The following is a 46,321-nucleotide window of genomic DNA, read 5'->3' on the forward strand; positions in this document are numbered from 1 at the left end:
GCCGCTACTCCTTCGCCGACCTCGTCCACCCCGAGGACGTCACCACCCTGCGCCGCACCTCGCCCGAGGGCGGTCGGGGCGAGCTGCGGCTGGCCCGCCGGGACGGCACGTACGTCTGGGTGTCGCTGCGCAACTCCGTCGTGGCGGACACCACCGACGGACCCCGCTTCCTGCTCACCCACGTCGAGGACATCGAGGAGCGCAAGCGCCGCGAGCTGCAGCTCGCCCATCGCGCCTCGCACGACTCGCTGACCGGGCTGCCGAACTCCGCCGAGCTGCGCGCGCGGCTCGCCGCCCGGCTGTGCCGCCGTCCGGCGCAGGCGGGCGGGTTCGACTCGCTCGACGCCGCCTACGGCCACCCGGGCGACGCGGACGCCGGGCACGGTTTCGACTTCGGCTCGGGCGCCGAGGCGTACGACGCCTTCGACCACCATGTGCACACCATCGCGCCCGAGGGCGGTCACGACGACGGCGCCAAGGGTCTCGCGGTGCTCTTCTGCGACCTGGACGGCTTCAAGTCGATCAACGACCGCTTCGGGCACAACGCGGGCGACGCGGTGCTGATCGAGGTCGCGCGGCGGCTGAGCAACGGCGTACGGGACGGCGACACGGTCGCGCGGCTCGGCGGCGACGAGTTCGTGATCCTCGCCGACGGGCTCGGGCGGGCGGACGCGCAGGACCTCGCCGGGCGGCTGCGGGGCGAGATCATCCAGCCGATCCGGGCGGAGGGGCGGGCCGTGCGGGTGGGCGCGAGTTTCGGCATCGGCTGGGCGCACTGCGGAATGACGGCGGACGAGGTGTTGAAGTCAGCCGACGAGCGGATGTACGTAGAGAAACGATCTCGTCCCAAACAGCACCGGCGTGCCGGGTGATCCGCAGGTCAGTGGGTTGAGACGGGCCGACTCGCCCGATTTGGGGGGCTCGGGGGCCTCACCCGTTCGAGCGAATTCGGGTATGCGGGAAGGTAGGCTCGCCATGCCAACCCGTACCCCATCCGCCCGCACCTGCTTGAGGAGTACCAGGGATGACGCCCGGCGACAACGGCGCGAGCACGCCCGAGGAAGACGACCCGTTCGGCTACCTGTACGCAGACGGCCAGGCCAGAGGCGCCCAGCCGCCGTCCGGCGGTTACGGCTACCCGAACGCGGTCAGCCGGGTGCGCGCGGTCGGTGAACGCCAGTACCCCCAGCAGCAGACCTACGGCCAGCAGGTCCCCCCGCAGCAGGCTGCTTACGGCCAGCAGACGGTCCAGACCCCGCAGGCGGCGCCCGGCGCCGTCCCGACGGGCAGCCGGGTGCAGCAGAACGCCGGGCGGCGTGGTCCCAACACCAAGGGTCTGCTGATCGGCGCGATCGCCGTGGTCGCCGTGGTCGTCATCGGTATCAGCGTGGCGATGTTCAACGGTGACTCGGGCGACGACGCGGGCGGTGCCGCGAGCCCCAGCCCGACCCAGTCCAAGAGCACCGCGCCGCATCCCAAGACCACGGCTTCGGCGCCCCCGGGCGAACTCCCGAAGGCCGACGCGGCCGACAGCTCGGTCCAGCTCGCGGGCGGCGCGGCACCCGCGTCGGACGTCAAGGGTGCCGAAGCGGCGGGCGGCACGTACGTGGGCGGTCTCAACCAGGCCGGTGCGTCGGCGACATGGAGTGTGAGCGTGCCGGAGGAAGGCGCGTACACCTTCTTCATGCGCTACAGCGTGACGGGCGAGGACCAGTCGATGACGATCACCGTCAACGGCAAGGAGTACGGCAGCAAGGCCGACCTGCAGAACTACCGGCACGCGGCCGCCAACGACTTCGAGAACGGCTGGGCGACCACCTTCGTGTACCCGGACCTCAAGAAGGGCGCGAACACGATCTCCGTCTCCTGCCAGGCGGGCGACAAGTGCAACGTGCTGCTGGACCAGCTCTGGGTGAAGAAGGGCCACGTCACGCGCTAGGGCGTTGTCCCTCGCGGCCGGGCTTTCAGGCAGCCTCGGCCGCGCCCGTGACCTCGATCCGCCCGCACAGCTCGTCGTAGACCGCCCGGTCGAACTCCCCCGCCGCCGGAGCCACTACCGCCGCCGCCGACAGGGCGGTGGCGCGGGTCAGGCGGGTGGGCCAGGGGGCGTTTTCCACCAGGCCCGACAGCAGGCCCGCGACTGCCGCGTCGCCCGCGCCCGTGGGGTTGCCGCACAGGGGGGAGGGTGGGGTGGCGCGCCAGTGGCCTTCCGGGGTGGCGGCGAGGAGGCCGGTTGGGCCGAGGGAGGCGACTACGGCGTGGGCGCCTCGGCGGCGGGCGTCGCGGGTGGCGCGCAAGGGCTCGTGGGAGCCCGTCAGTTCGGCCAGTTCCACGGCGTTCGGCTTCACGATGTCGGGGCGGGCGGCGACGCCGCGGCGCAGGGGTTCGCCGCTGGTGTCGAGGAGGACCGGTACTCCCGCCGAGCGGGCCACGCGTATCAGACCCGCGTACGCGCCCACCGGCACGCCCGGGGGCAGGCTGCCGGAGAGGGCGACCGCCGAGGCGCCGGTGAGCAGGGTGTCGTAGGCGCGCAGGAAGGCGGCCCATTCGGCGGGGGAGATCTGCGGTCCGGGTTCGTTCAACTGGGTTGTGTCGCCGGTGAGTTCGTCGACCACCGCCACGGTGCGGCGGGTCGGTCCCGCGACCTCCACCAGCGCGTCGGTGAGCAACGCCGTCCCCGCGAGCCGCTCGCGCAGCACCCCTCCGGTCGCGCCGCCCGCGAACCCGGTGACCGTCACCTCGTGCCCGAGCGCGGCCAGCACCCGCGCCACGTTGACGCCCTTGCCGCCCGGTCGTTCCGCGACGTCGGAGACGCGGTGGGAGGCGTGGGGGCGCAACGACCGTACGCGGTAGGTGATGTCGAGAGCGGTGTTCAGTGTGACCGTGAGGATCACCCGGTCCGACCTCCCTCGAAAGTTGGCGCGGCTTCGGTTTCCGGGGCCCCGATCATGCCAAAGAGACGGCGGCCGGCCCACCTCGGGGACGACCGCCGTCGGATGAAGCGGGGTACGGATCAGGGCAGTTGGGGCGCGAGAACCCATTCGCCCCGGCGCATGACGCCCTTCACCGTGAACTCGGCGTCCAGCAGCACGAGATCGGCGTCCTTGCCGGGCTCCAGGGAACCGATCCGGTCCGAAAGCCCGAGCAGCCGGGCCGGGTTGACGGACAGCGCCTTCACCACGTCGGTCACCGGCAGCCGGTCGACGGTGACCGCCCGCTGGAAGGCGCGGTCCAGGGTCAGCGTGGACCCCGCGATGGATCCGCCCTCCACGAGGCGGGCCACGCCCTCGCGCACCTCGACCTCCAGCGGGCCGAGCAGATAGCGCCCGTCGCCCGAGCCCGCCGCGTCCATCGCGTCGGTGATGAAGGCGACCCGGTCGGCGCCCGCGTGGTGGAAGGCCAACTGGAGTGCGGCCGGGTGCAGATGGACGCCGTCGTCGATCAGCTCGACGGTGATCCGCTCGTCCTCCAGGAGCGCGGTGATCGGTCCGGGGGCGCGGTGGCCCAGCGGGGGCATGGCGTTGAAGAGGTGGGTGGCGACGGTCGCGCCCGCGTCGATGGCTTCGACGGTCTGCTCGTAGCTCGCGTCCGTGTGCCCGATGGCGGCGATGACGCCCTGCTCGGCGAGGAGCCGTACGGAGTCCAGACCGCCGGGGAGTTCGGTGGCGAGGGTGACCATGCGGGCCTGTCCGCGCGCGGCGTCGAGCAGCTTGCGGACCTCGGCGGGGTCGGGGTCGCGCAGCAGCGCCTCGGAGTGCGCGCCCTTGCGGCAGGGGGAGATGAACGGTCCCTCGAAGTGGATGCCCGCGATGTCGCCCTGCTCGGCCAGCTCGCCGAGGAGTCCGGCGCGGCGGGCCAGCAGGTCCAGGTCGTCGGTGACGGTGGAGGCGACCAGGGTGGTGGTGCCGTGCGCGCGGTGGGCGCGTACGGCGGTCAGCGCGTCCTCGGCGCTGCCCACCGCGAAGGAGGCTCCGCCGCCGCCGTGGTTGTGCAGGTCCACGAAGCCGGGGACCAGCCAGTGGCCGCTCGCGTCGACGACCTCGGCGCCTGCCGGGGCGGGAGGTGCCGCCTCGGCAGGACCCGCGGCGGTGATCCGCGTGCCCTCCACGCTCACGCGGCCGTCGTCCACCACGCCGGTGGGCAGCACCACCCGTGCGCCGGTGAGTACCAAGCTGGGAGCCATCAGGCGGTTACCTCCGTGGGGTCGGTGCGGTCCGGGCCGGCGGGGCCCAGGAGATCGCGGGCGAGCAGTCCGGCGCCGAGGCACCCGGCGGTGTCGCCGAGTGCGGCCGGGACGATGGTCGGCGGGGTCTGGAAGGTGATCCGGCGCCCCACGGCTTCCCGCAGGGGGCGGAACAACGTCTCGCCCGCCTCCGCGAGTCCGCCGCCGATGATCAGGGTGCCCGGGTCGAGCAGGGTGAGCGCGGTGACGAGGCCGTCGGCGAGCGCGTCGACCGCGTCGTGCCAGACCCGTTCGGCGCCCGGGTCGCCGTTCGCGACCGCCTTCGCGCAGTCGGCGGCGTCGGCGTCGTCCCTGCCGGACACGCGCGCCCACGCCTCACCGACGGCTGCCGCGGAGGCGTACCGCTCCAGGCAACCGCGCTGTCCGCAGGGGCAGTCGGCGCCGCCGGGGCGTACGACGATGTGGCCGATCTCACCGGCGAAGCCGTGGGCGCCCGCCTCGACCCCGCCGCCGATGCCGATGGCGCCCGCGATGCCGGTGCCGAGCGGCACGAACAGGAAGCGCCCGGCGCCCTTCCCGGCGCCGATCCGGCCCTCGGCGAGTCCGCCGGTGCGCACGTCGTGGCCGAGCGCGACGGGTACGCCGAGGCGCTCGGCGAGCAGCTCGCGCAGGGGGACGTCGCGCCAGCCGAGGTTGGCGGCGTAGACCGCGCGTCCGCCGCGCTCGTCCACGATGCCGGGCACCGCGACCCCGGCGGCGACGGCGGGTCCGCCCAGGTGCGCGGCGCCGTGCGCGGCGAGGTCGGCGGCGAAGCCGAGGATCTCCGCGACCACCGCCTCGGGACCCCGCTCGCGCCCGGTCGCGCGGCGCTCGCGGTGCAGGAGTACGGGCGCCGTGCCCGGGGCAGGCGCGCTGTCGACGCCGAGGAGAGCGGCCTTCATCCAGGTGCCGCCCACGTCCAGGGCGATGACATGTCTCACCCGTCCAGTGTGACCCGGTGACCCATGAGAGGTCTAGTCCACTTACGTGGTGTAGACATGTGTTCACATAGCGAACAGTCAGTAAAGGGAATCGGGGTTTTGACGGTGCGTCGGCGTACGGCAGGAACGATCGCGGTGGTGTCCGCACTGGGCATGGCGGCGGTCCTCGGCGGCTGCGGGACCACGGGTTCCTCGCACGTGACCCTCAAGCTGGTCGCCGCCGACTACGGCGACTCCCCGGCCAACAGCTCCAAGAAGTACTGGGCGACGCTGGTCAGCGCGTACGAGAAGAAGCACCCCGACGTGAAGGTCGACGTCAGCGTGTACTCGTGGAACGACGTCGACGCCAAGGTCAAGCAGATGGTCGCCGCCGGGCACGCCCCCGACATGGCGCAGATCGGCGCCTACGCCGACTACGCGGCCAAGGGCAAGCTCTACTCCGCCTCCGACCTGCTCTCCATCCGCACCCAGGCGGACCTCGTCTCGCAGCTCTCCGACGCGGGCGAGTGGGACCACACGCCGTACGGGATGCCGTTCGCCGCCTCCACGCGTGTCCTCTTCTACAACAAGACGCTCTTCGAGAAGGCGGGCATCACCGACGCGCCCACCACCTGGGACGAGCTGGCCGCCGACGCCGAGGCGCTCAAGGCGAAGGGCGTGAAGTACCCCTACGCGCTGCCGCTCGGGCCGGAGGAGGCGCAGGCGGAGACCATGCAGTGGCTGCTGAGCGGCGGCGGCAACTACACGGACGACATGGGTACGTACACCATCGACTCCAGCCAGAACACCCGCACCTTCGCCTGGCTCAAGGACGACCTGGTCGACAAGGGTCTGACCGGACCGGTCGCCCCGGGGCGCCTGAACCGCGCCGCCGCGTTCTCCGCGTTCGCGAACGGCGAGGTCGGGATGCTCAACGGCCACCCCACGCTGATGCAGCAGGCCGAGTCCAAGGGCGTGAAGTTCGGCATGGTCCCGATGCCGACCCGCGACGGCGACCACCAGCCCTCGATGGGCGTCGCCGACTGGATGATGGGCTTCAAGCAGCGCGGCCACGCCGACCAGATCGGCAGCTTCCTCGACTTCGTCTACCAGGAGAAGAACGTGCTCGCCTTCTCCCACGAGTACGGACTGCTGCCCGTGACCACCTCCGCCTCCGAGGCGATGGGCGACTCCGAGGCGCCCCGCGACAAGGCGCTGCACCCCTTCCTGGACCAGCTCCAGACCGCCGAGCAGTACCCCGTCGACAAGACCTCCTGGGCCGAGGTCAGCGCGGCCGTCAAGCAGCAGATCGGCCAGGCGGTCGACACCGACGGCAGCCCCTCGGGCGTGCTGACCCGGCTGCAGTCCACGGCGACGCTGGCGGACAGCCGGGTGGCCGCCCGCTGACCCGCTGTCCTCGGCGGGGGTTACGGTTGCCGACATGGAACTGGGCCCCCGCGAGCAGGCGATCCTCGCGCTGGAGCGCCGGAGCTTCACGGGCCCCGGCGCCAAGGAACGCGCCATCCGCGAACAGCTCGGTCTCACCCCCGTCCACTACTACCAACTCCTCAACGCCCTCCTGGACGACGAGCGCGCCCTCGCCCACGACCCGGTGACGGTGAACCGGCTGCGCCGGGTGAGAGAAGCGAGACGTTCCGAACGGTGACGCTGCGCCGGCTTCGACGGGTGGGCGCCGGGTCGTGCGGGGCGCGGTGGCTCCGGGAGCGGTGACCTGAGCGCCTGCCCGCGCCTGCCCCGTGCGTCGACACGTCGGGCCGACGCCCTGTGCCCGGCACCGCCCGCGCCGACCCTGAGCGCCGATGCCCCCGCACCGACCCTCGGCGCGGATCCCCGCCCCCGAGCGGACCACGACTCCCCGCCGGGGAGGAGTGCGGAGGGCGCCTCGTGGATAGGGTCGTTTCATGGGTATCCCCGAGACGGACTCCGCCACCCCGAGGGACCTGCCGGTTCCGACGACTCCGGCCGGACGGGACGGTCTGCGCGCGCTGGTGGAGGGGGCGCGCGGGGCTGTGATCGGTCTGGACTTCGACGGGACGCTGGCTCCCATCGTCGCCGATCCCGCGCAGGCGCGGGCTCATCCCGAGGCGGTGCCCGCGCTCGTGGAGCTGGCGCCGAAGGTGGCGTCCGTGGCGGTGATCACCGGGCGCCCCGCCGGGGTGGCCGTACGCAACGGCGGGTTCGCCGGGGTCGAGGGGCTCGGGCATCTCGTCGTCCTCGGGCACTACGGCGCGGAGCGCTGGGACGCGGCCACCGGTGACGTCAGCGCCCCCGCGCCGCACCCCGGTATCGCCGCCGTCCGGGCGGAACTGCCGGGCGTGCTGGACCGGGCGGGGGCGTGGCCCGGGACCTGGATCGAGGAGAAGGGGCGCGCGGTCGCCGTGCACACGCGCCGCGCGGAGGACCCGGACGCCGCGTTCGAGGCGCTGCGCGCTCCGCTGACCGACCTCGCCACCCGGCACGGGCTGATCGTCGAACCCGGTCGCCTCGTCCTCGAACTCCGCCCGCCCGGCATGGACAAGGGCGTCGCTCTCCTCGACCACGTCCGCGCCCTCGGCGCCGACGCCGTCCTCTACGCGGGCGACGACCTCGGCGACCTCCCCGCCTTCGCCGCCGTCGAGAAGCTCCGCACCGGCGGCACCCCCGGTCTCCTGGTCTGCAGCGGCAGCACAGAGGTCCCGGAACTCGCGGAACGGGCGGACCTGGTGGTGGACGGTCCCGAGGGTGTGGTGGACCTGCTCCGTACCCTCGCCGCGCACATGGACTGACCCCCCCTCGGGGCGCCGTCCGCGTCGGACGCGCCGACCGCACGGAAGCGGTTGACGCGCAGAGCTGGCCAACAGGCGCTCACAGCAAGGGAGTTCAGCCCCGCAGCGCGTTCAACTGGTCCAGGAACCAGCGGGTCGGGGGCAGCGCCGTCGCCGCCGTCGCCAGGCGCTTGGAGCGTTCCGCGCGTTCGGCGGGGGGCAGGGTCAGCGCTTCGTGGAGCGCCTCCGCCGTGCCGACGACGTCGTACGGGTTCACCGTGATCGCGTCCTCGGCCAGTTCCTCGTAGGCACCCGCCTCGCGGGAGAGGACCAGGGCGACGCCCTCGTCGGAGACGACCGGGACCTCCTTGGCGACCAGGTTCATGCCGTCGCGGATGGGGTTGACCAGGGCGACGTCGGCGAGGCGGTACGCGGCAAGCGAGCGGGCGAAGTCGTCCTCGACATGCAGGAGGACCGGCGTCCAGTCCGCCGTGCCGAACTCGGCGTTGATCTCCTCCGCGATCCGGCGCACCTCGTCCGTGTAGGCGCGGTACACCGCCAGGTCCTGCCGGGAGGGATACGCGAAGGCGACGTGCACGACCCGCTCGCGCCACTCCGGGTGGTCCACGAGGAGGCGCCGGTACGCCAGCAGCCCGCGCGCGATGTTCTTCGACAGCTCGGTGCGGTCGACCCGGACGATCGTCCGGCGCCCCTCGCCGATCTCGTCCCGGAGGGTCACCATCCGCTCGGACACGTCCGCCCGGTGTGCCCGCTCCCGCAGGAAGTCCGCGTCCGCGCCAAGGCCGTGCACGCCGATCTCCGTGCCGGACGGGATGCCCGGACCCAGCACGGCGTGACAGCACGCGGTGAACGCGTCCGCCCACCGGCGGGTCAGGAACGCAGCCCGGTCCGCGCCCAGGATGCCGCTCAGCAGCTCGGCGGCGATGTCGTCGGGGAGCAGCCGGAAGTAGTCCGGCGGCGCCCAGGGGGTGTGCGAGAAGTGGCCGATGCGCAGGTCGGGGCGGAGCTCGCGCAGCATCCGGGGGGCGAGCGCCAGGTGGTAGTCCTGGATCAGCACCGCCGCGCCCGGCGCCGCCTCCTCGGCGAGCGCCTCGGCGAACGCCCGGTTGTACTCCCGGTACGCCTCCCACTGCTGACGGAACTCCGCGTCGAAGACCGGCTCCAGCGGGGTCTGGTACAGCATGTGGTGCACGAACCACAGCACGGAGTTGGCGATGCCGTTGTACGCCTCGGCGTGCGTCCGCGGGTCGATGCCCAGCATCCGCACCCGCTGCCCGCCGGTGTCCGCCTCCGGCAGCAGCCCGCCGTCCGCGCGCCGCACCGCCTCCCGGTCACCGTCCCCGAGCGCCGCGCACACCCACACCGCGTCGGTGTCGGGACCGATCGCCGACAGCCCGGACACCAGCCCGCCACCACCGCGCCGCGAGGTCAGCGCCCCGTCCGGACCCACCGTGTACGACACCGGTCCACGATTCGACGCGACCAGCACCTCAGCACCCTGCGTTGAAGCCATGGTCCTCAACCTAGCCCGGCACCGAAACCCTCAAACGTACGCGCGACGCGACGCGGCGCCTCGTATACATCCCTCCGTTTACGCCGCAGGACGCACCCGCCGCCGCCGACGCCGAAGGCGAAGCCGAGGCGTCGCCGCCGTCAAGCCACCCGCCGCTCCGCATACTCCGCGATCTCCGCCATCGGCGGTCGCTCCTCCGTGTCCACCGAGTACGTCCGCGGCTCGAACCCGGACACCCCCCGCTCGAACTGGGTCAGAGAAGGACGGACCAGATGCCCCCGGGCAAGACGCAACTGAGCCGTGCGATAGATCGCCGCCGCCATGCGCCCCAGCGCCTGCCCGTCCTGATGCCGGTGCTTGCGGACCCCCACGTCGACCTGCGCCAGCGCGTCGAGCCCGACCAGATGCAGCGAGTCCACCAGCATCCCCAGCTCCACCCCGTACCCCACGGGGAACGGCAACTGCTCAAGGAGGGAGCGCCGAGCCGCGTACTCCCCGCCCAGCGGCTGTACGAAACCGGCCAACTGCGGCCAGTGCATGTTCAGCAGCGGTCGCGCCATCAGCTCGGTGACCCGCCCGCCCTGCCCGGCGGCGCCGCCCAGCGGACGGTCGTACATCGCCTTGACCAGGTCCACCTGCGGATCGGTGAGCAGCGGTCCGACGATGCCGAGGACGAAGTCCGAGGAGAACTCCTTCAGATCCGCGTCCACGAAGGCCACGATGTCCCCGCTGGTCGCCAGCAGCGACCGCCACAGCACCTCGCCCTTGCCGGGCACGGCGGGCAGCCGGGGCAGGATCGCGTCGCGGTGCACGACGCGCGCGCCCGCCGCCGCGGCGACCTCGGAGGTGCGGTCGGTGGACCCGGAGTCCACCACGACTATCTCGTCCACCAGCGGCGCCTGCGTCACCAGGTCGTGGCGGATCACGGAGACGATGTCACCGACCGTCTCCTCCTCGTTCAGCGCGGGCAGCACCACGGACACGGTCTGCCCGGAGCGCTGCTTGGCGGCGAGGACACGGTGCAGCGGGCGGTCGGCCACGGACCAGGAGCGGGTGGCCAGCCAGCGCTCGGTTTCTTCCAGCATGGGCTGCGGCTCCTTCTCAGCGGGGACGTAGGGTCACACGTGCCGGTGTCCGGGAACCCGTCTCGCGGTTCGGACGACACCTTCAACTGTGCTGGCCTTCGGTTACAGTCTTGAACAACGCCGATGACCATCGCATGTCCGAGACGATCGGCGTCCACAACCGCATACAGCTCATCCAGAGGGGCAGAGGGAAACGGCCCTGCGAAGCCCCGGCAACCCTCCAGCCGGTCTCGTGCGCGGACACACCGCGACACCGCGAGGCTCCCGGCTCGGGAAGGTGCCAAATCCGTCTCACGGCGAAGTGCGTCGTGAGGAAGATGAGGAGAAAGGGCCTCGCCTCCCATGGCTGTGCAGACCATTGCCACCCCCGCTGTCGACCTCGGCCCCGCCGCCGCTCTGAGCTGCCGGGAGTGCGGACACCGCGTCCCGCTCGGTCCGGTCTTCGCCTGCGAGGAGTGTTTCGGCCCGCTGGAGATCGCCTACGACTTCTCCGGCTACGACACCGACAGCCTCCGCAAGCGCATCGAGTCAGGACCCGCCAGCATCTGGCGCTACGCCCCGCTGCTGCCCGTTCCCGCCGACGTCGCCGACAAGCCGAACCTCAACCCCGGCTGGACCCGCCTGGTCAAGGCGGACAACCTCGCCCGTGAACTCGGCGTCACCGGCGGGCTGTTCGTCAAGGACGACTCCGGCAACCCCACCCACTCCTTCAAGGACCGCGTGGTCGCCCAGGCACTGGAAGCCGCCCGCGCCTTCGGCTTCACCACGCTCTCCTGCTCCTCCACCGGCAACCTCGCGGGCGCGGTCGGCGCCGCCGCGGCGCGCGCGGGGCTGCGCTCCTGCGTGTTCATCCCGCACGACCTGGAGCAGGGCAAGATCGTCATGGCGGCGGTCTACGGCGGGGAACTCGTCGGCATCGAGGGCAACTACGACGACGTGAACCGCTTCTGCTCCGAGCTGATCGGCGACCCGGCGGGTGAGGGCTGGGGCTTCGTCAACGTGAACCTCAGGCCGTACTACGCCGAGGGTTCCAAGACGCTGGCGTACGAGATCTGCGAGCAGCTCGGCTGGGAGCTGCCGGACCAGTTGGTGGTGCCGATCGCCTCCGGCTCCCAGCTCACGAAGATCGACAAGGGGCTCAAGGAGCTGATCCAGCTCGGTCTGGTCGAGGACAAGCCGTACAAGATCTTCGGCGCCCAGGCGGAGGGCTGTTCGCCGGTGTCGGCGGCGTACAAGGCGGGGCACGACGTCGTACGCCCCCAGAAGCCGGACACCATCGCCAAGTCCCTGGCCATCGGCAACCCCGCCGACGGTCCCTACGTCCTCGACATCGCCCGTCGCACCGGCGGCGCCGTGGAGGACGTGACGGACCCCCAGATCGTGGACGCCATCAAGCTGCTCGCCCGCACGGAGGGCATCTTCGCGGAGACCGCGGGCGGCGTGACGGTCGGCGTGACGCGCAAGCTGCTGGAGAACGGCGTACTGGACCCGACGCTCACCACCGTCGTCCTGAACACGGGCGACGGTCTGAAGACCCTGGACGCGGTGGCGGGCACGGGCCTGACCGCGACCATCCGACCGAACCTGGACTCCTTCCGAGAGGCTGGCCTCGTATGAGCGTGACCGTTCGCATCCCCACCATCCTGCGTACCTACACCGGCGGGCAGGCGGAGGTCGCCGCCGAGGGGGCGACGCTCGCCGAGGTGATCGAGGACCTGGAGAAGCACCACACCGGCATCGCCGGGCGCGTCCTGGACGACGAGGGCAAGCTGCGCCGGTTCGTCAACGTGTACGTCAACGACGACGACGTCCGCTTCGAGGGCGGTCTCCAGACGCCGACCCCGGACGGCGCCGGTGTGTCGATCATTCCGGCGGTCGCCGGAGGCTGAGAATTACCGACGGTAACGTCGGTGACGAAGTGTTCATCGAATGACCCCCTCCGTAAGAGAAACGGAGGGGGTCATTCTGCGTGATTGAGCGCGATAGAGTTGGGGAACGCGCTCCCCGGCCGACAGGTCGGGAACCTTGGATTCATGCCGCACGCCCGACAAGAAGCAGCCAAAATGCACGGGTCTTATGCGGCATTTATTGTTTTTATGGGGCCCGACTTGCCCTGAATTCAGCCGAATTCTCGCCAGATTCCGGACCGGTCTCGTCCAGATTTCTCGTCCGATTGACCTGTTGCAGACGGCAGTTGGACAGATACATTCAGCCGCGGTCGACGCGTTCCGGCGCACGCCCCCGAACCCATGGGGGGTGAGGTCTGACCCGGGTCCGCGAAGGGTGGATCTGCGCAAGGGCCAGTAATAGGGGAGTTAGGCATGGCTCAGGGCACCGTCAAGTGGTTCAACGCGGAGAAGGGCTACGGCTTCATCGCGGTAGACGGTGGTGCGGACGTCTTCGTCCACTACAGCGCGATTCAGATGGACGGCTACCGCACCCTTGAGGAGGGCCAGCGGGTCGAGTTCGAGATCTCGCAGGGTCAGAAGGGCCCGCAGGCCGACATGGTTCGCCTCAGCGCCTGAACGTTTCTCGCACTGAACGTCTCATCGCGTCACACGTCCGCTTCACGTCTCACGTTCGAAGGGCCCGCACCCGGCACGGGGTGCGGGCCCTTCGTCCTGTCCCCGCCACTCGCCCGCCCCGCGCGCGTCCCCCGTCCGATCCCTCGAAGGCGCTTGCACTCGACCATGCCGAGTGCTAATCATTGCGTTAGCACTCTGAAGGTGAGAGTGACAACGAAGGACCGGGTCGGTGAGGCCCGCGGGCCGGGTGGGGCAAGGAACCACGAGGCCGGCGAGCCGTCCGTCGCGGGCGCGGGCGCGGTCCGAAGGAATCACCCCCAGTCCTGGAGGGACCACTTCACATGGCCAAGATCATCGCGTTCGACGAGGAGGCGCGGCGCGGCCTCGAGCGCGGCATGAACCAGCTCGCGGACGCCGTCAAGGTGACGCTCGGCCCCAAGGGCCGCAACGTCGTCCTCGAGAAGAAGTGGGGCGCCCCCACGATCACCAACGATGGTGTCTCCATCGCCAAGGAGATCGAGCTCGAGGACCCGTACGAGAAGATCGGCGCCGAGCTGGTCAAGGAAGTCGCCAAGAAGACGGACGACGTCGCCGGCGACGGTACGACCACCGCGACCGTGCTCGCCCAGGCCCTGGTCAAGGAGGGCCTGCGCAACGTAGCCGCCGGTGCCAACCCGATGGCCCTCAAGCGCGGTATCGAGAAGGCCGTCGAGGCCGTCTCCACCGCCCTGCTTGAGCAGGCCAAGGACGTGGAGACCAAGGAGCAGATCGCCTCCACCGCCTCCATCTCCGCCGCCGACACCCAGATCGGCGAGCTGATCGCCGAGGCGATGGACAAGGTCGGCAAGGAAGGCGTCATCACCGTCGAGGAGAGCAACACCTTCGGTCTGGAGCTCGAGCTCACCGAGGGCATGCGCTTCGACAAGGGCTACATCTCCGCCTACTTCGCGACCGACATGGAGCGCATGGAGGCGGTGCTCGAGGACCCGTACATCCTCATCGCCAACTCCAAGATCTCCTCGGTGAAGGACCTGCTCCCGCTCCTGGAGAAGGTCATGCAGTCGGGCAAGCCGCTGCTGATCATCGCCGAGGACGTCGAGGGCGAGGCTCTGTCGACCCTGGTCGTCAACAAGATCCGCGGCACCTTCAAGTCCGTCGCCGTCAAGGCTCCGGGCTTCGGCGACCGCCGCAAGGCCATGCTCGGCGACATCGCCATCCTCACGGGCGGCGAGGTCATCTCCGAGGAGGTCGGTCTCAAGCTCGAGAACGCGACGCTGGACCTGCTGGGCCGCGCCCGCAAGGTCGTCGTCACCAAGGACGAGACCACGATCGTGGACGGCGCCGGCTCCTCGGAGCAGGTGCAGGGTCGCGTGAACCAGATCCGCGCCGAGATCGAGAACAGCGACTCGGACTACGACCGCGAGAAGCTCCAGGAGCGCCTCGCGAAGCTCGCCGGTGGCGTGGCGGTCATCAAGGCCGGTGCCGCGACCGAGGTCGAGCTGAAGGAGCGCAAGCACCGCATCGAGGACGCCGTGCGCAACGCCAAGGCTGCCGTCGAGGAGGGCATCGTCGCCGGTGGTGGCGTGGCTCTGCTCCAGGCCGGCCAGGTCTTCGACAAGCTGGAGCTGTCGGGCGACGAGGCGACCGGTGCCAACGCGGTCAAGCTCGCGCTCGAGGCTCCGCTGAAGCAGATCGCCGTCAACGGTGGTCTCGAGGGCGGCGTCGTCGTGGAGAAGGTCCGCAACCTGCCCGTCGGCAACGGTCTGAACGCCGCGACCGGCGAGTACGTCGACATGATCGCCGAGGGCATCATCGACCCGGCGAAGGTCACGCGCTCCGCTCTGCAGAACGCCGCCTCCATCGCCGCGCTGTTCCTCACCACCGAGGCTGTCATCGCCGACAAGCCGGAGAAGGCCGCCGCGGCTGCTCCGGGCGGTATGCCGGGCGGTGACATGGACTTCTGATCCCTCGCGGATCAACTGTCCTTGCCGAGGGCGGCACTTCCCTCCGGGTTTCCGGGGGAGGTGCCGCCCTCGGGCGTGTCCGGGGTGTCCGGGGGCTGTGCGCGGCGGGTCCGGCGGTATCTGCGCCACGCGTCCCACCCGAAGGACAGGCTGCCGAGGGCGTAGACCCAGGCGAGGTAGTGTCCGCCCGGTATCAGCGAGACGCTGAACACGCCGAGGACCAGACACGCGCACGCCTCCGCGAGTCCTTTCAGCAGGTTGGTGCTCGGTCTCATCGGTCCACCTCGGGGGCGTAGGGGCGCTCGGGCCAGTGCGGGTCTTCCCAGCGGGCCGGGGTGGGGGCGGCTGCCAGGCGGATGCGGTGGAGCAGGTCTTCGGTGTTCCCGGCTCGCAGGCGTGGTGGCGCGTGGTGGGCGAGCCAGGTGGTGAGTCCGGTGCGCAGTGAGGTCTCGTCGTGGCAGGTGTACCACGGGAGTTCGTCGCGCAGGAGGTCGTACTCCCAGTGGGCGGCGGCGGTTTTCAGGTGACGGTCGGCTGTGGGGTGCTCGGTGGTCTCCCAGGCGGTGAGCCAGGGGGCGAGCGTGCCGGACGCCTCCGTGCACAGGGCGAGCAGGTCGTGAACGGGAGTCGTCGGCGCCGGGTCGGTCAGGGTGTACGCCCACCAGGCGCCCAGGAACTCCTGTACGGCGGCGCGCTGTTGTGCAGACCAGCACTGCCAGTCCCCTTTGGCGAACGCCTGACCCACCTCGCTCGCGCCGGTCCAGTGGTGTGTGCTTCCGGCGACCAGTGCCCTGGCGAACTGGGGGAGGATCCGGCGGAGTACGGCGCCGTGGTCCCGCCAGTCGGGGGCGCTCCAGGTGCGGTGGAGGAGGTCCGGGGTGAGTTCCCTGCCGGGGAGCTTCAGCAGCGCCAGCTCTTCCTCGCCGCCCCAGTGGCATGTGCACTGGACTTCGTCCGCGCGGGCGGTCATGCCGTGGAAGGTGTGGGCGAGGGCTGCCAGGGCGCGGTCGAGTCGGGCGCGGGTGGTGCTGTCTGCGGGGTTCGTCATCGGCACAGCCTCGGGGTGACTCCGGCGGGTTGTCTTTTGCCGAAGATCCCGAGGCTAGTGGGTGGCGGTTCAGCGGGGCTTGAGGTTTTCCACGAACGCGGACCATGCCTCCGGCGGGAGCAGGAGGTTGGGGCCGTGGGGGTTCTTGGAGTCGCGGACGGGGATGTGGGTGGGGTGGGCGTCGGCTACCTCCAGGCAGTCGCCGCCGGTGCCGTCGCTGTACGTCGACTTGCGCCAGGTGAGGTCCACGTGTCCTGTCCTTTGCAAGCGGCATCCGGTCAGTCGCGCTTGATGCCTTCCACGAACGCGGACCATGCCTCGGGCTGGAGCAGGAGGTTGGGGCCGTGGGGGTCCTTGGAGTCGCGGACGGGGATGTGGGTGGGGTGGGCGTCGGTTACTTCCAGGCAGTCGCCTGCGCTGCCGCCGCTGTACGTCGACTTGCGCCAAGGGGCTGTGTCCGAGCCCGCCTCAGGGGTGTTCCTCATGTGCGTAATCCTGTGCAATTGCGTCAAGCAGGACAAGGGAGTTGGCTGGTGAGAGAGCCGCGGCTGCCAGCAGTTCGAAGGTACGTCTGTGGTGCCTGACGATGGACGGGTCGTCCTCCAGTTGCCCGGTGCCGACCCCCTCGAAGTAGAGCACGGGCGGAGCGGCTTCGAAGTCCATCAACTTGATGGAACCCTCCATCGCGACGTGGGCGCCCGCGTCGAAGGGCAGTACCTGCACGATAGCCCGGTGCTCCCGGGCCACGTCGGCCACTCGTCGTACTGCCTCCGCCATTACTGCCTGGCCCCCTGCCACGCGGCGTAGCGCTGCCTCGTCGATCACGGCCCAGAACAACAGATCTGTTGGATCGTCGAGGAGGAGCGTGCGCGCCATGCGCATGGCCACCAGGTCATCGAGCTTTCGCTCCGACTCGGTCGGTCGGTAGGCGCGGAAGACGGCACGCGCGTAACCGGGCGTCTGGAGCAGTCCGGGGATCAGCAGAGGCGTGTATTGCCTGATCGCCGTGGCCTGGGCTTCTGCTTCCGCCGCTTCGGCGAAGTGCTCCGGATGCTTGGACTTGGCCGCAGCAGCGCAGTTGCGTGTGAAAAAGTCGCCCGTGTCCAAGGCTTTGTCCAGAAGGCGTGCATACTCCGGCTGCATCCGGCGCGTACCCGCCTCCAACTGCCCGATGAACGAACCGCTGACGAACAACAGCTCGCCAAGTTCGCTCTGACTCAGCCCCTTTCGCTCACGCGCATGGCGCAACTCCGCGCCGATCATCGCTCGCGGGGATGACGACGGGTCGAGATCCCTTGGCCCTGGCATCGGCATGCTCCTCGTCCCACAGACGGAGTTGTTGGGGCTCCCCCTCTGGCCAGCGTAAAAGCGGAGCGACCACGCTGTGTGCAAAACAAGAACACTCAGCGTGGAGGAAAAATCACCGATGAAGCCGCAAGCCACCGCAGAACAGGCTGTAGAGCGACTCCGCACCGCACTCGGAGAGGCAGGCATCGTGCTGCCCTCGCTGCGGATCGACCCCGTCACCGGCATCTACGGCGATCCCAACGCCCTGATCGACCTGGGTCGTTGCAACGTCGCCGTAGCCGCCCGCCTGGCGGACGTACTCGCCGCGCAGGGTGATGAAGAGTGACCGCACCCGAGCCCCCGGCCGTCGGCACGTACGCCGTGGACGCGCGGAACGGGCGTATCGGCGAGGTGATGGGCAGGGTCGGCGGGCGGGTGCAACTGCGCCCCATCGGCGGCGGCAGGGAGTGGGACGTACCGCCCGCCGAACTCGGAGAGGCGCCGCCCGCCGACGTACTGCGGGAACGTGTACGGCGGTTGAACCGCGACGCCCGGCTCCGGGCGGGGATGGAGCGGCCGTAAAGCCTCTCGCCCGGACCTCGAAACGACGAGCCCCGGTATGGATCTGTATCGCGATACAGCGCTAGTCTTCCGGTCGCGCCGCGCGCGTGTCGCGCGGGGACCTTCGACGCGACCGGGACGGGGAAACATGCCGGAAGAGATCTCGCCCGCCGGGAAGCGGAGCGCCCCCGGCTCGTCGCCCGAGTTGCGCGCCTCGCACGCGGACCGGGACCGGGTGGTGGACGTGCTGCGCGTGGCGGCGGGGGACGGTCTGCTGGCGTCGGACGAGCTGGACGAGCGCCTGGAAGCCGCCCTGTCGGCGCGGACGCTGAATGAACTGGCCGTACTCACCGCCGACTTGCCCGCCGTGTCGATCGCGGCGGACGGCAGCGCCGCGGGGGTCGCCGAGGTCAAGGACGTCGTCCGGATCGAGCAGGTGTTCAGCGGCGGGGTCGAGCGGACGGGTCGCTGGGTGCTGCCGCGGCGGCTGGAGCTCGCGGTGACCTACTGCGACGTGACGCTCGACCTCACCGAGGCTGTGATCACGCAGGACACGCTGCGGATCGACGTCGCCATGGCGGGCAAGAGCCTGACGCTGATCACGCGCCCGGGCATCGAGGTCGACGTCGACGGTCTGACCCTCGTCCACTGCAGGCTCCGGCACCGCCGCGCCCGGACCTCCCCGGGCACGCCGACGACGCTGCGGGTCGAGCTGGTCGGCCAGAAGGCGCACGGCAACGTGGTGGTGCGACCGCCGCGCCGGTCGTTCGGACAGTGGCTGCTGCGCAGACCGGCGCCCGAGGTGACGCGGTCGTAGCCCGGTCCGGCGCTCCGTCCAGCAGACTGTTCCGGCATGGCGGACAGCTTGAGCACGACGGTCATCGCGATCTGCGGCACCCTTCTCGGCAGCGGTCTGACCGCGTGGGCGGCGGCGCTGGCCGAGCGGCGCAGGACCGAGGCGCTGGAGCGGCAGCAGATACGCGAAGAAGCCGCGCGGGAGCGGGAGCGGCGGCGCGAGCTGCGGTCCGAGCACCTGAAGTGGCGCAGGGACCGCAGGCAGGCGGCGTACCAGGAGTTGATGGACGCCGCGCATGAAGCGGAGGGCGCCGTCTGGCAGTTGGGGCGGCTCACCCTCGAACCGTTCGACCAGCACCGCTACGACCTCCGGCGGGGCGCCGCGATCGACGCCGTACGGGCGACCCGGCGCGCTGCCGACGCCGTGCAGTTGGAGGGGCCGGAGGAGGTCGCGCTCGCCGCCGAGGAGTACGCGCGAGCCGTCGACCGGCACATCGGTCCACCGGTGGAGGCGCTGATGCGGATGAGCGAGGGTCCGCTGGCGGAGGGCGAGGCGGAGCGGTACCGCTCGGGCGCCGCCGAGACGGAGGCGCGGGTGGCGCAGTGGCGGCGGCGGTTCGTCCCCCTGGCGCGGGAGGCGCTGGACGAGTCGGTGGAGGAGGCGTGACGGCGGTCGGTGTGCTGGTGCGCGGGGCGTGCGGGGCGGTGGCCGGGGTCACAAGGTGGCGTGCGGGAGGGTGGAATACGGGGTCGTGGGGGCGGGGTTGTTTCAGGGGGTGCACAATTGCGTGCGCACATACCGCTCGGTCAACAACCACCGTACTCACGAGGAGCCCCCCACGTGACCGTCACGACGCCCGCCGCCTCCCGCGCGGCCCAGCTCCTGTCCCGCCCGATCCAGCTCAACGGCCTGACCGTCCCGAACCGGATCGTGATGGCGCCGATGACCCGCATGTTCTCGCCGGGCGGCATCCCCGGTGAGGACGTGGTGTCGTACTACTCCCGCCGCGCCGCCAACGGCGTCGGTCTCATCGTCACCGAGGGCACCTACGTCGGCCACGACTCCGCCGGTCAGAGCGACAGCGTGCCGCGCTTCCACGGCGAGGAGCAGCTCGCGGGCTGGGCGAAGGTCGCGCAGGAGGTGCACGCGGCGGGCGGCACGATCGTCCCGCAGCTCTGGCACATCGGCATGGTCCGCAAGCAGGGCGAGCCGCCGTTCGCGGACGCCCCCGCCGTGGGTCCCTCCGGCATCCACAAGGAGGGCGCCGAGCCCAAGGGCAAGGCGATGACGCAGTCCGACGTGGACGACGTCATCGCCGCGTTCGCGCAGGCAGCCGCCGACGCCGAGCGCATCGGCTTCGACGGTGTCGAGATCCATGGTGCCCACGGCTACCTTCTCGACCAGTTCCTGTGGGCGGGCACCAACGTCCGCACCGACGCCTACGGCGGCGACCCGGTCGCCCGCGCCCAGTTCTCCGCCGAGATCGTCGCGGCTGTGCGCGAGCGCGTGTCCGCCGAGTTCCCGGTCATCTTCCGCTACTCGCAGTGGAAGCAGCAGGACTACACCGCGCGCCTCGCGGAGACTCCGGAGGAGCTGGAGGCGATCCTGACGCCGCTGTCCGCCGCGGGCGTCGACGTCTTCCACGCCTCCACGCGCCGCTACTGGGAGCCCGAGTTCGAGGGCTCCGACCTCAACCTCGCGGGCTGGACCAAGAAGATCACCGGCAAGCCGGTCATCACCGTCGGCTCGGTCGGTCTGGACGGCGACTTCGTCAAGGCGTTCCAGGGCGAGGGCGCCCCGGTCAAGGGCATCGACGACCTCCTCGACGGTCTGGAGAGCGGCGAGTACGACATGGTCGCCATCGGCCGCGCGCTGCTCCAGGACCCGGAGTGGGCGGCGAAGGTCCTCTCCGGCCGCTTCGACGAGCTGAAGGCGTACGACGCTGCCGCGCTGCAGTCGCTGAGCTGAGGTTCGGCGCCTGACTTGGGCGCCGGGTGGGACGTGTCGTCCTGCTCGGCGCCTTTGTCGTGTGTGGGGGGTGCCTGTGTGTGTGGGGGGTGCCTGTGTGGGGCGTCGTATGTGGGCGGCGTCTATGTGGGGTGGCCATGTGTGGGGTGGGCCTGTGTGGGCCGCCCATGTGGGAGTCGGCGGCAGCCGACATGTGGGTGGGCCACATGTGGGTGGGCCACATGTCTGCCGCCCACATAGGGCGCGGCTACATATTCCCCATCGGCTCGACGTCCACATACGTGGGCGTGCCCCACACCCGGAGCACCTCGTAGTCGGTGAACTCGTGCACCAGGCGGTACGCCATCGCGGGGCGGGAGCCGCGTCGCTGCGCCGCCAGGTACGCCTCCGCCTCCGCCCGGTCCCGGCGCGGGGTGCCGCAGAGCTGCCACTCGCGGCCGTTCCACGCCTCCGGGAGCCAGCGCTGCTGCGGCTGCGGGCGCTCGGCGCGGACGCCGTAGCGGGAGGGGGACTTCGCGGGGGCGTCCGTCGGGCGGGAGGAGCCGCCGTACTCCGCGCGCTGCGCCGACCGGCGCCGGGTCTCGCACAGCAGGCACAGGTCCGGGGCGCTCGTGTCCACCGGTCCCTGCGGGTGCTCGGGGCAGCGGGTGAGCGGCGCGCCCGCCTCCAGGCTCTCCTCCAGCAGGTCCAGCGCGCGCCGCAGATCTGCCTTGACCTCGTGCAGCCGGGCGTCCGGGGTGTCGGTGGTCAGCGACTCGCCATGCTCCCCGACCAGCCGGAGGGCACGACCGAGCGCGGTGAGCTGGGCGTGATTCATGGATCCAGCTTCTCACCCGGGGCGGGCTCCCCGGGAAAACGGCCGGAGCACCGAGAATGGCGGCAGTTCCATGTGCCGAGCTTCCATGTGCCGAAGCTCCATGTGCTGAAAGCCCATGTGCCGAAACCCCATGTGACCGGAGGGTTCCCTGTGAGGATCAACCTGGCCAGCGTCTTCGTCGACGACCAGGACAAGGCCCTGCGCTTCTACACCGAAGTGCTCGGGTTCGTGCAGAAAGCCGACGTACCGGTCGGCGAGTACCGCTGGCTGACCGTCGTCTCCCCCGAGCAGCCCGACGGCACCGAGCTGATGCTGGAGCCCGACGCCCACCCCGCCGCCAAGGCGTACACCTCCGCGCTCGTCCAGGACGGCATCCCGGCGACGTCCTTCGCCGTGGACGACGTACGCGCCGAGTTCGACCGCCTGCGCGCCCGCGGGGTGCGCTTCACCCAGGAGCCGACGGAAATGGGTCCGGTCGTCATTGCCGTCCTGGACGACACGTGCGGCAACCTGATCCAGATCGCCCAGTACACGGGCGGCGCCGCGTAGCGCCGGTCCCTTCACTTGTGCTGGATGAGGCTCCCCTTCCCGCACGCCTGAGGCGCCTCCCCCAGCGGCAGCGGCGACGCCGCCTTCAACACGGGCGCCACGGCCATACCGGCCGCACACCCCGCGGTATCGGTCGCGGTCCAACGGTCACCACCGTCGCCCTTGGCAGCGGCAGCCTGCGCGGGCGCGGCCAGCGCGGCAGCGGAAACGGTGAGCACGGCAGCGGTGAGCAGGGCTTTCATCATGCCGGGGGAACGAGCGGGGACGCGTGGGTGTTACGGGGGGTCGCCCGGGAGGGGCGGGCGTCCCTGCGGGGCTTTGGACGGCTTGCCTTCCCTCACGCGGTCTCCTGTGCCGGGGGCTTGGCGCGGTCCGTCGATGTCCTGCTGCTCTGTCCGCCTGGCGCCGGTTCTCGTGGTGCCGCCTCCCGGTCGAGTGTCTCCGTCGGAAGCCGAGGCGTAAGCCGTTGCGAAGCCCGGGATCTGACCGCTCGCCCCCCTCACGCCGTCTCCCGAGCCCGCGTCGTCACCCGCTCTGTCTCCACCCCCGCACCCCGGCGGAAGCCGAACGCCCACGTTGCCGCGAAGCCCACCGCGTAGCCCGTCAGGAGGCCGCCGCCGTAGATGGCGGCGGCTACGGCGGGGCCGCGGTTGCCCGTGAGGAGGGGGAAGAGGGCCCAGCCGGAGGGGCCGATGGCGGTGGCGCCGACCTTCGTGCCGAGCATCGCGAAGAAGCCGACGAAGGCGCCGCCCGCCGCGCCGCCGACGCAGGCGGTGGCGAAGGGGCGGCCGAGGGGGAGGGAGACGCCGTAGATCAGGGGTTCGCCGACGCCGAGGAGACCGGCGGGGAGGGCGGAGCGGATCGTGGTGCGCAGGGCGGTGTCGTGGCGCAGGCGGACGTACACCGCGAGGGCGCCGCCGACCTGGCCCGCGCCCGCCATGGCGAGGAGGGGGAGGAGGACGGTGTAGCCCTGCTGCTCGATGAGCGTGGTGTGGATGGGGATCAGCGCCTGGTGGAGACCCAGCATCACCAGGGGGAGGAACAGTCCGCCGAGGAGCAGACCCGCGAAGGCGCCGGTGGTGGTGAGGAGCCAGTTCGCGCCGGTGCCGATGGCGGTGGCGACGACTCCGGCGGCGTACATCAGCCCGTACAGCGTGGCCAGGCCCGCGACGAGGACGGTCACCGTGGGGGTGACGAGGACGTCCAGCGCGCCCGGCAGGCGACCCCGGCACCACTTCTCCACCCGGGTCGCGAGCAGCGCGGCGGCCAGCGCGCCGAGGACTCCACCCTGGCCGGGGGAGAGGTGGACGCCGAACGCGGTCACCTTCTCCACCCCCGGGTAGACGACCACCGCCGCGACCGCACCGCCCAGGATCGGTGTCCCGCCGAACTCCTTCGCCGCCTGGTAACCGACGAACACCGCGATCAGCGCCATGAACCCGGAGGCGATGGCCGCCAGGGCGGGAGTAAGTCCGGGCAGCCAACCGGCGTTCACGAGAAGGCCGTTGAACCCCGCGAGAACGCCGCAGCCGATGAGGGCGGGGATCAGGGGGACGAAGACGTTCGCCACGCGGCGGAGTGCGGCGGGGCCGGTCGGCTTCGTCGGGGCGGGAGCGGCGGCGGTCGCCCGCGTCTGCTTCTCCACCGCCGCCGTCACCCCCTCCACCACCCCGGGACCCAGCACCACCTGAAGCGCCGTACCCCCCATCCCGATCACCCCCAGCACCCCGGGCAGCGCCCCCAGCGCCTCCCCGTCCACCGCCTCGGGATCGGCGACGGTGAGCCGCAGGCGCGTCAGGCAGTGGGTCACGGCGGTGACATTGGCGGGACCGCCGGTCAGGGAGAGGATCGAGGAGGCGAGGACGGAGTCGTTGCGCACATCCTGAGCGTGCGCGTCGGGGGTGCGGCACCGTGGGCACGGCACGCGTGCGGGCTGCGGAGTCCTCCGTAAGGCGGGGTCCACCAGGGCCGTCCGCGCGTCGCGCGCCCTCTCCGCCCGCCCCCTCACCCCGCCCCCAACGCCTCCCGCAACCGTCCCCCCGTCTCCTCCAGCAACCGCGCCGCCGTAGCCCCGTCCACCCCCGCCAGCAGGATCAGGATCGCGTTCTTCACCTCGCCGTTCGCCTCTTCCAGTGCCCGTTCGATCTCCGCGTCCGGCGCCCCCGTCGCCTGGGCGACGATCCGGCGGGAGCGGGCGCGGAGTTTCGCGTTGGAGGCGCGGACGTCGACCATCAGGTTTCCGTAGGTCTTGCCGAGGCGGATCATGGTGATCGTCGAGATCATGTTGAGGACGAGTTTCTGGGCGGTGCCTGCCTTCAAGCGGGTGGAGCCGGTCAGGAGTTCGGGGCCGACGACCACCTCGATCCCGTGCTCGGCGGCGGCAGCGAGAGGGCTGGCGGCGTTGCAGGACAGGCCCACCGTGAGCGCGCCGAGCGCCCCCGCGTACTCCACCGCGCCGACGGCGTACGGCGTACGACCCGAGGCGGAGACGCCGAGCACCGCGTCCTCGGGGGTGAGCTTGAGCGAGTCCAGGTCGGCGCGGGCCAGTTCGGGGGAGTCCTCCGCGCCCTCGACCGAGACGACCAGCGCTTCCGGTCCGCCCGCGATGAGGCCGACGACCTGGCCGGGGGCGGTGTTGAAGGTGGGCGGGCACTCGGAGGCGTCGAGGACGCCGAGGCGTCCGGCGGTGCCCGCGCCCGCGTAGATCAGCCGTCCGCCGCGCGCCATGCGGTCGGCCACGGCGTCGATCGCGGCGGCGATCTCCGGCAGGCGCGCGGCAACCGCCGCCGGTACGCCCGCGTCCTCGCCGTTCATCAGGCGGGCGATGTCGAGGGTGGGCAGGACGTCGATGTCGGCCAGCTCGGGGCGGAACGCCTCGGTGGTCAGCGCGGCCAGTTCGGTCTGGAGACGGGGGGAATCGGTCATCGAGGTGCGGCTCTTTCCGGTGGGTTCCCAGGTCTTCCTGTAACGCCGATGGTCCGGGCGCGGTCAGCGCGGAGCACTCCGGTGGCGGTGGGCCAGCGCCTCGTACGACGCCGCGAGGGCGGGAGCCGCGCTGTCGTACGTCCGCTGCGCCACGCCCACGAACAGACAGTCCACGACGAGGAGTTGACTCGTCCGCGAGGACATCGCGGCGGGCCGCAGCTCGCTCTCGCGCGAGGTGGAGGTGGTCAGCACGTGGTCCGCGTACTGCGTCACGGGCGAGTCCGGGCGCCCGGTGATCGCGACGGTGGTCGCGCCGCGCTCGAACGCGACCCGCAGGGGTTCGATGACGTCGCCGGTCGAGCCCGAGTGGGTGATGGCGATCGCCACGTCGCCCGCGCGCAACTGGACCGCGTTCGTCACCGCGAGGTGCGGATCGCCGGGCGCGTGGGCCAGCAGACCGATCCGCAGCAGCTTCTGGGTGAGGTCCTGGGCGACGAGACCCGAGGCGCCTATGCCGTACACGTCCGTGCGCCGGGCGCCCGCGAGCGCGGTGACGGCGGCGCCGAGCTGCACGGTGTCGAGTCCGGCGGCGGTGTCCGCGAGGGTCTGCCGCTCCTCGTAGGCGAGCTTGGCGACCACGTCGGCGAGGGAGTCGTCCACCGCGATGTCGGTCGTGATGGCGGGAGCCTGCCCGGACTCCTGCCGGGCGGCGAGTCCGGCGAGGGCGAGGCGCAGGTCGCGGTAGCCGGGGTAGCCGAGCAGGCGGGCGGTGCGGACGACGGTCGCCTCGCTGGTGCCGGTCAGCTCCGCGAGACCGGTGACCGTGAGCGCCGCGCAGCCTGCCGGATCGCTCGCGACCGCCTCCGCGACGCGGTGCATGGAGCGGGTCATGGAGGGGCCGAGCGTACGCACCTTGGCGGCGAGGGAGCCGCCCGGACTGCCGAAAGTTTCCTTCACGTCCCGGGTCACCCCTGAAAGATATTTTCGGCTCGGCGGTGGGGTCAAGAGCGCGGACAATGGGGGCATGGCAGATCCCGCAGAACCCGCAGATTCCGCAGATGCGTCGGAGCCGGTTGAGCCGGTCGAGTCGGCCGGGGCGGCTGAGGCTGGGGCGGCTGGGGAGGCGGCTGAGCTTGCCGAGCCCGGTGTGACGGGTGAGCCGCGTGAGGCGGGTGGGCTGGTCGAGCCCGCCGAGTCGCGTGGAGCCGCCGAGCCCGGCGCCTCCGCCGTGGCCGACGGCTCCGCGTCCGTCACCCCGCTGGAACAGGCACTGCACGCCGCCCGCGCCCTCGTCCTCGCCGACCTGATGGCGAGCGAGGTCGCGCAGGCAGACGTGGTCTCGCTGGTGGAGGAGTCCCTTTCCCAGCGCCGCTGGTGGGTCGAACAGTGGCCCGAGGGCGCCGACTTCCTGGCCGGGCTCGTCGCCCAGGACGTCCAGGACGCCCTGCTCGAACGGCAGGGCCGCTGGCCCCTGTGCCCCGCCTGCGGCTCGGGCGACCCGCACGCCCTGGACGTCGAACCCGAACTGGGTCCCGACCCCCACTGGGTCTGCCACGAGGCGGGCATCGACGTGGCTCCGGTCGGCCACCTGGGGCACGCCCTGGGCGGGAACACGTCGGCGTGAGGGGCGGTACGGGGACGCGTCGTACGCCGGGGGCGGGCGTGAGTGGGCGTACGCCTCGGGCGGTGCGTGATGCCGTGAGCGACCGTACGCCTCGGGCTGTGGGCGGCCCTGTGAGCGACCGTAGACCTGCCCCCGTGGGCAGCCGCGCACCCCGGCCCGTACCCGCCCCCGTCGACGGCCCCCCGTCCCGGCCCGCGGGCGACCCCCCGAGGCGCCCATGACCGTCTACATCGACCCGCCCACCTGGCCCGGACACGGACGTATGTGGTCCCACCTGGTCAGCGACGCGTCGTACGACGAACTCCACGACTTCGCCGCCCGCCTCGACCTCCCGCGCCGCGCCTTCGAGCGCGACCACTACGACGTCCCCGCCCACCGCTACGCCGACGCGGTCGCCGCGGGCGCGGTGGAGGTCCGCAGCCGCGAGGTCGTACGACTGCTGCTGGCGGCGGGGCTGCGACGGCGCAAGGGCAGCGGGTCGCGCCTGCCGTGAGGGACGGGGCGTCGGACGAGACGGACCCGCCCGGCCGCCAGGTGGACCCGTCCTGCTGTACGAGGCAGCCCCGCCCGCCGCGCCCGGCAACCCGCCCTGCTGTACGAGGCAGACCCGTCCCGCCGCATGACGCGGACCCGCTCTGCTGCAGGAGGCAGACCCGCCCGCCGCATGACGCGGACCCGCCCTGCTACGCCAGGCAAACCTGCCCTGCTGCACGAGGCGGCCCCGCCCGCCCCGCACGACGCGGACCCGCCCTGCTGTACGAGGCAGACCCGTCCCGCCGCGCCCGGCAACCCGCCCTGCTGCACGAGGCAAACCCGCCTGCCCCGCACGACGCGGACCCGCCCCGCTACGCCCGGCAGACCCGCCCGCCGCACCAGCCAGATCCGCCCCGCCGCATCAGCGAGACCCGTCCCCCTGGGCGCCCGCCGCCAAGGTCACCAGCCGCTGGATGCCGTCGAGCACGCAGGTCAGGCCGAAGGTCAGCGGGTCCTCGTCGGCGGTGTCGAAGGCGCCCTCGGTGGCGGCGCGGGTGAGCGCGGGGAAGCGGTCGGCGTGTGTGGTGAGTTGGTGGGCGGTGAGGCGGTCCCACTCCTCGTGACCCTGCTCGGTGCTGTCGAGCGCCGTCTGGGTGAGGCTGCGGACCAGGCTCATGACGAGGATGGCGGCGTCGTGGCGCCGACGGGCGGTGAGCCCGGTCGGCTCCAGGGCGGCCAGGGCGGCGTCCAGCCAGGCGACCTGGTGCGGTCCCATGGCCTGCCGTCGCAGACCGGTCGCGGTCAGGATCCAGGGGTGGGCGCGGTAGACGTCCCAGCAGGCGCGCGCCCAGGCTTCGAGCCGCGTGCGCCAGTTGCCCGGGACCCGGTCGAGGTCGGGCGGATCGCTCAGCACCGTGTCGACCATCAGGTCGACGAGGGCGGGCTTGCCGGGGACGTAGCGGTACAGCGCCATCGTGGTGAGCCCGAGCAACTCGGCGACCCGCTGCATGGAGAGCGCTTCGAGCCCTTCGGCGTCGGCGATCTCGATACCCCGGCGGGCGACTTGGACGGGGGTGAACTTCGGCTTCGGTCCCCGGCGCGGGCGGCTGTCGCCCTCGCCCCACAGCAGCGCGAGGGCGGCGCCCGGGTCCCGGTTGCTCTCCTTGTTCGCCGGCACGTTCCGGCCTCCTTCAACGGGGTTCTTCGGCAGGGGTGTTGCCCTCCGGCGCGGTAACTGTGTATAAGATACACAGCAATTAACGGTGTAGCACGTACACAGTTCGCGAGTCCAAGTGTCCCTGGAGGCTTCCATGCTCGGCACCGTTCTCACCGTCACCGCGGGCGCCGCCCTCGCCGCCCCGGTCGCCGGTCTCCTCACGCACCGCGCGATCGTCCGCTCCGGCACCGCCCGACGGCTGCGCATCGACGGCGTCAACGGCATCGACGAGCAGTCCTACGTCCGGATCGGCGGGCTCGACCACTGGGTCTCCGTCCGCGGCGAGGACCGCGACAACCCCGTCGTGGTCGAACTGCACGGCGGACCCGGCTCGTCCAACTCGATCCTGGCGGGCGTCTCCCGCGACTGGGAGCGGCACGTCACCCTGGTGCGCTGGGACATGCGCGGCACGGGCAAGACACTGCGCCGCTCCGGCGCCGACGGGCAGCGCGAGATGACGTTCGACCGGCTCGTCCAAGACGCCGTGGAGGTGGTCGAGCACGTACGGGAGCGCCTCGGCGTGCGGCGGGTGATCCTCATGGGGTGCTCGTTCGGCAGCGCGATCGCGCTGCGGGTCGCGCGCAGCCGCCCCGACCTGGTCGCGGTGTACGTCGGCACCGACCAGAAGATCTTCGACGGCGGGCGCGACACCTCCGACTACCACGCCGCGCTGGACCGACTGGAGCGGGCGGGCAAGAAGAAGGAGCTGACGGCGGTACGGGCGATGGGAGCCGACCAACGGACCTGGACCGCCGAGCAGTTCAGCCACTTCAGCCGCTTCGCCTCCGCCACCGACCCGCACACCTTCGCCGCGATGAAGTCCGTGGTGATGAAGTCGCTCTGGTACTCGCCGCTGCACTCGCTGCGCGAGATCGTCACCTTCTTCAGGAGCTTCATGGTCTCCGCGCCGGTGCTGCCGGGCACCGCCGCGCTCGACGACTGGGCGGACGGCACCCGCTTCGACGTCCCGTTCTTCGTCGTCCAGGGCGCCTGCGACCTGGTGAACACGCCCGCCCGCGCCCGCGCGTTCTTCGACGACGTCCAGGCGCCGGTCAAGGACTTCACCCTCATCGAGGACGCCGGTCACTTCGCCGTCTACCGGCGCCCCGACCTGTTCCTCGACCTCCTGCTGACCCGCGTCCTGCCCGCGCTCCCCGGCGCCCGGCAGGAGGCGTGAGGCGTCGGCCGTACCTCCGGGCGCGGTCGGCGCGGCGAACGACCGCTAGCCCGCGTGGAGATACAGCCGCAGATCCTCCGCCGTCCCGTGCCGCTCCTGCGCCTCCCGCTCCTCCTCCGGCGTCGCCGGGCGGAAACCGGCGCGGGTCAGGACACGGTGGGAGGGGGTGTTCTCCGGTTCGACGGTGGCGATGACCGTACGGACGTCGTCGCGGGTCAGCGCCCAGGCGGTGAGGGCGCGGGCGGCTTCGGTGGCGTAGCCGTGCCCGCGGGCTTCGGGGACGAGGTCGTAGCCGATCTCGACGCGCCCGTACGCGTCCGGCGGTCCGTGGAAGCCGATGCCGCCGACGGCGCGGCCGTCCTCGGCGCGGACGAGCGCGAAGACGCCGAACTCGGGGCGGAGCAACCCCGCTTCGTACGCCTTGACCAGGAAACCGGCCGCCTCGCGCGTGCCCTCGTACGGTCCGCCGCCGAGCCAGTCGAAGCCGCCGTCGCCGCCGAGGCGCAGGTCGCGGGCGGCGGCGGGGCGTACGCCGGTCAGGGTGAGGCGTTCGGTGGGGAGGGCGAGGTTGTTGCGCCAGCGCCACGCGGTGACCGGCGGGCGGCCGGGCAGCTCGCCCCTGCCGGTGGCCCACAGCAGGGTCGGCCAGGCGTCCGGACCGGGCTGGACGTGCGGGAAGAGCCAGTTCAGGACCGCGTCCGCGAGGTCGTCGGCGGGCTCGTACGGCAGACCGAGACCCTGGGCGATGTCGTAGGTGTGCAGCAGGACCTCCGCGACGCCCATCGCGGCGAAGCCCTCGCGGTCGGCGCTGCCGAAGGGGTGCGGGTGGTACGCGCGGGCGCCGGGCGGCGCGGTGGTGACGGCGGCGGCGAGCAGGGCGCCGGTCGTCTCGATCACGTGCAGCAGCCCGGCGTTGTCCGTGCCGGGGTCCAGGGTCAGCTCGAAGGGGACGTAGGCGTCGCGCGCGCCCCCGGCAAGGTTCGCGGCGTAGGCCACGAGGTCGTCCGCGACGTGCGTGGCGGTGGCGTGGCAGTCCCACTCCAGACCGCCCGCCTTCACCGCGCTCCAGTCGCGGTCCACCGCCGGGCGCAGCGCCGCCACGCATCCGGCCACGGCCTCGGTCACCCGGTCCCCGCTCATCGCTCGCATGGGGCGAACCCTAGGGCGCCGGGCGGGTCAGGGCGACAGTATTTCCAGCTCGCCGCCGAGGTTGTAGCGGGCGGTCGCCTCCCAGTGCTCCCGCCCGTAGGGGGTGTGGAACAGCCTCGGCAGACCGAGCAGTTGCCGCAGCACCGCCGAACGCCCCTCGCGGAAGGCGTCGTTGGGCACGAAGTGGTACTCGTCGCGGATCTCGGCGGTGTACGCGGCGTACGCGGACGGCGGCGCGGCGAGGATCGCCAGGTCGGCGTCGCACAGCACCTGCCCATTGCGGTCGCCCTCCGCCGGGTCGTGGTCCACGGTGAGCCGCACCAGCCGGGCCACCTCGGCGGTCTGCTCCTCGCTCAACCCCGCCTCGATCAGCGCCCGTTCGGCCAGCCGCGCCGACCGCTCCTCGTTCTCCGAGCGGTCCGGCAGATACACGGCGTCGTGGAACCAGGCGGCGAGCCGGACGAGGTCGGGATCGTCGGCGTACTCCGCGAGGAGGTCCACACGGTCGAGCACGGCGGTGAGGTGGTCGAGGGTGTGGTACTTGCGCTGGGGCTCCTGCCAGCGGGTGAGGAGGTTGTCGGCGTAGGGGGTGGGGTCGGGGGCGGTCTCGGGGGTGGTCTCAGGGGTGCCCCGGGGGGTGCGGGCTGATTCGAGGGCGCGGGTGAAGCGGGTGCGGAGGGCGTCGAGGTCGGGCATGGGGCGATTCTCTCGCGGCGGGTCGTCACCCCGGGGGAGGGGCGTTTCACACTGGGTGGCGGTGTCGAACACCCCCGGGGTCGGCGTGGTTACAGCGCGGTGTCCTTCCGACGTACCCTGAGGATTGGACTAGACCTGTGCCCGGCTCAGGGGCCATCGACGGAAGGGGTCGCATGAGTGAGCGTGCAGTCCTGGAGGTGATCGCCCTCGATGCCGAGGACGCGGTGGCCGCCCAGGCCGGAGGCGCGGACCGGCTGGAGCTGGTCACGGAGATGGCGGCCGACGGGCTCACCCCGGCGCCCGCCGTCGTCGCCGCGATCCGGGACGCCGTCGGGATCGACCTGCGCGTGATGCTGCGGCTGGCGGACGGTTTCGCGGCCGGGGACGTGGAGCACCTGGTCGAGGTGGCGGGCGAGCTGCGGGAGGCGGGCGCGGACCAGTTCGTGCTCGGTTTCCTCGACCCCGTGGGGGAGGTGGACCTCGCCGCCGTGGAACGCGTCGTCGGCGCGCTCGACGGCAGCCCGTGGACCTTCCACCGCGCCATCGACCGCGCCGCCGACCGCGACACCCTGCGCACGACCCTGTCGGGGCTGCCCGGACTCGACACCTACCTCACGGCAGGCGCCCCCGGCGGGGTCGACGACGGCATCGACACGCTGCTGACCGAAGCCGCGCACACCGGACGCCCCGGCTACGAGCCCCGCATCATGGTCGGCGGCGGACTCCGTCTCGACCACGTCCCCCGCCTGCGCGCCGCCGGCATCGACGCCTTCCACATCGGCGGCGCCGCCCGTCCGCAGGGGTGGCAGGGTCCGGTCTGCGCGGAGGCGGTGGCCCGCTGGCGGGCCGAGCTGGACGGGGAGCCGGAACGGGTCGGCACGGTCGTGAGCCGCGTCGGCAACTGATCCGCCGCTGCGCCGACTTCGGCTACTGGTCCGCCGCGTCCAGTGGCCGGAGGCACAGCACCGTCACGCCGTCCGTGCTGTACTGCGGGTCCGCCAGATAGTCGCCCGGACCGCACTTGTCGTCCGACTGGTAGAGCACGCGGTACTGCGCGGCGGAGGAGTCGCAGGGCACCACGCCGAGGTCCTGGTCGGTGACCGTGCCGTCGTTGTGGACGCACGAACCCGCCGTCAGCGGCTGCGGCTCGCCCGAGTCCGTGACCGCGCCGACGATCGCCAGCAGCGGCACGGCGAGGACGAGCAGCGCCAGCAGACCGAGCGGGATCAGCGCGATGATCCCCTGCGGGCGCCGGAACACCGGGCGCCCCGGGTCCAGCGGCGGACGCGGTCCGAACGCGACCGGCTCCGGCAGCTTCTTCACGCGGGACAGCGCGCCGAGGTTGATCAGCAGGACGACCGGCGTGATGAACGCCGACAGCGGACCCCACCACCCCGCGACCAGCGTGTTCGCCTGCATGTCCCGGAACACCGCCAGCCCGCACGGACGGCAGAACACCCCCCGCCGCCGCAGCGACCGCATGATCACGAGCATCCCCTGATGCCCCCGCACGGTCACCTGCGCGGCAGGCACCGCCCCGCACACCTGACAGGCACCCTGATCCGTCCCGTAGGGGGAGTGCGGCGCGGGGTACGGGGTCTGTCCGGGGGCGCCCTGGTAGGGGGCGGGAGGCTGGGGGTACGGGGGCGCGGTCACGTGCGCGTAGGGGTCGGGGGTGTGCGGGTGCGGCTGCCCGGGGTGCTGCGGGTACGGCGGCGTGCCGGGCTGCGGCTGATACGGGCCCGGTGCCTGCGCGTACGGCGTCGGTGCGCCCGGTGCCTGCGCGTACGGTCCCGGCGCCGGATACCCGTACGGTCCCGGTGCACCTCCCGGCCCGTTCGGATACGGCTGCGAGGCGGGGGCGGCGGGAGGCGGGGGCGCGCTCAACGGGAGTCCTTCTGCGGAGAGATGGCGTGACGGCAGTCCCGGCAACCCTATCCAGCCAGTTGGGCGGGCAGCGCGGCCGTGTGCGTCACGATCAGACCCGACACCGCACGGGTCAGGGCGACGTACAGCCGCCGCAGCCCGGTGCGTTCGTCCGGCTCGCCGTCCACCACCGCCCGCGGCTCGTCCAGGACGACGTAGTCGTACTCAAGTCCCTTGGCCAGTGAGGCAGGTACGAGGGTCAGCCGGGTCTCGCGGGTGGTCTCCTCGCCGGGCGCGAGGAAGCCGATCCCGGCCGCCGTCAGCGCCTGAGCGAGCGCGGGGACGCGGGCGTCTGCCGCGATGAGACCGGTCGAGCCCTCGTTGCGCAGCAACTCCTCGCAGGCGGCGATCACTTCGTCCGTGCCCTCGGTCGTACGCACCTCGAAGAAACCGGGGTTCTCACGCACCGAGGCGACCGGCGTGAGACCGGGTGCGATGTACGGCAGCAGCCGGGAGGCGTACGTGATCACGTCCGTCGGCACACGGAAACCTGCCGTCAGCTCCTCGATCACGCCGTCCGCCTTGCCGAGATGACCCAGCGCCTCCTCCCAACTCCGCGTCGCCCAGGGCGTGGTGCCCTGCGCGAGGTCGCCGAGGACGGTCGCGGAACCGGTGGTGCAGCGGCGCCCGACGGCGCGGTACTGCATGGGGGACAGGTCCTGCGCCTCGTCCACCACGACATGGCCGAGCGAGGACGTGCGCTGGATCAGGTCGGCCGCCTCGTCCACCAACACGGCATCGGCGGCGGACCACTTGGCGGACTTCACGCTGCGCACCGGCTTCGCCCAGAGGATCGCCTTCTGCTCGTCCTCGTCCAGGACGCCCGCCGCGTGCTCCGCGAGGAACGCCTCGTCGGTCAGCAGCCGCAGCACCAGCTTCGCCGGATCGACGGGCGGCCAGAGGGACTTGACCGCCGCCTTGACCGCGCTGTTGCGCGCGACCGCGTCCTGCACCCGGTCGTCCGGCGCCTCACCGGCGCGCTCCATCTGGACCAGCACCGTGTGCGCGATCCGTTGCGGGAGCGCCTCGCGCGCGGCGCCGTAGCGGATGTCGCGCTCCAGCAACTCACGGACGATCTCCTCCAGTTCGTACGCCGCGACCCGCCAGCGCCGCGAGCCGCGCACGACGAGCACCTGCTCGGTCGGCATCGTCACGTGCGCGTACAGCGCTCTGCGCAGCACCTCCGCGAGCCGCGCGTCCCCCTTGATCACCGCCGCGCGGGCGTCGTCGGTGCCGCGTACCTCCACGTGTGCGACCAGGTCGTCCACGGTCGCCTGCTGCACGGTCAACTCACCCAGCGCCGGGAGGACTTGCTCGATGTAGTGGAGGAAGGACCGGTTCGGTCCGATCACCAGGGTGCCGGTGCGGGCGAGGCGTTCCCGGTGGGCGTAGAGCAGATAGGCGACACGGTGCAGACCGACGGCGGTCTTTCCGGTGCCGGGTCCGCCCTGCACACAGACGGTGCCACCGAGCCCGCTGCGGACGATCTCGTCCTGCTCGGGCTGGATGGTCGCGACGATGTCGCGCATGGGACCGACGCGCGGCCGCTCGATCTCCTGCTGGAGCAGCTTGCTGGTGGCAGTCGCCTCCGCCGGGTCCGACAGATGCTCGTCCTCGTACGCGGTCAGCTCGCCGCCGGTGTAGCCGAAGCGGCGGCGCAGCGCGATGTCCATCGGGTCCTTCTTGGACGCCCGGTAGAACGGCTGCGAGACCGGGGCGCGCCAGTCGATGACCATGGGATCGCCGTCGGCGTCGTGCACATGCCGCCGCCCGATGTAGAACTGATCGCCCTCCGCGCCTTCCGTCCGCTCCACCCCCGGCGCGTGCAGATAGTCCAGCCTGCCGAAGAACAGCGGGGTGTCGCTGAGGTCGGCCAGTGCCTTGATCCGCTCCTCGATCTGGCGGGCGAGGACCGCCGCGTTGACCCAGTTCGCGGTGACGTCCTTGATGTTCAGCGACTGGGCGTCCTCGCGCATGGCACGCAGGGCGGTACGGGACGCGGCGAGGTGGGCGCGCTCGCGGGTCAGGGGGTTGGCGGGTGCGTCGTGGGCGGTCGCGGACAAGGGTGTGCCTCCGGAAGGGCCTGCTGCGTGGCTGTGACGGTGCCGTCCGGTTGCCGTCCGGACGGCGGCGCTCCGAGGTGGAGGCGGGCAAGAGCGGAGATTGTAGAGGGGGTGGTGGGGCGGGTGCCAATGGATATGGGGCTGGTCGGGGGCGGGGCTGTGCCCGGTCGGCGCGCGGGGTTCTGGCCGGTGCCGGGTTGCGGGGGAGCCGCGGTGGTGCTTCGACCCCTAGGGGGCGGAACCCCGAGGGTGGAGGGGGGATCTCCACCCGGAGGTCCAGACGGACGCCGGGAAGACCCACCCGTGAGCCGATACCACTCCGATGGCCGAAGTCTCACCATGGAGACATGAGCGCAGCAGCCATCCATCCCGTCCATTCGCTCCAGGCCCGCCCGCCGAACGGCGCCACGGCCCTCGCCGGAGCGTCCCACCGCCATCTGCTCGGCGACGCCCTGCGCGCGGTCAAGGTCTACGCGCAGGCCGCCTTCGGCGTGGTGATACTCGGGGAGTACGGCGAGGAGGCGGGCGTCCACCGCAGATGACGCCCCGCCCCTTCGAGCCCTCGGGCTCCTACCCCTCGGCCGCTTCCTCCGCCGAGGTGCCCGGCGAGTCCGCCGGAGGGTTCTTCGTGGCCGCGTCCGCGAGGATGTCGTCGGCGTCCACGATCCGGTAGGCGTACCCCTGCTCGGCGAGGAACCGCTGGCGGTGGGCGGCGAAGTCCTGGTCGATGGTGTCGCGGGCGACGACCGAGTAGAAGTGCGCCCGGTGCCCGTCCGCCTTGGGCCGCAGCACTCGGCCGAGCCGCTGTGCCTCCTCCTGGCGCGAGCCGAAGGTGCCGGACACCTGGATGGCGACCGTCGCCTCGGGCAGGTCGATGGAGAAGTTGGCGACCTTGGAGACCACGAGCACGCTGATCTCGCCCTCACGGAAGGCGTCGAAGAGCTTCTCGCGCTGGGCGTTGGAGGTCTCGCCCTTGATCACGGGCGCGTTCAGATGCTCGCCCAGCTCGTCGAGCTGGTCGATGTACTGCCCGATGACCAGGATCTGCTGCCCGGCGAACTTGCGCACGATCGCCTCGGTGACCTTCCGCTTGGTCGCGGTGGTCGCACAGAAGCGGTACTTCTCCTCGGTCTCGGCGGTGGCGTAGGCGAGCCGCTCGGAGTCCGTGAGGTTGACGCGGACCTCGACGCAGTCGGCGGGCGCGATGTAGCCCTGCGCCTCGATCTCCTTCCAGGGCGCGTCGAACCGCTTGGGCCCGATCAGGGAGAACACGTCCGACTCGCGGCCGTCCTCGCGGACCAGCGTCGCGGTCAGTCCGAGCCGCCGCCGCGCCTGGAGGTCGGCGGTGAACTTGAAGACGGGAGCGGGAAGCAGATGGACCTCGTCGTAGAGGATCAGTCCCCAGTCGCGGGAGTCGAAGAGTTCGAGGTGGGGGTAGACGCCCTTCCGCCTGGTCGTCAGCACCTGGTAGGTGGCGATGGTGACCGGTCGGATCTCCTTCTTCGTCCCGCTGTACTCACCGATCTCGTCCTCGGTGAGCGAGGTCCGCCGCACCAGCTCGTGCTTCCACTGCCGGGCGGAGACGGTGTTGGTGACGAGGATCAGCGTGGTCGACTTCGCCTGCGCCATGGCACCGGCGCCGACCAGCGTCTTTCCGGCACCGCAGGGCAGCACGACGACACCGCTGCCGCCGTGCCAGAAGTTCTCCACCGCCTGCTTCTGGTACGGCCGGAGCGCCCAGCCGTCCTCGTCCAGGTCGATGGGGTGCGCCTCGCCGTCCACGTACCCCGCGAGGTCCTCGGCCGGCCAGCCCAGCTTGAGCAGCGTCTGCTTGATCTGGCCGCGCTCGGAGGGGTGCACGGCGACCGTGTCGGGGTCGATGCGGGCGCCGACCAGCGGGGCGATCCGCTTGGACTTCAGCACCTCCTCCAGGACCGGACGGTCGGTGGTGGAGAGCACCAGCCCGTGCGCGGGGTGCTTGGTCAGGGTGAGCCTGCCGTAGCGGTCCATCGTCTCGGCGATGTCCACCAGCAGCGCGTGCGGCACCGGGTACCGGCTGAACTGCACCAGCGCGTCCACGACCTGCTCGGCGTCGTGCCCGGCGGCACGCGCGTTCCACAGGCCGAGCGGCGTGACGCGGTAGGTGTGGATGTGCTCGGGTGCCCGCTCCAGCTCGGCGAAGGGCGCGATGGAGCGACGGCAGTCGTCGGCCCGCTCGTGGTCGACTTCCAGGAGCAGGGTTTTGTCGGACTGGACGATCAGCGGACCGTTCACCTGATGACTTCCTTCCGCACGGCCAAACCTCCAGTGTGCCCGATGCGTGAAGAAAGCGGGTCAGTCCTCCGCCAGCTCGGCCACTCCCGTGATCCGGTGCAGGGCGTAGGTGCGGACCTCGTCGGCCGTGTGGTCGTAGGCGGTCACGAAGCCGCCCTCGACGCGGACGGGGGCGACGACGCGCTGGCTGGCGGCGCCCTCGGCGTTGACGTAGCCGATCCACACGGCGTCGCCGGTCAGGACGGCTGCCTGCAGGGTGGCCAGGGTGTCGGCGGGGCTGGTGCGGGGCAGCTCGCCGCCGGTGAGTTCGGTGCCGGTGCTCTTGCGCGGGGCGGTCGCGGCCAGGTCGCCCGCGCGGATCGCGCGGATCGCCGCCGTCAGCAGCGTGGCGTCGGGCGGCGGCGGACCGTCCGGCACCGGCTCGGGCGCGGTGCGCGGCGGGGTGCGGTGGGCGTCCGCGCGGGCGATCAGCACATCGCCCTCGGCGGACTCGGCGGCGGGGGCGTACCCCATCGACCGCAGCCCCTCCAGCAGCGTGGCGGGGTCGCACGGGGCGGCGAGCACGGTCGGGGCGAGGCGGCGCAGGCGCAGGGCGGCGGCGCGCTTGTCGGCCAGGATCTCGTTGAGCACGGCGTCGTCGTCGCAGCGGACGTAGGACGAGGCGGCGCCGACCCGGAGGTGGCCGTGGCGGCGGGCCACGTCGTCGATCAGATAGGCGAGCGGCTGCGGGACGGGGGTGCGGGAGTGTTCGGCGAGGAAGGCGTGCAGGTCAGCGGCGGTCTGCCCGGCGTCCAGGGCGCGGCGCACCGAGCCGGGGGTGAAGCGGTACACGGTCGCGCCGCCCTTGGACTCCACGTCCGCGAGCACCCCGAGCACGTCCGCGAGAGGGCGCCGCAGCGGGCCGGGCGCCACCGCCGTCAGGTCCGCCTGGAGCAGCACGTGGTCGAGGGGTTCGGGAAGGAGCGGGGCGAGCAGCCGGGCGGCGGCAGCGGTGGCGGTGGCCAGTTCGGCGGGGGAGAGGAGGTCGGGGGCGGTGGCGGACCCGGAGTCGTCCGCCGCGTCCACCGGTCCGAGCAGGGCGCGGCCCTGGGCGGAGAGGGCGCCCCGGCCCGTGACGCCGAGGGATTCGGACTCGGTGAGGGTCCAGCGGGCGAGCCGGGTGCGCAGGTCCTCGGTGCTGTCGCGCTGCGGTCCGCGCAGGGGGCGTTCCCAGCTCAGCCTTGCGAGCACCGCCTCGGCGGAGGGGGCGCCGCCCTCCGGGAGCCCGGCGAGCAGGGTCAGCACCCGGTGCCGTACCTCGGGCGCTGCCGAGCGGTCGAGACCCGGGCCGAGCGCGGAGAGCGTGCGGTCCTTGGCGTCCCGCCCGCCGATCAGCCCCGCCGTGCGGGTGGCCGTCAGCCAGGTCCCGGCGAGATGGGCCCAGCGCTCGGCGGGGGGCCGTTCCAGCCAGGTGTCGTAGCCGGGGGTGGGGGCGTAGCGCTCGTCGGCCTCGCCGTCGGAGGCGAGGAGACCGGCGGCATACGCCAGTTCGATCCAGAAGGCGGCGACGGGCTCGGACAGGTCCAGGGCGACGGCGGTCCGCTTGAGGTCGCGCACGCTCAGTCCGCCCGCGCGCAGGACGGCGGGACCGCCCTGGTTCCAGGACTTCAGCAGCTCCTCGACGGTGGCGAGGGCGGTGAACGCCTGTCCGGCGGCGGTGGCGTCGACGACCTGCGGGCTGTGCACGGCGGACGGTTCGACGGCGGGCGGCAGCGGTTCGGGCGCCCGGTGCGCGCGACCTCCGCGCAGATGCAGGGCGACCTCACGCGGCAGGACGACGGTGCCGGGCGCGGTCGGCAGCAGCAGCCCCCGGTCGAGCAGCCAGCGCAGATGGGCGGCCGGATCGGCGGTGACCTGGCCGTACGGCGGTCCCCACATCAGCCGGGACAGCACCTCGCGGGCGGCTTCCGGGGCGCCGTCGAGCAGCTCGGTCATCTTCTCGCGGTCGGTGAACAGGGCGGTCAGCGCGGTGACGGCGGACACCGAGTCATGGGTGGAGCGGAGCCCGGCTCTGGCGACGATCTCCTGCATCCGCCCCGGCGACATGCCCGAGGTGGCCTCCCGCACGGTCGGTCCGAGCCCGGTCGGGGAGGGGTGCTGGGCGGAGGGGGCGAGCAGTTCGCGGGCGGTGCGCACCAGCCGCAGCCGGTCGTCCTCGCCCCAGACCAGCGCCTGCTCGCGCAGGGCGGCGACGGTGCGGGGCAGCGCGGCGGCGACGGACTCGTCCCCGTCGTCCCCGGCGAGCAGCCCGAGCAGCGTGTCGTACGGCGCCGGGTCCGGGGCGACGGCCAGCGCCTGCGCGGTCTGGAGGGCGAACCGGTCCAGCCGTTCCAGGGCGCGCAGCACCGAGGCGCGGGTGCCGGCGCGGGTGGCCAACTGGGTGAGGTCGCTGGGCACGGGCGTGATGAGGTCGGGTCGGCCGCGCAGCAGCGCGGCCAGCGAGGCGTCGTCCCGCGCGCGGAGTGCCTCCGCGAGGGACCGGGGGGATGAGGGGGCCTCGGGGCTCATCTGACCCACGGTAGCGGCTGCGGTGCCGCCTGGCTGCGGCCCCCCGGCACCGTGCCCGAGCCGGTACGTCCCGGTGGGCGCCGCTCTGCGCTACCTTCCTCACGGGGTTTCACCGCCGTTGGCCCCGGAGGGGTTCCGTTGGGGATCGAGAGCGACCAGGTCGTCTACGAGTATCTGAGCCGCGTCGGAGACGTCGCGCAGCAGCGGCAGTTGCCGTCCGCGACGCGGATGCGGCTGGTGTCCGAACTGCGCAACGAGATCGACCGGCACCGGGCGAGGACGACGGTGGACTCGCCCGCCGCCGTCCGCCGCATCCTGGACCGGCTCGGCAGCCCGGACGAGGTGGTGGCATCGGCGGGCGGCGCCGGGAGTGTCCCGCAGGGTCCCGCCACGGCGGTCCCGCCCCAGCGCGACCCGGACCCGGAGCCGCCGAAGCGTCCGAAGGGGCTGAAGTCCCTGCGCGGCACGTTCCCCGGACCGCGCCCGTCCGCCCCCGAGGCACCCCCGCCCCGGCCGCAGGTCCCCTCCCCGCCCCACCTCGCGTCGGCCGACGAACTCGGCGGCTCCGTCACCCGCCCGGACTGGTGGCGCGTCGACAACAGCCCCTTCGGCGCGGCGGCGGCCGACTCCGTACCCGGCTTCGTCGGCGGCGTGGAGATCCCCGAGCTGCTGAGGCGCCCCCCGAAGGAGCCGGAACCCGAGCCCGAGCCGATCGTCGAGGACGCCGCCCTCGACCCGGAGCCCGCGCCCCGCGCCCGCTTCCTCCGCCTGCTCCCGCGCCGCCGGACCACCGGCTGGACCAATCCCCTCCTGCTGCTCGCGGCGGCAGCCCTCGTCGCCGGTGCCGTCCTCGGCAACTGGTTCGTCCTGATCCTCGGCTGGCTCATCGCCTACGGCTCCCGCCGCCTCACCCCCGCCGAGACCAAATGGGCCGTCATGGTCATCCCCGCCCTCTCCGCCGCCACCGGCGTCCTCTGGCTCTGGGGTCGCACCACCGGCCACTGGGGCACCCCCCTCCCCTCCGACCACCTGTCCACCGCCATCACGGCGACGTGGCCGTGGGTGGTGCGGGGGGCGGCGGTGGCGTCGGCGGTGTTCCTGCTGTGGCGGTCGCAGCGGCAGCGTTAGGGAGCGGCGGCGTCAGGGGGTGAGGAGGTGAGGAGGTCGCGCAGGGCGTGAGCCTTCGCCAGGTTCGGCGCGAAGGCGTCGGGATGCCGTGCGGCCAGGTTCTCGTAGATCCGCACGACACGGCCGATGGCGCTCAGCGCTTCCGGCAGACGTCCGGCGTGAGCCAGGTGGATCGACAGGTTGTTCAGCGACATGGCGAGGTCGGGCAGATAGGCGTCCGGCTGCCGTGCGGCCAGTTTCTCGCGGATCTCCGCGGCGCGGGCGCAGGCAGGCAACGCCTCCTCCCGCAGTCCCAGAATGATCAGATGACTCGCCTGGTTGTTCAGCGTTCGCGCGAGGTCGGGCAGAAAGGTGTCGGGCTGCTCCGCGGCCAGCTCCTCCAGGATCTCGGCGGCGCGCGTGATCGAGTCCAGTGCTTCCGCGTCCCGGCCCACGCGTGCCAGATCGTTCGCCTGGTTGTTCAGTGACGTGGCGAGGGCGGGCAGGAAGACGTCCGGCTGCTCCGCGGCCAGTTTCTCGCGGATGCCGATCGCGCGATTGCCCGCGATCACCGCTTCCTGCGGTCGTTCCACGGCGGACAGACGGATCGCCAGGTTGGCCAGTGACGTGGCGAGGTCGGGCAGGAAGGCGTCGGGATGCCGTGCGTCCAGCTCCTCCAGAATCTCCACGGCGCGTGCGCTGCATGAGAGCGCCTCGGCCGGTCGCCGCAGTCTGTCCAGGTGGTTCGACTGGTTGTTCAGAGAGACCGTCAAGTGGGCGAGGAACGCGTCGGGTTGCCGCGCGGCCAGCTTCTCGTGGATCTCGACGGCGCGGGTACTGGCCGTCAGGGCTTCGTCCAGTCGCCCCAGATCGGCCAGGTGGTTCGACTGGTTGCTCAGTGAGTCGGCGAGGTCGGAAAGGTAGGTCTCGGGCTGCTGCGCGGCCAGGCTCTCGCGAAGGTCGACGGCGCGGGTGATGGCGGTGAGCGCCTCGTCCAGGCGTCCCAGCTCGGACAGATGACCCGCCCGGTTGTGCAGCGATGTCGCGAGACGGGGGAGATGGGCGTCGGGCCGCATCCTGGCCAGTGCTTCGGCGATGCCCAGCGCGCGACCGCTGATGGTGAGCGCCTCCTCGCGCCGTTCGAGACCGGCCAGGTGTGTCGAGAGGGAGTTCAGCGAGGCGGCGAGAAAGGGCAGGAAGATTTCGGGCCGTTGCCCGGCGAGCTCCTCGTATGCCTTGCAGGCACGGGCGCCGGCTTTCAGGGCTTCCTTTCTCCGGCCGAGCTGTGCCAGGTGACGGGCGTGGTTGTTCAGACAGCCGGCGAGTTCGGACAGTGAGGCGTCCGGCTGCTCGGCGGTGAGGGATTCGCGGATCTCCAGGGCGCGTGTGCTGACCGCCAGGGCCTCCTCCCACCGTCCCAGCTCGGCGAGGTGGTTCGACCGGTTGGTCAGAGAGGTGGCGAGGGCGGGGAGGAACACGCCGGGCCACTCCTCGTCGAGCGCCTCCTGCATCTGTACGGCGCGGGTACTGGCGGCCAGCGCCTCTTCCCGTCGCCCCAGTCCGGCCAGACGCACCGAGTGGTTGTTCAGCATGCCGGCGAGCAGGGGCAGGTCGGGGTCCTCGCTGTCGTGGTGCCCCGTCAGGACCGTGCTGAGTTCCGCGGCCCACGCGTCGAGGGCGAGACTGGTGAGCGGCAGCCGGTCGCTGAGTTCGTGCAGCAGACGGACGTTCCGCGTGGTGCGGACGAGACGGGTCAGCGCGGTGATCAGCGGACCGGGCCGCGCGGAGCGCTGCGCGGTGAGCATGGCGACGGGGGCGAGTTTCTCCGGTGCCGCGGCGAGCGCGCCGCAGAGGACCGTGTTCACCGCTTCGTGGTGGCGCGGATGCTGAGCCGTGCGCGCCAGGACCGTGAGCGCCTGCGCCGCCTGTCTCACCGTCAGCGTCGTCAGCACGCGCGTGAACAGCGCGGGCTCGCAGCTCAGTTCGGCTCCCACGTGGTACTCGGCGAGCCGGTCGGGCTGAAGGCTGCCCCAGACCGAGTCCGTCGGCGTGGGATAGAGGTCCGCCAGCCAGGTGGCCAGGGCGCCGCGGACCGCTGCCGCGCTCTCGTCGGCCAGTCCGGGCAGTTGGGAGAGCAGGGTCCGCGCCTCGTCGCGGTCGGCCGCCGGGGCCAGACAGGACAGGGCGACGGCGAGTGCGCGGGTCTCGGGTCCGGTGCGCTCGCCGGTCAGGGCGCGTTCGGGACTGTCGGCGGTGTCGTCCCAGTACTTGTGCTCGTGGCCCAGCAGCCGTCCTTCGAGCGGGACCGTCCTGGCGTTCTCCCGGGACCGCGGGGTGTCCGGATCGAGCAGGGACAGCAGCGCCGCCATCTGGAGGGACAGCGGGTTGTCGAACTCGGCCGCGGTGAGCGGCGGCGCCGTGGTCGCGGTCCACTCCGTCGCGGGGGACAGACGGCGCAGCCGGGCGGCGAAGTCGGCGACGGCGCACGCGTAGGCGGCGGCGCGGTCCTGCCGCGTACGGTGCAGGGCGGGTACGGGCGTGACCACGGCGGTGGCCAGCGCGTGGCCGTGCGGATGCTCCGTGGCGCGGGTCCACCACTCGCCCGCCGCGCGGGCCAGGGCCACGACGCGCACCGGACGGGTGGTCCGGCCGTGGTCCACCGCCTCCAGCAGGGCGTGGAGCTGCCGGGTACGGGTCTCGGCGTAGTCGACCACCACCAGGAGGGGACGGCGCACCTGGGAGAGGGCGTCCAGCCGTACCGTCGCATCGGGCGTCAGCCGGATCGCCGTCCAGCCCCGGGCGGTCATACGCAGAGCGAGTTCGGCGGCCAGCCGGGTCTTTCCCGTGCCACCCGCGCCGGTCAGCAGGCGTACCCGCACCGGGGTCGTCTCCCAGGACCACGGGTCCGCGGACGGGGCGGTCGGCTGCGCCAGGCACCAGTCCGTCAGGTCCCCCAGCAGTTCCTCCCGGCCCATGAAGGACACCACCGCCTGCTCCGGCCGCAGCAGGTCCGCCGGGGAGCGTGGCGCCCGGGGGGTCGCGGTGCGGTCCGTGACGTGCTGCAGATCGGCCGGTTCCAGCAGGAGCGGCCGTCCCGTGTGCTCCTCGACCAGCTCCCGCACCCGTGGATCGGAGGCCAGGACATACGCCGGTACGGCTTCCAGACGGGTGTGGCCCAGACCGGGCGGATCACCGGTCACCAGTCCGGTCAGCAGCGGTGCCGTGCCGGAGCTGCCGCACCACAGGGCGGCGCCCGACATCCCGGACCACGGTGAGGCGCCGTCGTACGTCTGGGCGCCCGCGTCGCCCACCAGCACATAGCGGTCCCGGTCCCGGCCGGTCTCGGGCAGGACGCGCCCGTCGCGGTGCACCCGCGAGACCGCGTCCCCGCCCGCCTGTCCGACGACCGGATAGCCGATCGCCTGGGCGGGGCAGGGGCGCATGGTCACCAGACGTCCCCAGCGGACCGGCGGTACGGGTCCGGCGACCAGGTCCTCGGTGGCCAGCAGCAGCGCCGCGTCCCACCCCTGGGGTCCCTCCTCCAGCCGGTCCCACACCACCCGGCAGGGCACGCGACCGGTCCCGCCCTCCACCTGGACCGTGACCCGCTCGCGCTCCCCGAGGACGTGTGCCGCGGTCAGCACCAGCCGGGCGCCCAGCACGTATCCGGACCCCCGTGCGCCGCCGGAACGCACCACCGCCACCCGTGAGGTGTGCACGCCGATCCTCCCCTGGCGGTGCCGTCAGCCCCCGAACCGGGAACCCAGCGTCTCGCCCGTCGTGTCCGGCTCGTCGGTGTTCACGTGGTACGCGGTGTACGTCCCGTCCGCCCCGGTCTCCTTCGGCGTGAGCACCAGCTTCACCCGGTGCACGGAAGCGCGGGAGACGGACCCCTCCGCCCCCGCCGAGACCACCCACGCCTTCACACCGGTCCTGCCCCGACCCTCCCGGCGCATCTCCACCGAGAACTCCAGCTCGACCGGACCCACCTCGAAGCGCGGACCGGCACCGCCGCCTGCCGCCGCCGCGAACTCCGCCCGCAGGAAGTCGACCGCCTCCGCGATCCCGATCCGCTCGTCCACCCCGCGCCCTCCCCTTCGGCACCCTTGTGTACCGGAGCAGACGTACGCCCCACCCGAATAGTTCCTCTCGCGCACCCGGCACAATGGCCCGATGACTGCGCGCCCCCTTCCCGTTCTCACCGTCGGCTTCGACCTCGACATGACGCTCATCGACTCGCGGCCGGGGATCCGGGCGTGCTACCTCGCGCTGTCGGAGCGGACGGGCGTGTACGTCGACGCCGACCTCGCGGTGACGCGGCTGGGGCCGCCGCTGGCGGAGGAGCTGGTGAACTGGTTCCCCGCCGAGCAGGTACCGGCGGTGGCGGACCTGTACCGCGAGATGTACCCGGAGCACGCCGTCGCCGCGACCCCCGCCATGGCCGGAGCACGGGAGGCGATCGAGGCGGTGCGGGCTGCCGGAGGCCGCACGATGGTGGTCACCGCCAAGTACGAGCCCAACGCCAAGCTCCACCTCGCCCACCTCGGCATCGAACCGGACGTGGTCGTGGGCGACCTCTGGGCCGAACAGAAGGCGGAGGCGCTCCGCGAGTACGGCGCCCAGGTGTACGTCGGCGACCACACCGGCGACGTCCGCGGCGCCCACGCCGCCAACGCCCTCTCCGTCGCCCTGACCACCGGCCCCTGCGACCACACCGAACTCACCGCAGCGGGCGCGGACGTCGTCCTCCCGGACCTCCACGCGTTCCCCGCGTGGCTGGAGTCCTACGCGGGGACGCGGCGCGGCTGAGCCCTTTGGGGTGCGGACTGCCTCACGGCTGAGCCCCGGAACAGGGAACCCGTACTGATCCGGCGGCACACCGGGCACGCCCTCGGCGGTCTGGGTGACGTCGCGGTGAACGCCGGTCGGCGCTGTGCCTGGGTTGACTCCCATCGCCGAGTTCCCCGGGTCGCGGGACTGCCTCACGGCTGAGCCCCGGGACAGGGCACTCCGTGCTGATCGGGCTGCACCCCTGGCACGCTCCCGGCGGTCTGGGTGACCTTGCGGTGGTCGCCGGGCCCGCGCTGTGTCCAGGCCGAGTC

General features: G+C 72.3%; 46 protein-coding genes and 1 riboswitch (1 of these 47 cut by a window edge). Of the genes, 22 read left to right on the top strand and 24 right to left on the bottom strand.

Translation table 11 applies throughout. The features are described 5' to 3' along the window. Together cdgB and IF655_RS22195 are read left to right on the top strand one after the other, a co-directional pair. Nucleotides 1-872, top strand: the 3' portion of a protein-coding gene (cdgB, locus tag IF655_RS22190) for a diguanylate cyclase CdgB (RefSeq protein ID WP_199586768.1). The gene continues 784 nt to the left of window position 1, outside the view; only the last 872 of its 1,656 coding nucleotides appear in the window; the start codon falls outside the window, past its left edge; its stop codon occupies nucleotides 870-872. A gap of 152 nt (nucleotides 873-1,024) precedes the next feature. Continuing rightward, a complete protein-coding gene (locus tag IF655_RS22195) occupies nucleotides 1,025-1,939 on the top strand; it encodes a carbohydrate-binding protein (protein ID WP_199586770.1) in 915 nt (304 codons plus the stop codon). 25 nt (nucleotides 1,940-1,964) lie between these two features. Here IF655_RS22195 and IF655_RS22200 read toward each other — a convergent pair whose 3' ends face one another. The 3 genes from IF655_RS22200 to IF655_RS22210 all read right to left on the bottom strand — a co-directional run bounded on the left by IF655_RS22200 (nucleotide 1,965) and on the right by IF655_RS22210 (nucleotide 5,163). Further along, nucleotides 1,965-2,894 (bottom strand): 1-phosphofructokinase family hexose kinase, encoded by a 930-nt coding sequence (locus tag IF655_RS22200; RefSeq protein ID WP_199586772.1) that lies wholly within the window; start codon nucleotides 2,892-2,894, stop codon nucleotides 1,965-1,967. A gap of 119 nt (nucleotides 2,895-3,013) precedes the next feature. Beyond that, nucleotides 3,014-4,183, bottom strand: a complete 1,170-nt coding sequence (nagA, locus tag IF655_RS22205) for an N-acetylglucosamine-6-phosphate deacetylase (RefSeq protein WP_199586773.1) — start codon at nucleotides 4,181-4,183, stop codon at nucleotides 3,014-3,016. Next, complete coding sequence (locus tag IF655_RS22210; RefSeq protein WP_199586774.1) at nucleotides 4,183-5,163, bottom strand: ROK family protein; 981 nt, start codon at nucleotides 5,161-5,163, stop codon at nucleotides 4,183-4,185. Before IF655_RS22210 ends, nagA begins: the two co-directional genes overlap by 1 nt. Nucleotides 5,164-5,298: 135 nt before the next feature. Between IF655_RS22210 and IF655_RS22215 the strand changes: the two genes are divergently transcribed. The 3 genes from IF655_RS22215 (at nucleotide 5,299) to otsB (ending at nucleotide 7,928) form a co-directional block, all read left to right on the top strand. After that, nucleotides 5,299-6,549 (top strand): ABC transporter substrate-binding protein, encoded by a 1,251-nt coding sequence (locus IF655_RS22215; RefSeq protein WP_199586775.1) that lies wholly within the window; start codon nucleotides 5,299-5,301, stop codon nucleotides 6,547-6,549. Between the two features lie 34 nt (nucleotides 6,550-6,583). Then, entirely contained in the window at nucleotides 6,584-6,808 is a 225-nt protein-coding gene (locus IF655_RS22220; RefSeq protein WP_199586776.1) for a DUF3263 domain-containing protein, read from the top strand. 256 nt (nucleotides 6,809-7,064) lie between these two features. Further along, nucleotides 7,065-7,928, top strand: coding sequence for a trehalose-phosphatase (otsB, locus tag IF655_RS22225; RefSeq protein WP_199586777.1), 864 nt, complete (start codon nucleotides 7,065-7,067; stop codon nucleotides 7,926-7,928). A gap of 94 nt (nucleotides 7,929-8,022) precedes the next feature. Here otsB and IF655_RS22230 read toward each other — a convergent pair whose 3' ends face one another. Together IF655_RS22230 and IF655_RS22235 are read right to left on the bottom strand one after the other, a co-directional pair. Continuing rightward, nucleotides 8,023-9,441: a trehalose-6-phosphate synthase gene (locus IF655_RS22230; RefSeq protein ID WP_199586778.1), complete on the bottom strand. Its 1,419-nt coding sequence runs from the start codon at nucleotides 9,439-9,441 to the stop codon at nucleotides 8,023-8,025. A gap of 140 nt (nucleotides 9,442-9,581) precedes the next feature. Then, a complete protein-coding gene (locus IF655_RS22235; protein ID WP_199586779.1) occupies nucleotides 9,582-10,526 on the bottom strand; it encodes a glucosyl-3-phosphoglycerate synthase in 945 nt (314 codons plus the stop codon). 168 nt (nucleotides 10,527-10,694) lie between these two features. Next, nucleotides 10,695-10,850, top strand: a riboswitch (SAM riboswitch). Between the two features lie 18 nt (nucleotides 10,851-10,868). Here IF655_RS22235 and thrC point away from each other — a divergent pair. The 4 genes from thrC to groL all read left to right on the top strand — a co-directional run bounded on the left by thrC (nucleotide 10,869) and on the right by groL (nucleotide 15,015). Next, on the top strand, nucleotides 10,869-12,143 hold the full coding sequence (gene thrC / locus IF655_RS22240) for a threonine synthase (RefSeq protein WP_199586780.1): 1,275 nt from the start codon (nucleotides 10,869-10,871) through the stop codon (nucleotides 12,141-12,143). Beyond that, complete coding sequence (locus IF655_RS22245) at nucleotides 12,140-12,415, top strand: MoaD/ThiS family protein (RefSeq protein WP_018548369.1); 276 nt, start codon at nucleotides 12,140-12,142, stop codon at nucleotides 12,413-12,415. The genes thrC and IF655_RS22245 overlap by 4 nt, the downstream gene beginning before the upstream one ends. Nucleotides 12,416-12,847: 432 nt before the next feature. Further along, entirely contained in the window at nucleotides 12,848-13,051 is a 204-nt protein-coding gene (locus tag IF655_RS22250; protein WP_004929928.1) for a cold-shock protein, read from the top strand. Nucleotides 13,052-13,392: 341 nt separating this feature from the next. Continuing rightward, complete coding sequence (groL, locus tag IF655_RS22255) at nucleotides 13,393-15,015, top strand: chaperonin GroEL (RefSeq protein ID WP_018548368.1); 1,623 nt, start codon at nucleotides 13,393-13,395, stop codon at nucleotides 15,013-15,015. Between the two features lie 11 nt (nucleotides 15,016-15,026). On the opposite strand, the gene IF655_RS22260 is transcribed toward groL, so the two are convergent. The 5 genes from IF655_RS22260 to IF655_RS22280 form a co-directional block, all read right to left on the bottom strand. Beyond that, a complete protein-coding gene (locus IF655_RS22260) occupies nucleotides 15,027-15,290 on the bottom strand; it encodes a hypothetical protein (protein ID WP_199586781.1) in 264 nt (87 codons plus the stop codon). Next, a complete protein-coding gene (locus IF655_RS22265; protein ID WP_199586782.1) occupies nucleotides 15,287-16,063 on the bottom strand; it encodes a hypothetical protein in 777 nt (258 codons plus the stop codon). The genes IF655_RS22260 and IF655_RS22265 overlap by 4 nt, the downstream gene beginning before the upstream one ends. Before the next feature lie 69 nt (nucleotides 16,064-16,132). After that, nucleotides 16,133-16,378 (bottom strand): DUF397 domain-containing protein, encoded by a 246-nt coding sequence (locus tag IF655_RS22270; RefSeq protein WP_199586783.1) that lies wholly within the window; start codon nucleotides 16,376-16,378, stop codon nucleotides 16,133-16,135. Continuing rightward, nucleotides 16,342-16,548 (bottom strand): DUF397 domain-containing protein, encoded by a 207-nt coding sequence (locus tag IF655_RS22275; protein ID WP_199586784.1) that lies wholly within the window; start codon nucleotides 16,546-16,548, stop codon nucleotides 16,342-16,344. The genes IF655_RS22270 and IF655_RS22275 overlap by 37 nt, the downstream gene beginning before the upstream one ends. After that, on the bottom strand, nucleotides 16,532-17,371 hold the full coding sequence (locus IF655_RS22280) for a helix-turn-helix transcriptional regulator (RefSeq protein ID WP_199586785.1): 840 nt from the start codon (nucleotides 17,369-17,371) through the stop codon (nucleotides 16,532-16,534). The genes IF655_RS22275 and IF655_RS22280 overlap by 17 nt, the downstream gene beginning before the upstream one ends. 118 nt (nucleotides 17,372-17,489) lie before the next feature. Between IF655_RS22280 and IF655_RS22285 the strand changes: the two genes are divergently transcribed. From IF655_RS22285 to IF655_RS22305, 5 genes are all read left to right on the top strand, one after another. After that, entirely contained in the window at nucleotides 17,490-17,696 is a 207-nt protein-coding gene (locus IF655_RS22285) for a hypothetical protein (RefSeq protein WP_199586787.1), read from the top strand. Further along, entirely contained in the window at nucleotides 17,693-17,932 is a 240-nt protein-coding gene (locus IF655_RS22290; protein ID WP_199586789.1) for a hypothetical protein, read from the top strand. The genes IF655_RS22285 and IF655_RS22290 overlap by 4 nt, the downstream gene beginning before the upstream one ends. Before the next feature lie 127 nt (nucleotides 17,933-18,059). After that, entirely contained in the window at nucleotides 18,060-18,728 is a 669-nt protein-coding gene (locus tag IF655_RS22295; protein WP_199586790.1) for a DUF1707 domain-containing protein, read from the top strand. Nucleotides 18,729-18,764: 36 nt separating this feature from the next. Next, nucleotides 18,765-19,373 carry a hypothetical protein gene (locus tag IF655_RS22300; RefSeq protein WP_199586792.1) on the top strand — a complete coding sequence of 203 codons (609 nt, stop codon included), beginning with the start codon at nucleotides 18,765-18,767 and terminating at the stop codon, nucleotides 19,371-19,373. A 174-nt stretch (nucleotides 19,374-19,547) separates the two neighbouring features. Next, on the top strand, nucleotides 19,548-20,675 hold the full coding sequence (locus IF655_RS22305; RefSeq protein WP_199586794.1) for an NADH:flavin oxidoreductase: 1,128 nt from the start codon (nucleotides 19,548-19,550) through the stop codon (nucleotides 20,673-20,675). Between the two features lie 247 nt (nucleotides 20,676-20,922). On the opposite strand, the gene IF655_RS22310 is transcribed toward IF655_RS22305, so the two are convergent. Continuing rightward, a complete protein-coding gene (locus IF655_RS22310; protein ID WP_199586796.1) occupies nucleotides 20,923-21,492 on the bottom strand; it encodes a hypothetical protein in 570 nt (189 codons plus the stop codon). Between the two features lie 150 nt (nucleotides 21,493-21,642). Here IF655_RS22310 and IF655_RS22315 point away from each other — a divergent pair, with 150 nt between their 5' ends. Then, nucleotides 21,643-22,041: a VOC family protein gene (locus IF655_RS22315; protein WP_199586798.1), complete on the top strand. Its 399-nt coding sequence runs from the start codon at nucleotides 21,643-21,645 to the stop codon at nucleotides 22,039-22,041. 11 nt (nucleotides 22,042-22,052) lie between these two features. Here the strand turns inward: IF655_RS22315 and IF655_RS22320 are convergent, their stop codons facing one another. The 4 genes from IF655_RS22320 to IF655_RS22335 form a co-directional block, all read right to left on the bottom strand. Beyond that, on the bottom strand, nucleotides 22,053-22,286 hold the full coding sequence (locus IF655_RS22320) for a hypothetical protein (RefSeq protein ID WP_199586800.1): 234 nt from the start codon (nucleotides 22,284-22,286) through the stop codon (nucleotides 22,053-22,055). Between the two features lie 254 nt (nucleotides 22,287-22,540). Further along, the gene (locus tag IF655_RS22325; RefSeq protein ID WP_199586802.1) at nucleotides 22,541-23,920 is read right to left on the bottom strand and encodes a PTS transporter subunit EIIC; all 1,380 of its coding nucleotides are present in this window, start codon (nucleotides 23,918-23,920) and stop codon (nucleotides 22,541-22,543) included. Between the two features lie 125 nt (nucleotides 23,921-24,045). Further along, nucleotides 24,046-24,966 (bottom strand): N-acetylmuramic acid 6-phosphate etherase, encoded by a 921-nt coding sequence (gene murQ / locus IF655_RS22330; protein WP_199586804.1) that lies wholly within the window; start codon nucleotides 24,964-24,966, stop codon nucleotides 24,046-24,048. A gap of 63 nt (nucleotides 24,967-25,029) precedes the next feature. Next, nucleotides 25,030-25,935, bottom strand: a complete 906-nt coding sequence (locus tag IF655_RS22335) for a MurR/RpiR family transcriptional regulator (RefSeq protein WP_199586806.1) — start codon at nucleotides 25,933-25,935, stop codon at nucleotides 25,030-25,032. A gap of 259 nt (nucleotides 25,936-26,194) precedes the next feature. On the opposite strand from IF655_RS22335, the gene IF655_RS22340 reads away from it, so the two are divergent. Further along, nucleotides 26,195-26,590: a hypothetical protein gene (locus tag IF655_RS22340; protein WP_199586838.1), complete on the top strand. Its 396-nt coding sequence runs from the start codon at nucleotides 26,195-26,197 to the stop codon at nucleotides 26,588-26,590. A 217-nt stretch (nucleotides 26,591-26,807) separates the two neighbouring features. Further along, the gene (locus IF655_RS22345; protein ID WP_199586808.1) at nucleotides 26,808-27,083 is read left to right on the top strand and encodes a DUF4031 domain-containing protein; all 276 of its coding nucleotides are present in this window, start codon (nucleotides 26,808-26,810) and stop codon (nucleotides 27,081-27,083) included. A 402-nt stretch (nucleotides 27,084-27,485) separates the two neighbouring features. Here IF655_RS22345 and IF655_RS22350 read toward each other — a convergent pair whose 3' ends face one another. Next, on the bottom strand, nucleotides 27,486-28,241 hold the full coding sequence (locus tag IF655_RS22350; protein WP_307815013.1) for a TetR/AcrR family transcriptional regulator C-terminal domain-containing protein: 756 nt from the start codon (nucleotides 28,239-28,241) through the stop codon (nucleotides 27,486-27,488). Between the two features lie 133 nt (nucleotides 28,242-28,374). On the opposite strand from IF655_RS22350, the gene IF655_RS22355 reads away from it, so the two are divergent. Beyond that, nucleotides 28,375-29,457, top strand: coding sequence for an alpha/beta fold hydrolase (locus IF655_RS22355; RefSeq protein ID WP_199586811.1), 1,083 nt, complete (start codon nucleotides 28,375-28,377; stop codon nucleotides 29,455-29,457). Nucleotides 29,458-29,502: 45 nt separating this feature from the next. Here the strand turns inward: IF655_RS22355 and IF655_RS22360 are convergent, their stop codons facing one another. Together IF655_RS22360 and IF655_RS22365 are read right to left on the bottom strand one after the other, a co-directional pair. Beyond that, nucleotides 29,503-30,606: a GNAT family N-acetyltransferase gene (locus IF655_RS22360; protein ID WP_374100313.1), complete on the bottom strand. Its 1,104-nt coding sequence runs from the start codon at nucleotides 30,604-30,606 to the stop codon at nucleotides 29,503-29,505. A gap of 27 nt (nucleotides 30,607-30,633) precedes the next feature. Beyond that, nucleotides 30,634-31,302: an HD domain-containing protein gene (locus IF655_RS22365; RefSeq protein ID WP_199586812.1), complete on the bottom strand. Its 669-nt coding sequence runs from the start codon at nucleotides 31,300-31,302 to the stop codon at nucleotides 30,634-30,636. 173 nt (nucleotides 31,303-31,475) lie between these two features. On the opposite strand from IF655_RS22365, the gene IF655_RS22370 reads away from it, so the two are divergent. Next, complete coding sequence (locus IF655_RS22370) at nucleotides 31,476-32,207, top strand: copper homeostasis protein CutC (RefSeq protein WP_199586813.1); 732 nt, start codon at nucleotides 31,476-31,478, stop codon at nucleotides 32,205-32,207. 22 nt (nucleotides 32,208-32,229) lie between these two features. Here IF655_RS22370 and IF655_RS22375 read toward each other — a convergent pair whose 3' ends face one another. Then, nucleotides 32,230-32,835 carry a hypothetical protein gene (locus tag IF655_RS22375; RefSeq protein ID WP_307815014.1) on the bottom strand — a complete coding sequence of 202 codons (606 nt, stop codon included), beginning with the start codon at nucleotides 32,833-32,835 and terminating at the stop codon, nucleotides 32,230-32,232. A gap of 401 nt (nucleotides 32,836-33,236) precedes the next feature. Next, a complete protein-coding gene (locus IF655_RS22380) occupies nucleotides 33,237-35,204 on the bottom strand; it encodes a UvrD-helicase domain-containing protein (RefSeq protein WP_242488869.1) in 1,968 nt (655 codons plus the stop codon). A gap of 434 nt (nucleotides 35,205-35,638) precedes the next feature. On the opposite strand from IF655_RS22380, the gene IF655_RS22385 reads away from it, so the two are divergent. Continuing rightward, a complete protein-coding gene (locus tag IF655_RS22385) occupies nucleotides 35,639-35,833 on the top strand; it encodes a hypothetical protein (RefSeq protein WP_199586815.1) in 195 nt (64 codons plus the stop codon). A 28-nt stretch (nucleotides 35,834-35,861) separates the two neighbouring features. Here IF655_RS22385 and IF655_RS22390 read toward each other — a convergent pair whose 3' ends face one another. Both IF655_RS22390 and IF655_RS22395 read right to left on the bottom strand, forming a co-directional pair. Continuing rightward, nucleotides 35,862-37,565, bottom strand: a complete 1,704-nt coding sequence (locus tag IF655_RS22390) for a DNA repair helicase XPB (protein ID WP_199586816.1) — start codon at nucleotides 37,563-37,565, stop codon at nucleotides 35,862-35,864. Nucleotides 37,566-37,625: 60 nt separating this feature from the next. Beyond that, on the bottom strand, nucleotides 37,626-40,112 hold the full coding sequence (locus tag IF655_RS22395; RefSeq protein WP_199586818.1) for a helicase C-terminal domain-containing protein: 2,487 nt from the start codon (nucleotides 40,110-40,112) through the stop codon (nucleotides 37,626-37,628). Nucleotides 40,113-40,250: 138 nt separating this feature from the next. Between IF655_RS22395 and IF655_RS22400 the strand changes: the two genes are divergently transcribed. Next, entirely contained in the window at nucleotides 40,251-41,240 is a 990-nt protein-coding gene (locus IF655_RS22400; protein ID WP_199586820.1) for a hypothetical protein, read from the top strand. Here the strand turns inward: IF655_RS22400 and IF655_RS31690 are convergent. Together IF655_RS31690 and IF655_RS31545 are read right to left on the bottom strand one after the other, a co-directional pair. Then, complete coding sequence (locus tag IF655_RS31690) at nucleotides 41,237-44,938, bottom strand: tetratricopeptide repeat protein (RefSeq protein ID WP_199586822.1); 3,702 nt, start codon at nucleotides 44,936-44,938, stop codon at nucleotides 41,237-41,239. The two genes, IF655_RS22400 and IF655_RS31690, sit on opposite strands and share 4 nt — an antisense overlap. A 24-nt stretch (nucleotides 44,939-44,962) precedes the next feature. Further along, the gene (locus IF655_RS31545) at nucleotides 44,963-45,301 is read right to left on the bottom strand and encodes a trypco2 family protein (protein WP_199586824.1); all 339 of its coding nucleotides are present in this window, start codon (nucleotides 45,299-45,301) and stop codon (nucleotides 44,963-44,965) included. A gap of 91 nt (nucleotides 45,302-45,392) precedes the next feature. Between IF655_RS31545 and IF655_RS22415 the strand changes: the two genes are divergently transcribed. Then, complete coding sequence (locus IF655_RS22415; RefSeq protein WP_199586826.1) at nucleotides 45,393-46,028, top strand: HAD family hydrolase; 636 nt, start codon at nucleotides 45,393-45,395, stop codon at nucleotides 46,026-46,028. The last annotated feature ends 293 nt before the right edge of the window (nucleotides 46,029-46,321 follow it).

Origin of the sequence: Streptomyces sp. DSM 110735 (genome assembly GCF_016482685.1) — a bacterium.
Taxonomy (GTDB): domain Bacteria; phylum Actinomycetota; class Actinomycetes; order Streptomycetales; family Streptomycetaceae; genus Streptomyces.

What these genes read in the sequence shown, in the direction of transcription:
- murQ (WP_199586804.1), bottom strand. Translation starts at nt 24,966, where the DNA reads ATGACCGATTCCCCCCGTCTCCAGACCGAACTGGCCGCGCTGACCACC.
- IF655_RS22370 (WP_199586813.1), top strand. Translation starts at nt 31,476, where the DNA reads ATGAGTGAGCGTGCAGTCCTGGAGGTGATCGCCCTCGATGCCGAGGAC.
- IF655_RS22250 (WP_004929928.1), top strand. Translation starts at nt 12,848, where the DNA reads ATGGCTCAGGGCACCGTCAAGTGGTTCAACGCGGAGAAGGGCTACGGC.
- IF655_RS22220 (WP_199586776.1), top strand. Translation starts at nt 6,584, where the DNA reads ATGGAACTGGGCCCCCGCGAGCAGGCGATCCTCGCGCTGGAGCGCCGG.
- otsB (WP_199586777.1), top strand. Translation starts at nt 7,065, where the DNA reads ATGGGTATCCCCGAGACGGACTCCGCCACCCCGAGGGACCTGCCGGTT.
- IF655_RS22275 (WP_199586784.1), bottom strand. Translation starts at nt 16,548, where the DNA reads ATGAGGAACACCCCTGAGGCGGGCTCGGACACAGCCCCTTGGCGCAAG.
- IF655_RS22380 (WP_242488869.1), bottom strand. Translation starts at nt 35,204, where the DNA reads ATGCGCGAGGACGCCCAGTCGCTGAACATCAAGGACGTCACCGCGAAC.
- IF655_RS22300 (WP_199586792.1), top strand. Translation starts at nt 18,765, where the DNA reads ATGGCGGACAGCTTGAGCACGACGGTCATCGCGATCTGCGGCACCCTT.
- IF655_RS22270 (WP_199586783.1), bottom strand. Translation starts at nt 16,378, where the DNA reads ATGGTCCGCGTTCGTGGAAGGCATCAAGCGCGACTGACCGGATGCCGC.
- IF655_RS22320 (WP_199586800.1), bottom strand. Translation starts at nt 22,286, where the DNA reads ATGATGAAAGCCCTGCTCACCGCTGCCGTGCTCACCGTTTCCGCTGCC.
- IF655_RS22260 (WP_199586781.1), bottom strand. Translation starts at nt 15,290, where the DNA reads ATGAGACCGAGCACCAACCTGCTGAAAGGACTCGCGGAGGCGTGCGCG.
- IF655_RS22395 (WP_199586818.1), bottom strand. Translation starts at nt 40,112, where the DNA reads ATGAGCCCCGAGGCCCCCTCATCCCCCCGGTCCCTCGCGGAGGCACTC.
- IF655_RS22280 (WP_199586785.1), bottom strand. Translation starts at nt 17,371, where the DNA reads ATGCCAGGGCCAAGGGATCTCGACCCGTCGTCATCCCCGCGAGCGATG.
- IF655_RS22245 (WP_018548369.1), top strand. Translation starts at nt 12,140, where the DNA reads ATGAGCGTGACCGTTCGCATCCCCACCATCCTGCGTACCTACACCGGC.
- IF655_RS22235 (WP_199586779.1), bottom strand. Translation starts at nt 10,526, where the DNA reads ATGCTGGAAGAAACCGAGCGCTGGCTGGCCACCCGCTCCTGGTCCGTG.
- IF655_RS22285 (WP_199586787.1), top strand. Translation starts at nt 17,490, where the DNA reads ATGAAGCCGCAAGCCACCGCAGAACAGGCTGTAGAGCGACTCCGCACC.
- groL (WP_018548368.1), top strand. Translation starts at nt 13,393, where the DNA reads ATGGCCAAGATCATCGCGTTCGACGAGGAGGCGCGGCGCGGCCTCGAG.
- IF655_RS22355 (WP_199586811.1), top strand. Translation starts at nt 28,375, where the DNA reads ATGCTCGGCACCGTTCTCACCGTCACCGCGGGCGCCGCCCTCGCCGCC.
- IF655_RS22295 (WP_199586790.1), top strand. Translation starts at nt 18,060, where the DNA reads ATGCCGGAAGAGATCTCGCCCGCCGGGAAGCGGAGCGCCCCCGGCTCG.
- IF655_RS22265 (WP_199586782.1), bottom strand. Translation starts at nt 16,063, where the DNA reads ATGACGAACCCCGCAGACAGCACCACCCGCGCCCGACTCGACCGCGCC.
- thrC (WP_199586780.1), top strand. Translation starts at nt 10,869, where the DNA reads ATGGCTGTGCAGACCATTGCCACCCCCGCTGTCGACCTCGGCCCCGCC.
- IF655_RS22310 (WP_199586796.1), bottom strand. Translation starts at nt 21,492, where the DNA reads ATGAATCACGCCCAGCTCACCGCGCTCGGTCGTGCCCTCCGGCTGGTC.
- IF655_RS22230 (WP_199586778.1), bottom strand. Translation starts at nt 9,441, where the DNA reads ATGGCTTCAACGCAGGGTGCTGAGGTGCTGGTCGCGTCGAATCGTGGA.
- IF655_RS22195 (WP_199586770.1), top strand. Translation starts at nt 1,025, where the DNA reads ATGACGCCCGGCGACAACGGCGCGAGCACGCCCGAGGAAGACGACCCG.
- IF655_RS22345 (WP_199586808.1), top strand. Translation starts at nt 26,808, where the DNA reads ATGACCGTCTACATCGACCCGCCCACCTGGCCCGGACACGGACGTATG.
- IF655_RS22360 (WP_374100313.1), bottom strand. Translation starts at nt 30,606, where the DNA reads ATGCGAGCGATGAGCGGGGACCGGGTGACCGAGGCCGTGGCCGGATGC.
- IF655_RS22415 (WP_199586826.1), top strand. Translation starts at nt 45,393, where the DNA reads ATGACTGCGCGCCCCCTTCCCGTTCTCACCGTCGGCTTCGACCTCGAC.
- nagA (WP_199586773.1), bottom strand. Translation starts at nt 4,183, where the DNA reads ATGGCTCCCAGCTTGGTACTCACCGGCGCACGGGTGGTGCTGCCCACC.
- IF655_RS22385 (WP_199586815.1), top strand. Translation starts at nt 35,639, where the DNA reads ATGAGCGCAGCAGCCATCCATCCCGTCCATTCGCTCCAGGCCCGCCCG.
- IF655_RS22365 (WP_199586812.1), bottom strand. Translation starts at nt 31,302, where the DNA reads ATGCCCGACCTCGACGCCCTCCGCACCCGCTTCACCCGCGCCCTCGAA.